Annotated in this window: 54 protein-coding genes; 21 read left to right on the top strand and 33 right to left on the bottom strand. The window is 59.2% G+C overall.

What is annotated here, in order from left to right; all coding sequences use genetic code 11:
* Window positions 1-103: 103 nt before the first annotated feature.
* Both ACJ8MK_RS22150 and ACJ8MK_RS22145 read left to right on the top strand, forming a co-directional pair.
* A complete protein-coding gene (locus tag ACJ8MK_RS22150) occupies window positions 104-1072 on the top strand; it encodes a threonine/serine dehydratase (protein ID WP_039568273.1) in 969 nt (322 codons plus the stop codon).
* Complete coding sequence (locus tag ACJ8MK_RS22145; RefSeq protein WP_103774343.1) at window positions 1059-2000, top strand: ornithine cyclodeaminase family protein; 942 nt, start codon at window positions 1059-1061, stop codon at window positions 1998-2000. The genes ACJ8MK_RS22150 and ACJ8MK_RS22145 overlap by 14 nt, the downstream gene beginning before the upstream one ends.
* A 25-nt stretch (window positions 2001-2025) precedes the next feature.
* On the opposite strand, the gene yidA is transcribed toward ACJ8MK_RS22145, so the two are convergent.
* From yidA to dnaA, 5 genes are all read right to left on the bottom strand, one after another.
* Window positions 2026-2841 (bottom strand): sugar-phosphatase, encoded by an 816-nt coding sequence (gene yidA, locus ACJ8MK_RS22140; RefSeq protein WP_033649554.1) that lies wholly within the window; start codon window positions 2839-2841, stop codon window positions 2026-2028.
* A 125-nt stretch (window positions 2842-2966) separates the two neighbouring features.
* Window positions 2967-5381, bottom strand: a complete 2415-nt coding sequence (gyrB, locus tag ACJ8MK_RS22135; RefSeq protein WP_047569951.1) for a DNA topoisomerase (ATP-hydrolyzing) subunit B — start codon at window positions 5379-5381, stop codon at window positions 2967-2969.
* Window positions 5382-5399: 18 nt separating this feature from the next.
* Complete coding sequence (recF, locus tag ACJ8MK_RS22130; protein ID WP_004933895.1) at window positions 5400-6485, bottom strand: DNA replication/repair protein RecF; 1086 nt, start codon at window positions 6483-6485, stop codon at window positions 5400-5402.
* Window positions 6486-6530: 45 nt separating this feature from the next.
* A complete protein-coding gene (gene dnaN, locus ACJ8MK_RS22125) occupies window positions 6531-7631 on the bottom strand; it encodes a DNA polymerase III subunit beta (RefSeq protein ID WP_004933892.1) in 1101 nt (366 codons plus the stop codon).
* Window positions 7632-7635: 4 nt separating this feature from the next.
* A complete protein-coding gene (gene dnaA / locus ACJ8MK_RS22120) occupies window positions 7636-9030 on the bottom strand; it encodes a chromosomal replication initiator protein DnaA (RefSeq protein ID WP_049235245.1) in 1395 nt (464 codons plus the stop codon).
* A gap of 682 nt (window positions 9031-9712) precedes the next feature.
* Here dnaA and rpmH point away from each other — a divergent pair.
* The 9 genes from rpmH to ACJ8MK_RS22075 all read left to right on the top strand — a co-directional run bounded on the left by rpmH (window position 9713) and on the right by ACJ8MK_RS22075 (window position 17652).
* Entirely contained in the window at window positions 9713-9853 is a 141-nt protein-coding gene (rpmH, locus tag ACJ8MK_RS22115; RefSeq protein WP_000831330.1) for a 50S ribosomal protein L34, read from the top strand.
* A gap of 17 nt (window positions 9854-9870) precedes the next feature.
* On the top strand, window positions 9871-10230 hold the full coding sequence (gene rnpA / locus ACJ8MK_RS22110; RefSeq protein ID WP_004933883.1) for a ribonuclease P protein component: 360 nt from the start codon (window positions 9871-9873) through the stop codon (window positions 10228-10230).
* The gene (gene yidD, locus ACJ8MK_RS22105; protein WP_004933881.1) at window positions 10194-10451 is read left to right on the top strand and encodes a membrane protein insertion efficiency factor YidD; all 258 of its coding nucleotides are present in this window, start codon (window positions 10194-10196) and stop codon (window positions 10449-10451) included. The genes rnpA and yidD overlap by 37 nt, the downstream gene beginning before the upstream one ends.
* Window positions 10452-10453: 2 nt before the next feature.
* Window positions 10454-12091: a membrane protein insertase YidC gene (yidC, locus tag ACJ8MK_RS22100; protein ID WP_016929601.1), complete on the top strand. Its 1638-nt coding sequence runs from the start codon at window positions 10454-10456 to the stop codon at window positions 12089-12091.
* Between the two features lie 96 nt (window positions 12092-12187).
* Window positions 12188-13552 carry a tRNA uridine-5-carboxymethylaminomethyl(34) synthesis GTPase MnmE gene (gene mnmE / locus ACJ8MK_RS22095; protein ID WP_016929602.1) on the top strand — a complete coding sequence of 455 codons (1365 nt, stop codon included), beginning with the start codon at window positions 12188-12190 and terminating at the stop codon, window positions 13550-13552.
* A gap of 107 nt (window positions 13553-13659) precedes the next feature.
* A complete protein-coding gene (locus ACJ8MK_RS22090) occupies window positions 13660-14973 on the top strand; it encodes a lysine N(6)-hydroxylase/L-ornithine N(5)-oxygenase family protein (protein ID WP_442518059.1) in 1314 nt (437 codons plus the stop codon).
* Window positions 14974-15068: 95 nt separating this feature from the next.
* Window positions 15069-15794: a 4'-phosphopantetheinyl transferase family protein gene (locus ACJ8MK_RS22085; protein WP_033653948.1), complete on the top strand. Its 726-nt coding sequence runs from the start codon at window positions 15069-15071 to the stop codon at window positions 15792-15794.
* 161 nt (window positions 15795-15955) lie between these two features.
* Window positions 15956-16522 (top strand): NADPH-dependent FMN reductase, encoded by a 567-nt coding sequence (locus ACJ8MK_RS22080; protein WP_025304752.1) that lies wholly within the window; start codon window positions 15956-15958, stop codon window positions 16520-16522.
* Between the two features lie 77 nt (window positions 16523-16599).
* Window positions 16600-17652: a hypothetical protein gene (locus ACJ8MK_RS22075; RefSeq protein ID WP_060431121.1), complete on the top strand. Its 1053-nt coding sequence runs from the start codon at window positions 16600-16602 to the stop codon at window positions 17650-17652.
* A gap of 35 nt (window positions 17653-17687) precedes the next feature.
* Here the strand turns inward: ACJ8MK_RS22075 and ACJ8MK_RS22070 are convergent, their stop codons facing one another.
* Window positions 17688-19025, bottom strand: a complete 1338-nt coding sequence (locus ACJ8MK_RS22070; RefSeq protein WP_033636524.1) for an NCS2 family permease — start codon at window positions 19023-19025, stop codon at window positions 17688-17690.
* Window positions 19026-19259: 234 nt separating this feature from the next.
* On the opposite strand from ACJ8MK_RS22070, the gene ACJ8MK_RS22065 reads away from it, so the two are divergent.
* Both ACJ8MK_RS22065 and yieH read left to right on the top strand, forming a co-directional pair.
* Window positions 19260-19664, top strand: coding sequence for an NUDIX hydrolase (locus tag ACJ8MK_RS22065; RefSeq protein WP_039568291.1), 405 nt, complete (start codon window positions 19260-19262; stop codon window positions 19662-19664).
* 46 nt (window positions 19665-19710) lie between these two features.
* On the top strand, window positions 19711-20379 hold the full coding sequence (gene yieH, locus ACJ8MK_RS22060; protein ID WP_041037333.1) for a 6-phosphogluconate phosphatase: 669 nt from the start codon (window positions 19711-19713) through the stop codon (window positions 20377-20379).
* Here yieH and ACJ8MK_RS22055 read toward each other — a convergent pair.
* The 23 genes from ACJ8MK_RS22055 to asnC form a co-directional block, all read right to left on the bottom strand.
* Entirely contained in the window at window positions 20376-21116 is a 741-nt protein-coding gene (locus ACJ8MK_RS22055; RefSeq protein ID WP_041037335.1) for an amino acid ABC transporter permease, read from the bottom strand. The two genes, yieH and ACJ8MK_RS22055, sit on opposite strands and share 4 nt — an antisense overlap.
* Before the next feature lies 1 nt (window position 21117).
* A complete protein-coding gene (locus tag ACJ8MK_RS22050) occupies window positions 21118-21831 on the bottom strand; it encodes an amino acid ABC transporter permease (RefSeq protein WP_025304748.1) in 714 nt (237 codons plus the stop codon).
* A gap of 81 nt (window positions 21832-21912) precedes the next feature.
* Complete coding sequence (locus ACJ8MK_RS22045) at window positions 21913-22752, bottom strand: ABC transporter substrate-binding protein (RefSeq protein ID WP_033653945.1); 840 nt, start codon at window positions 22750-22752, stop codon at window positions 21913-21915.
* Window positions 22753-22920: 168 nt separating this feature from the next.
* The gene (phoU, locus tag ACJ8MK_RS22040; RefSeq protein ID WP_033636521.1) at window positions 22921-23655 is read right to left on the bottom strand and encodes a phosphate signaling complex protein PhoU; all 735 of its coding nucleotides are present in this window, start codon (window positions 23653-23655) and stop codon (window positions 22921-22923) included.
* A gap of 11 nt (window positions 23656-23666) precedes the next feature.
* Window positions 23667-24437 (bottom strand): phosphate ABC transporter ATP-binding protein PstB, encoded by a 771-nt coding sequence (gene pstB, locus ACJ8MK_RS22035; RefSeq protein ID WP_016929614.1) that lies wholly within the window; start codon window positions 24435-24437, stop codon window positions 23667-23669.
* A gap of 54 nt (window positions 24438-24491) precedes the next feature.
* The gene (gene pstA, locus ACJ8MK_RS22030; RefSeq protein ID WP_033636520.1) at window positions 24492-25382 is read right to left on the bottom strand and encodes a phosphate ABC transporter permease PstA; all 891 of its coding nucleotides are present in this window, start codon (window positions 25380-25382) and stop codon (window positions 24492-24494) included.
* A 1-nt stretch (window position 25383) separates the two neighbouring features.
* Complete coding sequence (gene pstC / locus ACJ8MK_RS22025; RefSeq protein ID WP_442518058.1) at window positions 25384-26340, bottom strand: phosphate ABC transporter permease PstC; 957 nt, start codon at window positions 26338-26340, stop codon at window positions 25384-25386.
* Window positions 26341-26431: 91 nt separating this feature from the next.
* Window positions 26432-27472: a phosphate ABC transporter substrate-binding protein PstS gene (pstS, locus tag ACJ8MK_RS22020; RefSeq protein WP_033636519.1), complete on the bottom strand. Its 1041-nt coding sequence runs from the start codon at window positions 27470-27472 to the stop codon at window positions 26432-26434.
* A 335-nt stretch (window positions 27473-27807) separates the two neighbouring features.
* Complete coding sequence (glmS, locus tag ACJ8MK_RS22015) at window positions 27808-29637, bottom strand: glutamine--fructose-6-phosphate transaminase (isomerizing) (protein WP_033649563.1); 1830 nt, start codon at window positions 29635-29637, stop codon at window positions 27808-27810.
* Window positions 29638-29786: 149 nt separating this feature from the next.
* Window positions 29787-31160, bottom strand: a complete 1374-nt coding sequence (gene glmU / locus ACJ8MK_RS22010; RefSeq protein ID WP_033649564.1) for a bifunctional UDP-N-acetylglucosamine diphosphorylase/glucosamine-1-phosphate N-acetyltransferase GlmU — start codon at window positions 31158-31160, stop codon at window positions 29787-29789.
* Window positions 31161-31450: 290 nt separating this feature from the next.
* Window positions 31451-31870, bottom strand: a complete 420-nt coding sequence (locus ACJ8MK_RS22005) for a F0F1 ATP synthase subunit epsilon (protein ID WP_004933814.1) — start codon at window positions 31868-31870, stop codon at window positions 31451-31453.
* 20 nt (window positions 31871-31890) lie between these two features.
* Complete coding sequence (atpD, locus tag ACJ8MK_RS22000) at window positions 31891-33273, bottom strand: F0F1 ATP synthase subunit beta (RefSeq protein ID WP_004933813.1); 1383 nt, start codon at window positions 33271-33273, stop codon at window positions 31891-31893.
* 32 nt (window positions 33274-33305) lie between these two features.
* Entirely contained in the window at window positions 33306-34169 is an 864-nt protein-coding gene (gene atpG, locus ACJ8MK_RS21995) for a F0F1 ATP synthase subunit gamma (RefSeq protein ID WP_004933811.1), read from the bottom strand.
* A gap of 59 nt (window positions 34170-34228) precedes the next feature.
* Window positions 34229-35770, bottom strand: a complete 1542-nt coding sequence (gene atpA / locus ACJ8MK_RS21990) for a F0F1 ATP synthase subunit alpha (RefSeq protein WP_004933808.1) — start codon at window positions 35768-35770, stop codon at window positions 34229-34231.
* A 12-nt stretch (window positions 35771-35782) separates the two neighbouring features.
* The gene (atpH, locus tag ACJ8MK_RS21985; protein ID WP_033649565.1) at window positions 35783-36316 is read right to left on the bottom strand and encodes a F0F1 ATP synthase subunit delta; all 534 of its coding nucleotides are present in this window, start codon (window positions 36314-36316) and stop codon (window positions 35783-35785) included.
* 14 nt (window positions 36317-36330) lie between these two features.
* Window positions 36331-36801 (bottom strand): F0F1 ATP synthase subunit B, encoded by a 471-nt coding sequence (gene atpF / locus ACJ8MK_RS21980; protein ID WP_004933804.1) that lies wholly within the window; start codon window positions 36799-36801, stop codon window positions 36331-36333.
* Between the two features lie 57 nt (window positions 36802-36858).
* Window positions 36859-37098, bottom strand: a complete 240-nt coding sequence (gene atpE / locus ACJ8MK_RS21975) for a F0F1 ATP synthase subunit C (RefSeq protein ID WP_004093904.1) — start codon at window positions 37096-37098, stop codon at window positions 36859-36861.
* Between the two features lie 49 nt (window positions 37099-37147).
* Window positions 37148-37927 carry a F0F1 ATP synthase subunit A gene (atpB, locus tag ACJ8MK_RS21970; protein ID WP_025160299.1) on the bottom strand — a complete coding sequence of 260 codons (780 nt, stop codon included), beginning with the start codon at window positions 37925-37927 and terminating at the stop codon, window positions 37148-37150.
* A gap of 22 nt (window positions 37928-37949) precedes the next feature.
* Window positions 37950-38333 (bottom strand): F0F1 ATP synthase subunit I, encoded by a 384-nt coding sequence (gene atpI, locus ACJ8MK_RS21965; protein ID WP_004933796.1) that lies wholly within the window; start codon window positions 38331-38333, stop codon window positions 37950-37952.
* Window positions 38334-38972: 639 nt separating this feature from the next.
* A complete protein-coding gene (gene rsmG, locus ACJ8MK_RS21960) occupies window positions 38973-39593 on the bottom strand; it encodes a 16S rRNA (guanine(527)-N(7))-methyltransferase RsmG (RefSeq protein ID WP_047729585.1) in 621 nt (206 codons plus the stop codon).
* Between the two features lie 138 nt (window positions 39594-39731).
* Window positions 39732-41621: a tRNA uridine-5-carboxymethylaminomethyl(34) synthesis enzyme MnmG gene (gene mnmG, locus ACJ8MK_RS21955; RefSeq protein WP_033649567.1), complete on the bottom strand. Its 1890-nt coding sequence runs from the start codon at window positions 41619-41621 to the stop codon at window positions 39732-39734.
* A 380-nt stretch (window positions 41622-42001) separates the two neighbouring features.
* Complete coding sequence (gene mioC, locus ACJ8MK_RS21950) at window positions 42002-42442, bottom strand: FMN-binding protein MioC (protein WP_033649568.1); 441 nt, start codon at window positions 42440-42442, stop codon at window positions 42002-42004.
* Window positions 42443-42542: 100 nt separating this feature from the next.
* Complete coding sequence (asnC, locus tag ACJ8MK_RS21945) at window positions 42543-43004, bottom strand: transcriptional regulator AsnC (RefSeq protein ID WP_004933786.1); 462 nt, start codon at window positions 43002-43004, stop codon at window positions 42543-42545.
* Between the two features lie 155 nt (window positions 43005-43159).
* Here asnC and asnA point away from each other — a divergent pair, with 155 nt between their 5' ends.
* Entirely contained in the window at window positions 43160-44152 is a 993-nt protein-coding gene (gene asnA, locus ACJ8MK_RS21940) for an aspartate--ammonia ligase (protein WP_033653943.1), read from the top strand.
* Between the two features lie 6 nt (window positions 44153-44158).
* Here the strand turns inward: asnA and viaA are convergent, their stop codons facing one another.
* Together viaA and ravA are read right to left on the bottom strand one after the other, a co-directional pair.
* Window positions 44159-45622: an ATPase RavA stimulator ViaA gene (gene viaA, locus ACJ8MK_RS21935; RefSeq protein WP_308332844.1), complete on the bottom strand. Its 1464-nt coding sequence runs from the start codon at window positions 45620-45622 to the stop codon at window positions 44159-44161.
* A 2-nt stretch (window positions 45623-45624) separates the two neighbouring features.
* A complete protein-coding gene (ravA, locus tag ACJ8MK_RS21930; RefSeq protein WP_086556989.1) occupies window positions 45625-47133 on the bottom strand; it encodes an ATPase RavA in 1509 nt (502 codons plus the stop codon).
* A 283-nt stretch (window positions 47134-47416) separates the two neighbouring features.
* On the opposite strand from ravA, the gene kup reads away from it, so the two are divergent.
* The 7 genes from kup (at window position 47417) to rbsR (ending at window position 55269) form a co-directional block, all read left to right on the top strand.
* On the top strand, window positions 47417-49285 hold the full coding sequence (gene kup, locus ACJ8MK_RS21925) for a low affinity potassium transporter Kup (RefSeq protein WP_033636508.1): 1869 nt from the start codon (window positions 47417-47419) through the stop codon (window positions 49283-49285).
* 170 nt (window positions 49286-49455) lie between these two features.
* Window positions 49456-49875, top strand: a complete 420-nt coding sequence (gene rbsD, locus ACJ8MK_RS21920) for a D-ribose pyranase (protein WP_033649571.1) — start codon at window positions 49456-49458, stop codon at window positions 49873-49875.
* Between the two features lie 7 nt (window positions 49876-49882).
* Window positions 49883-51388: a ribose ABC transporter ATP-binding protein RbsA gene (gene rbsA / locus ACJ8MK_RS21915; RefSeq protein WP_033636505.1), complete on the top strand. Its 1506-nt coding sequence runs from the start codon at window positions 49883-49885 to the stop codon at window positions 51386-51388.
* A 6-nt stretch (window positions 51389-51394) separates the two neighbouring features.
* Window positions 51395-52363, top strand: a complete 969-nt coding sequence (gene rbsC, locus ACJ8MK_RS21910; protein WP_019455467.1) for a ribose ABC transporter permease — start codon at window positions 51395-51397, stop codon at window positions 52361-52363.
* Window positions 52364-52387: 24 nt separating this feature from the next.
* Window positions 52388-53275, top strand: coding sequence for a ribose ABC transporter substrate-binding protein RbsB (gene rbsB, locus ACJ8MK_RS21905; protein ID WP_033638632.1), 888 nt, complete (start codon window positions 52388-52390; stop codon window positions 53273-53275).
* Between the two features lie 61 nt (window positions 53276-53336).
* Window positions 53337-54263 carry a ribokinase gene (rbsK, locus tag ACJ8MK_RS21900; protein WP_442518057.1) on the top strand — a complete coding sequence of 309 codons (927 nt, stop codon included), beginning with the start codon at window positions 53337-53339 and terminating at the stop codon, window positions 54261-54263.
* Window positions 54264-54267: 4 nt separating this feature from the next.
* Entirely contained in the window at window positions 54268-55269 is a 1002-nt protein-coding gene (rbsR, locus tag ACJ8MK_RS21895) for a ribose operon transcriptional repressor RbsR (RefSeq protein WP_025160301.1), read from the top strand.
* Here rbsR and mdtD read toward each other — a convergent pair.
* Both mdtD and ACJ8MK_RS21885 read right to left on the bottom strand, forming a co-directional pair.
* On the bottom strand, window positions 55266-56681 hold the full coding sequence (mdtD, locus tag ACJ8MK_RS21890) for a multidrug transporter subunit MdtD (protein ID WP_025160302.1): 1416 nt from the start codon (window positions 56679-56681) through the stop codon (window positions 55266-55268). The two genes, rbsR and mdtD, sit on opposite strands and share 4 nt — an antisense overlap.
* A 67-nt stretch (window positions 56682-56748) precedes the next feature.
* Complete coding sequence (locus tag ACJ8MK_RS21885) at window positions 56749-57438, bottom strand: FadR/GntR family transcriptional regulator (RefSeq protein ID WP_033653941.1); 690 nt, start codon at window positions 57436-57438, stop codon at window positions 56749-56751.
* Between the last annotated feature and the right edge of the window lie 233 nt (window positions 57439-57671).

The raw sequence follows: 57671 nt of genomic DNA, 5'->3' as shown, positions 1-57671 counted from the left end.
ATTACGCCGTGCCCGCTTTTGCCCGGCGGCCGGGCGACGGGGTTTACAATCAATACAAAAAAGTACAAACTGGATTTTTAAGTCTAAACATTCTGGAGCCGGTATGAACCCCCTCTTCGATGCCATTGTTTCTGCCCATCAACAGCTGCGCCCTCAGGTACGGGTCACGCCATTGGAGCGCAGCGTGCTGCTTTCACAGCAGCTGGGCTGCGAGCTGTATCTGAAATGCGACCATCTGCAGCACACCGGCTCCTTTAAATTTCGCGGCGCCAGCAACAAGTTGCGGTTACTGGACAGCGAGCAACGCCGGCGCGGCGTGATCGCCGCCTCTACCGGCAACCACGGCCAGGCGGTCGCTTTGGCGGGGCAGCTGATGGGCGTTGGCGTCACGGTTTATGCGCCAGAGACGGCGGCGAGCATCAAGCTAGACACCATCCGCGCGCTGGGCGGCACCGTGGAACGGGTGCCGGGCGATGCGCTGAACGCCGAACTGGCCGGGGAACAGGCCGCCCGCGAACAGGGAAAAACCTATATCTCGCCGTATAACGACGAGCAGGTGATCGCCGGCCAGGGCACCTGCGGCATGGAGCTGGTTGAACAGCTCACCGGTCTGGACGCCGTGTTCGTGGCAGTCGGCGGCGGTGGCTATATCGCCGGTATCGGCACCGTTCTGCGGCAATTGTCGCCGAACACGCAGCTTATCGCCTGCTGGCCGGAAAACGCCACCAGCATGTACAGCGCGCTGGAAGCGGGCCATATCTTCCCGGTGGAAGAGCAAGACACCCTGTCCGACGGCACCGCCGGCGGCGTCGAGCCGGGCGCCGTGACCTTCCCGCTGTGCCAACAGCTGATCGACCGCAAAGTGCTGGTCAGCGAGACGGAGATCAAGCACGCGATGCGCCGGATCGCCGCCAGCGATCGGTGGATTATCGAAGGCGCGGCCGGCGTGGCGCTGGCCGCGGCGATCAAGCTGGCGCCGGAATACCAGGGAAAAAAAGTGGCGGTGGTGCTGTGCGGTAAAAACATCGTGCTGGAGAAGTACCTCAAGGCCATCGCCGATGCACATCCTTAATCGGCAGCAAATCCTCGCCGCGTTCGACGCCGAGGCTATAACCCCGCTGCTTAAGCAGGGTTTTATCGCCTATTCGCAACGGCGGGTGCAACAGCCGCCGGTGCAGCACTTCCTGTTCGAACAAGCCGCCGGCGATTGCTGCATCAAATCCGCCTGGCTGGAAGGCGAAGAGCTGTTCGTGGTCAAGGTCTCCGCCGGTTTCTATCGCAACGCCGAACGCGGTTTGGCCAGCAATCAGGGGCTGGTGATGGCGTTCTCCGCCCAGACCGGCGAACCTCGGGCGCTGCTGCTGGATGAGGGCTGGCTGACCGCGCTGCGCACCGCACTGGCCGGCCGCATCGCCGCCGAACTGTGCGCGCCGCCGCATATTCAGGCGATCGGCATGGTCGGCACCGGCCTGCAGGCCCGGCTGCAGCTGCAATGTCTGAAACCGGTGACCGATTGCCGCGAAGTGTGGGTGTGGGGCCGCAACGATCAGGCGCTGGCGGCGTATCGGCGCGAAGCCGAGGGCGAAGGTTTTCAGGTGCGGGTTACGCAGGATGCGGCGGAACTGGCGGCGCACTGTCAGCTGATCGTCACTACCACGCCCAGCCGCGAACCGATTTTACAGGCGGCGGATATTCGGCCCGGCACGCACATCACCGCCGTGGGTGCCGACGCGCCCGGCAAGCAGGAGCTGGCGACCGATCTGGTGGCTCGCGCGGACGCACTGCTGGTCGATGCGCTGGCGCAGTGCGCTGACTATGGCGAGATCGCGACGGCTTATCGGCAAAATAGGCTGATTTCAACGCCAATCGTCGAAATGGGCGCCGTCTTGGCGCTGGGAGGGCGGTTGCGAAGCGAGCCGCAGCACATCACCATCGCCGATCTTACCGGGCTGGCGATTCAGGATCTGCAGATCGCCAAAGGGGTGTTGGCGGCAATATAAAGGGGCGCCGTAGCGCCCCACTTGATCAGGCGTTGAGCACGAACTTCTCGATGGCGCGCGCCACGCCGTCTTCGGTATTGGCGCCGGTGACAAACTGCGCCACCGCTTTCAGCTCGGGAATGGCGTTGCCCATCGCCACGCCGACGCCGGCATACTCGATCATCGCCGTATCGTTGGCCTGATCCCCCAGCGTCATGATGTTTTCCCGCGCCACGCCGAGGTGCTCGGCCAGCATTCTCACCCCGGCGCCCTTATCGACGTTCTTATGCAGGATTTCGAGGTAGTAAGGCGCGCTTTTCAGAATGGTGTAACGCTCGCGCGTTTCCGCCGGGATGCGCGCAATCGCGTTGTCCAGCAGCGCCGGCTCGTCGATCATCATCACTTTCGGGAAACGCATCTGGCGATCCATCTCCTCCACGCTGCGGTATTTCAACGGAATACCGGTCATTTCCGCCTCGTGTATGGTGTATTTGCCGATGTCTTTGTTCGGGGTATACAGGGTGTCGAAGTCAAACGCCTGGTAGTGAACGCCGAGCTCGCGCGCCATCTGCTCGAAGTGCAGATAGTCCTCAAAACCCAGGGTTTCCTGCAGAATACAGGCGCCGTCGGCCGCGCGCAGCACCAGCGCGCCGTTGTAGGTTATGCAAAAATCGCCGGGGCCCTGAATGTCCAACTGGCGCAGATAGTCCTGCACGCCGACATAAGGCCGCCCGGTGGCCAGCACCACGTGCACCCCTTTGCGCCGCGCCGCCGCGATAGCCTGCTTTACCGCCGGCGTGATTTGGTGCTGCGGATCCAGCAACGTGCCGTCCATGTCGATCGCAATCAGTTCAATAGCCATTCAACGCTTCTCCCAGTGGTTTTTTCCCATGCTAACGCGTTTCAGCCTTGGCTGTCAGCGCCAAAAAAGGCGCAAAAAAAATCCGCGCGGGTCGCCCGGCGCGGATTTTCACAGCCATTAACGCATCAGATATCGATGTTCGCCGCTTTCAGGGCGTTTTCTTCGATAAAGGCGCGGCGCGGTTCAACCGCATCGCCCATCAGCGTGGTGAACAGCTGATCGGCAGCGATGGCGTCCTTGACGGTCACGCGCAGCATGCGGCGGCTTTCCGGATCCATGGTGGTTTCCCACAGCTGCTCCGGGTTCATCTCGCCCAGGCCTTTATAGCGTTGCACCGACAGGCCGCGGCGCGACTCTTTCACCAGCCACTCCAGCGCCTGCTCGAAGCTGTCCACCGGCTGACGACGTTCGCCGCGCTCGATGAACGCGCCGTCTTCGATCAGCCCGCGCAGCTTCTCGCCCAGCTGGCAGATCTTGCGGTATTCGCCGCCGTGGATGAAGTCGAAGTCCAGCTTATAGTCGGTATCCACGCCGTGGGTGCGGATGCGCAGCGCCGGTTCGAACATCTGGCGTTCGCGGTTCTCGAAGATCACGAAGTCATAGCTGCTGCCGTGCTGCTCTTTGTCGTTCAGCGCCTGCACCAGCGAAGCGATCCAGGTTTTCACCTTGGCTTCATCGCTGAGATCGCCTTCGTTCAGCGTCGGCTGATAGATCAGGTTGTTCAGCAGCGCGCGTGGATAGCGGCGCTCCATGCGGCCGATCAGCTTCTGCACGGCATAGTGTTCTGCCACCAGTTTTTCCAGCTGCTCGCCGCCGAGCGCCGGTGCGCTGGCATTGGTATGCAGCGTAGCGCCGTCCATCGCGATGGCGATCTGGTACTGATCCATCGCCTCGTCATCTTTGATGTACTGCTCCTGCTTGCCTTTCTTCACCTTGTACAGCGGCGGCTGTGCGATGAACACGTGGCCACGCTCAATGATTTCCGGCATCTGGCGGTAGAAGAAGGTCAACAGCAGCGTACGGATGTGCGAACCGTCGACGTCGGCATCGGTCATGATGATGATGCTGTGGTAACGCAGCTTGTCCGGGCTGTACTCGTCGCGGCCGATGCCACAACCCAGCGCGGTGATCAGCGTCGCCACTTCCTGCGAGGAGAGCATTTTGTCGAAACGCGCTTTCTCGACGTTGAGGATTTTCCCCTTCAGCGGCAAGATAGCCTGGTTCTTGCGGTTTCGCCCCTGCTTGGCAGAGCCGCCCGCGGAGTCCCCTTCCACCAGGTACAGTTCGGACAGCGCCGGATCGCGTTCCTGGCAGTCCGCCAGCTTGCCCGGCAGGCCGGCCAGATCCAGCGCGCCTTTGCGGCGGGTCATCTCACGCGCTTTACGCGCCGCTTCGCGCGCACGCGCCGCGTCGATGATTTTGCCGACCACGATTTTCGCGTCGCCCGGATTCTCCATCAGGTAATCCACCAGCTTCTCGTTCATCAGCGTTTCAACCGCGGTTTTCACCTCGGAAGAGACCAGCTTGTCCTTGGTCTGAGAAGAGAACTTGGGATCCGGCACCTTCACCGACACCACGGCGATCAGACCTTCACGCGCGTCATCGCCGGTGGCGCTGACCTTGGCCTTCTTGCTGTAGCCTTCCTTCTCCATGTAGCTGTTCAGCGTACGGGTCATCGCGGTACGGAAACCGACCAGGTGCGTGCCGCCGTCGCGCTGCGGAATGTTGTTGGTGAAGCAGTAGATGTTTTCCTGGAAACCGTCGTTCCACTGCAGCGCCACTTCCACGCCGATGTCGTCTTTCACGGTCGAGAAGTAGAACACGTTCGGGTGGATCGGGGTTTTGTTCTTGTTCAGGTACTCGACAAACGCCTTGATGCCGCCTTCGTAATGGAAGTGGTCTTCACGGTCGGTGCGCTTGTCCTTCAGGCGGATAGACACGCCGGAGTTGAGGAAGGACAGCTCGCGCAGACGCTTGGCCAGAATGTCGTACTCGAAATCGGTCACATTGGTGAAGGTCTGGTGGCTCGGCCAGAAGCGCACCATGGTGCCCGTCTGTTCGGTTTCGCCCACCACGGTCAGCGGCGCCTGCGGCTCACCGTGGCTGTAAGTCTGTTCGTGCACTTTGCCTTCGCGGCGGATCACCAGCTCCAGTTTCTCCGACAGGGCGTTAACCACCGAGACGCCCACGCCGTGCAGGCCGCCGGAAACCTTATAGGAGTTGTCGTCGAATTTACCGCCGGCGTGCAGCACGGTCATGATGACCTCTGCGGCTGAAACCCCTTCTTCCGGGTGAATGCCGGTCGGAATGCCGCGGCCGTCATCCTGTACCGATACCGAGTTGTCGGCATGGATGGTGACCTGAATGTCACTACAGTGGCCCGCGAGCGCTTCGTCGATAGCGTTGTCCACAACCTCGAATACCATGTGGTGCAGACCGGTGCCGTCATCGGTATCGCCGATATACATGCCCGGGCGCTTGCGCACCGCATCCAGCCCTTTTAATACCTTGATACTTGAGGAGTCATAAGAATTCGACATCAACGTTTCTCGCTCATTTTAGTCCTGTGGTTGAACCTCTATTTTACCCTGTTCCACGCGGAACATCTTGCCCTTTTCACCAGCCATGTCGGTCACTTGTTCAGCGCTCACCGCGCTGACAAAAACCTGGGCCTGGGTGGCTTTCAGGCGATCGGCCAGCAACCGGCGACGGCCGGTGTCCAGCTCGGAGGCAAAATCATCAATCAGATACAGGCAACGCCGCCCGCTCTGCCGGGTGAGAAACTCACCCTGCGCCAAGCGCAACGCGCACATCAGCAGCTTAAGCTGACCGCGCGATAACAAATCCTCTACCGGCGTGCCGTCGGCACGAATGCGAAAGTCCGCTTTATGCGGCCCCACCGCGGTATAGGTCAATGCCCTGTCTCGCTCAAACTGGCGCTCCAGCAGCTCGCCGTAGTCGCTCTCTTTGTCCCAGCCGCGCTGGAAGGAGAAGCTCAGGGCGAATTCAGGCAGAAACTGCGCGCAGGTCGCGGTGATATCCGCGGCGATCGCGTCGCTGTATTCCGCCCGCCATTCGCTGATGCGCTCCGCGAGCGGGATCAGTTCCTGATCCCAGGCGCGGATCTGCGCATAGCGACTCACCTGGCGCAGCGCGGCATTGCGCTGCTTCAGTAACCGTTTCAGGTTGCTCCAGGCGGTGAAAAAACCGGGTTCGTTATGAAAACAGCCCCAGTCCAGGAAGGCGCGCCGGAATTTCGGCCCGCCGTTCAGCAGGGTAAAACCTTCGGGGGTGATCAGCTGCATGGGCAGCAGCTGCGCCAGCTCGGCCACCTTGTGGCCATCGCTGCCATCGATGCGTACTTTGCTGTCACCCTGACGGCTCTTGCTCAATCCTACCGACAGCTCGCGCTCCGCGCCTTCGATGCGGCCGTGCAGCACGAACTCCGGCTGGTCGTGGCGAATGACCCGACCGGCCTGCAGGCTGCGAAAGGCGCGGCCGTGGCCGAGCGTATACACCGCTTCCAGCACGCTGGTCTTGCCGCTGCCGTTGGCGCCGACCAGGAAGTTGAATCCCGGCGCCAGCGCCAAATCCGCCGCCTCGATATTGCGGAAATCTTTAATCAATAAACGCGTCAGAGCCATGCAATCTCTTTACCGATGACGGTGCTGTAATTCAAGGTAACGAGACTACAACCGCATTGGCATGACAACGTAGGCCGCCGCCTGGCTGGCGCCGTCTTCGATCTGCACGCTGGAGACCGAATCGGTCAACAGCAGGCGCACGTCTTCACACTTGAGCGCGTTCAACACGTCCAGCACGTAGCTGACGTTGAAGCCGATCTCCATCTCCGCGCCGTCGTAGCTGACGTCGAGGATCTCTTCCGCCTCTTCCTGCTCCGGGTTGTTGGCGGTGATCTTCAGCTGGTTCTGGCTGACGTACAGCCGCACGCCGCGGAATTTCTCGTTCGAGAGAATCGCCGCGCGGGCAAACGCCTGCTTGAGCAGATCGCAGCCGGCTTCCAGCGTTTTATCCGGGTTCTTCGGCAAGACGCGGCGATAGTCCGGGAAACGGCCGTCAACCAGCTTGGAGGTGAAGATGAAATCGCCGACGTGGGCGCGAATGTTGTTGCTGCCGATCTGCAGCTGCAGCAGCGAATCGCCGCCGTCCAGCAGGCGCACCAGCTCCATCACCCCTTTACGCGGCACGATCACCGAATGCGACGGCAGCTGTTGGCCGATCGGCATCGAGCACACCGCCAGGCGGTGGCCGTCGGTCGCGACGGTGCGCAGCTCTTCGCCTTCGGTTTCAAACAGCATGCCGTTCAGGTAATAACGCACGTCCTGATGGGCCATCGAGAACTGGGTGGCTTCGATCAGGCGCTTCAGCGTCGCCTGCGGCAAGGTGAACTCCACCTCGCTCTGCCAGTCGTCCAGGTTCGGGAAGTCCGCCGCCGGCAGCGTGGACAGCGAGAAGCGGCTGCGGCCGGACCGCACCAGCATGCGCTCGCTTTCCAGCGTGACGGCGATCTCCGCCCCTTCCGGCAGGCCGCGGCAGATATCAAAGAATTTGCGCGCGGGCACGGTGGTCGCGCCCGGCTCGTGCGGCTGGGACAGGGCGACGCGCGCCACCATCTCCATCTCCAGATCGGTGCCGGTCAGCAGCAGGGAGCCTTCCGTCACCTGCAGCAGCAGGTTGCCCAGGATCGGCAAGGTCGGGCGGCCGCCCAGCGGGCTGCTCACCTGTTGCAGCGGTTTTAGCAGATGCTCACGTTCAACGATAAATTTCATAGCGCTATGAAGATAATGTTCTGATTAAATTGGAGAAATCTTCTTTGATGTCGTGACTTTCCTCACGCAGCTGCTCGATCTTCCGGCAGGCGTGCAACACCGTGGTATGGTCGCGGCCACCAAACGCATCGCCGATTTCCGGCAGGCTGTGGTTGGTGAGTTCCTTCGCCAACGCCATCGCCATCTGGCGCGGGCGGGCAACGGATCGCGAACGCCGCTTGGACAGCAAATCCGCGACTTTAATCTTGTAATACTCCGCCACCGTCTTTTGGATATTGTCGATGGTGACCAGCTTTTCCTGCAGCGCCAGCAGATCGCGCAGCGCTTCGCGCACGAAATCGATGGTGATGGCCCGGCCGGTAAAGTTGGCGTTGGCGATCACGCGGTTCAGCGCCCCTTCGAGCTCACGCACGTTGGAACGCAGGCGCTTGGCGATGAAGAACGCCACTTCGCCCGGCAGGCGGATGTCGTTTTCGTCGGCCTTTTTCATCAGGATCGCCACGCGGGTTTCCAGCTCCGGCGGCTCGATCGCCACCGTCAGCCCCCAGCCGAAGCGCGACTTCAGACGATCTTCCACCCCGTTGATCTCTTTAGGGTAGCGATCCGAGGTCAGGATGATCTGCTGATTGCCTTCCAACAGAGCGTTAAAGGTATGGAAGAACTCTTCCTGCGAACGCTCCTTGTTGGCGAAGAATTGGATGTCATCGATCAGCAAGGCGTCGACCGAACGGTAGTAACGCTTAAACTCTTCGATGGCGTTGTTCTGCAACGCTTTGACCATGTCCTGCACGAAGCGTTCCGAGTGCATGTAGACCACTTTGGCGTTGGCCTTGCGCGCCATGATGCCGTTGCCGACCGCGTGCAGCAGGTGGGTTTTACCCAGGCCGGTGCCGCCATACAGGAACAGCGGGTTATAGGCGCCGCCCGGGTTGTCCGCCACCTGACGAGCCGCCGCGCGCGCCAATTGGTTGGACTTACCCTCGACGAAGTTGTCAAAGGTGTGTTTGGGGTTGACGTTGGAGCGGTAAGAGAGCTCGGGTTGCGCCGCCGCGTTGTCCCAGCTCGGGCGCAAAGGCGCGGCCGTGCGCGCCGCGGGGGCCGCAGGGGCGCTGCTGACGCTGGCGGTCACGGTCTGGCTGATCACCTGCGCAATCGGCTTGCTGCCGACTTCAAAACGCAGCAAAGGCGCGTCCGTGCCGCAGAAATCATTCAGCAGACCATTGATGTTGTTTAAGTACTTATCGCGAACCCAATCCAGCACAAAGCGGTTAGGCGCATACAGCGCCAGGGTGTTGTCACTCAGTTCCGCCTGCAATGGGCGTATCCACATACTAAATTCTGTGGCAGGTAACTCATCCTGCAATCGGGCAAGACACTGCTGCCAAAGCGAAAGTGACACGGCGGACTCCACTCGAACAAGATCAATAAAGAAAAGAAACGGGCAACTTTTTTATAACTCATGATTTTTGACACATACCCGGCATCGGCGGTTTGCCTGTGGGGGATGCGAACCGCCTTTCACGGTTTGTGTCCCTCACGATCCCGGCATGAGGGATCGCGATCGGAATGACGGATCATAGCGCAATCCGCGCAAGAGATCCTCCCCTTCCTCACAGATTAGATCCATTTTATCCACAGGCCGCGGCCAGCGGCGATCTTTTCACCGTCGGCGCCGGATGACCGCGCAGATCCCGGCCGCTGCGCCGCATTTTTTACATTGTCAACCGGTTATACCCTGTTATCCACGCCGGATCCTGCGATCGCGCGCAAAGGATCTCTCGGGGATCCTTGCGATTTCACCCCGAGTCCGTATAATCTTCGCCCTACGTGTGATACCTGGTTCCTTATGGTGCGTCATTAGCCAGACAGGATTCTGCGGTGACCACGGGCCAAGACCGGATTTTGTTCCGTTATTGGCAGACAACCAGGTAGGCTGGCGCGATGCGAATTGACTCAGGACTGTACAATTATTACAATCCCGCTTCTTTATGTATTGCGATTGAGGCGTCGGTCATCTTCACGCCGAGTAGCCAAACGCGTTTACTGATCAGTAATTATTTTAAGTTTAGGTAGAAATCGCTATGAAACGCACTTTCCAACCGTCCGTATTGAAGCGCAACCGTAGCCACGGTTTCCGTGCTCGTATGGCCACCAAAAATGGTCGTCAAGTTCTGGCCCGCCGTCGTGCGAAAGGCCGTGCTCGTCTGACTGTTTCTAAGTAATAAAGCTAACCCGCTGAGTGGTTAAGCTCGCTTTTCCCAGGGAGTTACGTTTGTTAACTCCCACTCATTTCACTTTCGTCTTCCAGCAGCCACAACGGGCTGGCACGCCGCAAATTACCATCCTCGGCCGCCTGAACCAGCTGGGGCATCCCCGCATCGGTCTTACCGTCGCCAAAAAACACGTCAAACGCGCGCACGAGCGTAATCGGATCAAACGCCTAACCCGCGAAAGCTTCCGCCTGCGCCAGCACGAATTACCGGCGATGGATTTTGTCGTGGTGGCCAAAAAGGGGATAGCGGATTTGGATAACCGCGCGCTGACGGAAGCTTTGGATAAATTATGGCGTCGCCACTGTCGCCAGGCTCCCGCATCCTGATCGGGCTGGTGCGGGCCTATCAGCTCGTCATCAGTCCGCTGCTAGGGCCTCGTTGTCGCTTCCAGCCGACATGCTCTCATTACGCAATTGAGGCATTAAGCAGGTTTGGCATGATAAAAGGCAGTTGGTTAGCATTGAAACGCGTATTAAAATGCCACCCTTTGAACCCAGGTGGCGATGATCCGGTGCCGCCAAAAACCGACGATAACAGAGAACACTAACGATGGATTCGCAACGCAATCTTCTCCTCATCGCTCTGCTGTTCGTGTCTTTCATGATCTGGCAGGCATGGCAAACGGACAACGCTCCGCAGCCGGCCGCACAGACCACGCAACAGACTTCGAACGCAGTAGCCGGTGATGCCGCCAGCCAGGCCGTGCCAGCCAGTGGTCAGGGTAAGCTGATTACCGTGAACACCGACGTGCTGTCACTGACCATCAACACCCGTGGTGGCGATATCGAGCAGGCTAAACTGTTGGCCTACCCGGATACTCTGGGTTCATCGACTCCGTTCCAACTGCTGGAAACCACTCCGTCGTTCGTCTATCAGGCGCAAAGCGGCCTGACCGGTAAAAACGGCCCGGACAACCCGGCCAACGGCGAACGCCCGCTGTATCAGGCGGCGCAAGACAGCTACACCCTGCCGGAAGGCCAGGACGAGCTGCGCATCCCGCTGACCTACACCGATAAAGACGGCGCAGTCTACACCAAGACCTTCGTGCTCAAACGCAACCACTATGCGGTCGGCGTGGATTACAGCATCGACAACAAAGGCGCGACGCCGCTGGAGCTGACCCTGTTCGGCCAGCTGAAGCAAACCACCGAATTGCCTAAACACCGCGACACCGGCAGCAGCAACTTCGCGCTGCACACCTTCCGCGGCGCGGCGTACTCATCCAGCGAGGACAAGTACCAAAAATACGCGTTCGACAAAGATGAAAACCTGAGCGTCACCACCAAAGACGGTTGGGTCGCCATGCTGCAACAGTATTTCGCCACCGCGTGGGTACCGGCGACCAAAGGTGACAACACCTTCTATACCGCCAAACCGGGCGACAACCTGTCCACCATCGGCTTCAAATCTACGCCGGTCGTGGTGCAGCCGGGCGCTCAGCAGCAGCTGAACGCGACCCTGTGGGTCGGCCCGGAGCTGCAGGACCAGATGGCCCAGCTGGCGCCGCACCTGGATCTGACCGTGGATTACGGCTGGCTGTGGTTCATCTCCCAGCCGCTGTTCAAACTGCTGAAGTTCATCCACGGCTTTATCGGTAACTGGGGCTTCTCCATCATCATCATCACCTTCATCGTGCGTGGCATCATGTACCCGCTGACCAAGGCGCAGTACACCTCGATGGCGAAAATGCGCATGCTGCAGCCGAAGCTGCAGGCGATGCGCGAGCGCATCGGCGATGACAAGCAGCGCATGAGCCAAGAGATGATGGCGCTGTACAAGGCGGAGAAAGTGAACCCGCTCGGCGGCTGCCTGCCGCTGATCATTCAGATGCCGATCTTCCTGGCGCTGTACTACATGCTGATGGGTTCGGTCGAGCTGCGCCACGCGCCGTTCGCCCTGTGGATCCATGACCTGTCGGCGCAAGACCCGTACTACATCCTGCCAATCCTGATGGGCGTGACGATGTTCTTCATTCAGAAGATGTCGCCGACCACCGTGACTGACCCGATGCAGCAGAAAATCATGACCTTCATGCCGGTGATCTTCACAGTGTTCTTCCTGTGGTTCCCGTCCGGTCTGGTGCTGTACTACATCGTCAGTAACCTGGTGACCATCCTGCAGCAGCAGCTGATTTACCGTGGTCTGGAAAAACGCGGTCTGCACAGCCGCGACAAGAAAAAAAGCTAAGCGTATTGTAGGGGTTCGGCGCGCCGACCCTTGCAGTCACCCCAAAGGCGGTCATTAGACCGCCTTTTTGCATCTTAATCGTCAGAGAGAACCGTTATGAGCACCACCGATACCATCGTAGCCCAAGCCACCCCGCCGGGACGCGGCGGCGTCGGCATTCTGCGCATTTCCGGAAGCAAGGCCAAAGACGTCGCCCAGGCGTTGCTCGGCAAGCTGCCGAAGCCGCGCTACGCTGACTATCTGCCGTTCCGCGACGCCACGGGCGCCACCCTCGATCAGGGCATCGCGCTGTGGTTCCCGGGGCCGAACTCCTTTACCGGCGAAGACGTGCTGGAACTGCAGGGCCACGGCGGGCCGGTAATCCTCGATCTGTTGCTCAAGCGCGTGCTGGCGCTGCCCGATGTGCGCATCGCACGGCCCGGCGAGTTCTCCGAACGCGCGTTCCTCAATGACAAACTCGATTTGGCGCAGGCCGAAGCGATTGCCGATCTGATCGACGCCAGCTCCGAGCAGGCGGCGCGCTCGGCGATGAACTCGCTGCAGGGGGCATTTTCCACCCGCATCCACCAGCTCGTGGAAGCGCTCACTCACCTGCGAATCTACGTGGAAGCGGCGATCGACTTCCCCGACGAGGAAATCGACTTCCTGTCCGACGGTAAAATCGAGGCGCAGCTCAACGACGTGATGGCGGATCTGGACAGCGTGCGCGGCGAAGCGCGCCAGGGCAGCCTGCTGCGCGAAGGGATGAAGGTGGTGATCGCCGGGCGCCCCAACGCCGGTAAATCCAGCCTGCTCAATGCATTAGCCGGGCGTGAGGCGGCGATCGTCACCGATATCGCCGGCACCACCCGCGACGTCCTGCGCGAACATATCCATATCGACGGCATGCCGCTGCACATCATCGACACCGCCGGCCTGCGCGACGCCAGCGACGAAGTGGAGCGCATCGGCATCGAACGTGCGTGGAACGAGATCGAACAGGCCGACAGAGTGCTGTTTATGGTCGACGGCACCACCACCGCCGCCACCGAGCCGGCGGAGATCTGGCCGGAGTTTATGGCGCGCCTGCCGGGCACGCTGCCGATCACCGTGGTGCGCAACAAGGCCGACATCACCGGTGAAACGCTGGGTCTGACGGAAGTGAACAACCACTCACTTATTCGCCTGTCGGCCCGCACCGGTGAAGGCGTCGATGTGCTGCGCGATCATCTTAAACAGAGCATGGGCTTCACCAGCAACATGGAAGGCGGCTTCCTGGCGCGCCGTCGTCACCTGCAGGCGCTGGAGCTGGCGGCACAGCACCTGGTGCAAGGCAAAGAACAGTTAGTGAGCGCTTACGCGGGCGAGCTGCTGGCCGAGGAACTGCGCCAGGCGCAGCTGGCCTTGAGCGAAATCACCGGCGAATTCACCTCAGACGATCTGCTGGGCCGCATCTTCTCCAGCTTCTGCATCGGCAAATAATCGCCTGCGGGCGCCATATCCTCTTCGGCGCCCGCATTTTACGTCTCCGGCGCCAAAACTCACCTAAGCTTATCTCATCAATTTTTCCGCGTGAGAGATAAGCTTAAATGAACGAACCTTTAGACTTGATTGGCGTGGGATTGGGGCCTTTCAATCTCAGTCTGGCCGCTCTGGCCGCCGAAAGCGGCGCCGTCAACTATACCTTTCTCGATCGTAACGCGAGCTTCCGCTGGCACCCCGGCATGCTGCTGCCTTCCGCTTATATGCAGACATATGTGCTGCAGGATTTGGTTACCGCCGTCAGCCCACGCAGCCAATTTTCATTTATTAATTACTTGGTAGAACAGAAAAAAATTTATCGGTTTTTAATCACCGAGCAGCAAATTATCAGCCGAGAAGAATTTTCCGACTATCTACGCTGGGCCTGCGAAAGATTAGACGGGCTACAGTTTTCACAGTCCGTAGAGCGCATTGATTTTGACGATGAAAAGAGTTTGTTCAAGGTAACCACCCATAATCAGACGCTGTGGGCGAAAAATATCTGTCTGGGCACCGGCCATAACCCTTGGTTACCGAAAGCGTTTTACCCGGCGCTGGGCGAAAACTGCATGCATGCCGCCGAAATAGCCCTGCGCAATCCGGACTTCAGCGGCAAGCGAGTTATGGTGGTGGGCGGCGGCCAAAGCGGCGCCGATGTGTTTTTGAACGCATTGCAGGGGCACTGGGGCGAACCGGCGCGGCTGGACTGGCTCTCGCGCCGTCCCAATTTTCAGCCGCTGGACGAGTCCCCCTTCACCAACGAATATTTCACTCCCGAATACGTCGACTATTTCTATACACTGCCGTCAGAAATCCGCGAGCGTGAAATCAAAACACAGAAATTGCCGGCAGACGGCATCAGCAATCATACGCTGCGAACCCTGTACCGTGAGCTATATATGCGTTTTGACGTGATGCGCCAGACGCGCAATGTGCGTTTACTGCCTCATCGCACCCTACTGGCCATCGAATCAATGGGTGAAGCTTTTCATCTGCGCACGCTTCACGGCCTGGAAAATCGCCAAGAAAGTTTCAGGGCCGATATCGTCATTCTGGCCACCGGCTATCGCGCTTCGCTGCCCGCTTACCTGAAACCCTTGCTGCCGCGCATTCCTCTCGATGCGGAACAGCATCTGCCGCTACTGCCGAATTTTAATCTGGACTGGCTCGGGCCGGAGCAAAATCGAATTTATGCGGTTAATGCCGGAATACACAGCCACGGCAGCGCAGAAGGCGGACTGAGCCTGATGGCCTGGCGTTCAGCCCGCATCCTCAATCACTTGCTGGGTAAGCCGTGCTTTGATTTGGCACCGAACGCATCAATGATCCAATGGTGGAGCGATGCCGCGCCGGGCGATATCTCTACCACCGCTGATAAATAGGATAATCCGCATAGCGTTTTTTGATGATAAATCCTCAACTTAGTCTTAATCTAACACCCCTGCGTTCTTAGCGACCCTCTGTCATGGAGCGAACAATGGCGTGTCATTTTGCCCGATGGACCCCGGCCTCCGCCGTCCTGGATACCCAGAGACTCGCCGACGAAGTGATAGCCGCCACTCGCACCTTTTCCGTTAAACGCCGCACGCGCTTCCTGCAAGGGCGCATTCTGCTCGCCGAAATGATGTTCTACCTGTACGGCCTGCCGACGCTGCCCCCCATCGCCACCACGCCGACCGGCCGCCCCTGTTTCGCCGATCATCAGTTGCCCGATTTCAGCCTCGCTTACGCCAGCAACACCGTGGGCGTGCTGCTCAGCGACGAGGGCAAAGTCGGGTTGGATATCGAAGTGATGCGGGCGCGCGGCACCCGGCAAAGCGCGCTGCAACACGCGCATCAGACGCCGGCGGAAAGTGCCTGGATCAGCGCGCAGGACGATCGGCTGGAGGCGGAGACTCAGCTGTGGAGCATTCGGCAAAGCGTGCTGAAAATTTCCGGCCTCGGCAACAGCGGCCAGTCTACGCTGCGTCTGCATCCCTTCTCCGGCCACCTGCGCTCCAGCGCCACGCCGGACGTTCAGGTGATGAGCGACGCCGACGAATACCTGAGCTGGGCCTGCGCCGGCAGCCCCGGCCTGGATCGCCTGCTGTGCTGGCGCTACGAAGAGCGCGGCGGCCTGCAGAAAGACGGGGAAATCTCGCCGCGCAGCCCGGCGGCGTCCTCACGCTTCGTTAAACTGACGGGCCTGAAGACGCCCGGTTAACGCAGCGCAAAACGGATAACGCTGTCTTTACCGCACGAGTTGCTGGATTAAATTGTAAAGACAGCTAAATGTTGAGCAATCGCCTATTCTCGACCAGCGCTTTAGCCTACTATTCGCCCATGTTGTACGCTGAATCTGCTCATTCGAAAGGGAGAATCACCATGTCAGACCAAGCCTTAAAAATCGTCACTCTGCTCGGCAGCCTGCGCAAAGGCTCCTACAACGCCATGGTGGCCCGCGCCCTGCCAGGCCTGGCTCCACAGGGCGTCACCATTGAAGCGCTGCCCTCCATCCGCGATATCCCGCTGTACGACGCCGACATGCAACAGGGTGAAGGCTTCCCTGCCGCGGTCGAGGCGATCGCCGAACAGATCCGCCAGGCCGACGGCGTGATCATCGTCACCCCTGAATATAACTATTCCGTGCCCGGCGGGTTGAAGAACGCCATCGACTGGCTGTCTCGCTTGCCGAATCAGCCGCTGGCCGGCAAGCCGGTCGCCATTCAGACCAGCTCGATGGGGCCGATCGGCGGCGCGCGCTGCCAATACCATCTGCGCCAGATCCTGGTGTTCCTCGATGCGATGGTAATGAACAAGCCTGAGTTTATGGGCGGCGTGATCCAGAGCAAGGTCGACGAACAGGCCGGTGAACTGAGCGATCAGGGAACGCTGGATTTTCTGACCGGCCAGCTGTCCGCGTTCAGCGATTTTATTCGCCGCGTGGAGTGAAGGTCTCGCGGCGCCCCTTAGGCGCCGCAACAGGACATGAAGTCCATCAATTCATTGAAAATTAAAGCCATAGCATCATGTATTTTTTCATTTTAGCGTTATTTTTTGTTTCCATCACCAGTCCCGCTTTCGCAGCAGAGATGCGTTATCCCGCCGGTGAAGAGCCGCTGGAGCTGCCGGCACACAGCGCGCTCAACGCCCAGCTGTCGCGATCCGCGCAAAACCAGGAAGATAAAAAGCTGGGCGCCATGTCGCTGTACCTGACGCTGATGCGCGAAGACGGCCGCAACGTCTGGGCGCCCTACCAGCTGGCGGTGTCATCGGCGGAGAAAGGGCAAACCGAGCTGGCGGAGCGCTACCTGCAGCTGAGCGCCGACCGCGGCCTGTGGTACTACTACAACCTGCTGGAGGACGACGCCTTCAACAGCATCCAGCACTCCGCCACCTACCAATCGATCCTGGCCGCCACCAAAGCGCGCTATCTGCAGCACGCCCGCCACTATGAAGGCAAGGCCAGCTACGCGATGCCGGACGGCGAAGCGCCGCCCGAAGGCTGGCCAACGGTGATCTTCCTGCATACCTACGGCAAAGCCGCCGCCATCAGCCCCGAAGAACGGCTGCTGTTCGGCGAAATGGGCGTGGCCTACATCGAGCTCAACGGCACGCAGATGCTGTCGGAAAACAGTTTCCGCTGGTCGAATTACAGCGACGAGAGCACCCAAACCGCCATTCAGCGTACGCTGCAACAGCTGGCTCCGCAGCTAAAGCTGAATCCCCGGCGGATTTACCTCAGCGCCCGCGGCCAGGGCGCGCTGCACGCCGCCAACCTGATCGCGAAGTACCCGCAGTTTTACGCCGGCGCGCTGCTGATCGCCCCCAACGGCGAGATCAAGCCGGCCCAGCAGTCGCTGGCGGCGCAAAAGAAAATCGTGATGGCGTATTACGATCGGCAGAATTTCAGCGAGCAGGCGCTGGCGTTGCACTTCGCCAATCTGTTCGGAGAGGATAATCAGGTAGAAACGCTGCACTTCGCCCAGGGAGAGGATGCCGCCGGCAGTTGGCAGGCGCGCTTCAAGCGGCCGTTGCAGTGGGTGTTGGGTAAGGTGCCGGATGCGACGCCGGGCGCCTAGGGGTTCAGGGCCGACAGGCGTCGGCCCTTTGGCGGTCAATGGCCGTCGACGAAGACGATCTTCAGCACGAACAGCAGCGCCACCACCACCACGCACGGGCTGATTTCACGCCAGCGGCCGGTGCCGAGCTTCATCACGCAGTAGGAGATAAAGCCGAGCGCGATGCCTTCGGTGATCGAGAAGCTGAACGGCATCATCACCGCGGTGACAAACGCCGGTACCGCTTCGGTCAGATCGTCCCACTTCACCCGCGCCAGGCTGGAGGTCATCAGCACGCCGACGTAGATCAGCGCGCCGGCGGCGGCGTAAGCCGGCACCATGCCCGCCAGCGGCGACAGGAAGATCACCAGCAGGAACAGCAGGCCGGTGACCACCGCCGTCAAACCGGTGCGGCCGCCGACGGCGACGCCGGACGAACTTTCGATGTAAGCGGTCACGGAAGAGGTGCCCGCCAGCGAACCGGCCACCGAGCTGATGCTGTCGACGTACAGCGCCTGCTTCATGCGCGGGAACTTGCCCTGGTTGTCGGTCAGGCCGGCTTTATCGGTGACGCCGATCAAGGTGCCCGAAGAGTCAAACAGGTTCACCAGCATAAACGAGAAGATGATCCCGGCCAGCCCGATGTTCAGCGCGCCGGCCACGTCGACCTGGCCCACCACCGAGGTGATGCTCGGCGGCAGGGAGAACAGGCCGCCGTATTTCACGTCGCCCAGCATCCAGCCGATCAGGGTGGTGACCACGATCGACACCAGCACCGCCGCGTGGAAGTTGCGCGAAGAGAGCACGGCGATGATGAAGAAGCCGAGCGCGCCCAGCAGCACGTTGTGCGAGGTCAGGCTGCCGATGGTCACCAGCGTGTCCGGATTGGCCACCACGATGCCGGCGTTTTTCAGCCCCATCATGCCGATGAACAGGCCGATGCCGCTGGTGATGCCGACCCGCAGGCTGACCGGAATGTTGGCGATCATCCAGTAGCGGATGCGGAAAATGGTCAGCAGCAGCAGGCCGACCGCCCCCCAGAAGATGGCGCCCATGCCCACCTGCCAGGAGATGCCCATCGCCCCGACCACCACGAAGGCGAAGAAGGCGTTCAGGCCCATCGCCGGCGCCAGCGCCACCGGCAGGTTCGCCAGCAGGCCCATAAAGATGCTGCCGAAAGCGGCGATCAAACAGGTGGTGACAAATACCGCCTGGGTATCCATGCCCGCCGCGCCCAAAATTTGCGGGTTAACGAACACGATATACACCATGGTAAGGAAGGTGGTGATACCGGCAATCGTTTCCGTACGCGCCGTCGTGCCATGTTGCTTGAGTTTAAACACGCGCCCAAGCAAGCCTTGCTCAGCGTCAAGGCCAGATACTGGTTTGGTCATTATCAGAATTCCGAAAATGGGAATGGACAGTCGCCGGCTATCCTATAACAAAAAGTGGGGCTTTTGACGCCGGTCACAGGTTTTTTTCGCCGTCTTTACGGCTAAATGCGTCAACGGCTTGTATTTACAGGCTTTCATCCCCCGTTGCCGTCCGCTGCGTTGCCGTTTGCCGACACGGCCGATAAAATGACCTATCGCATCTCTTACCCTACCCGCGAAAAAACAGGAATCCGCATGTCTTCAACCTTTATCGATAAGCTCGCGTTGATCGCGCTGAAAGATGACAAAGTGGCGCTGGTGCGTTCACACAATAAAACGCTGTTTTATATGCCGGGCGGAAAGCGCGAAGCGGGCGAAACCGACGAACAGGCGCTGTGCCGCGAAATCGACGAAGAGCTGACCGTCGCGCTGCAGCCGAGCTCCATCGCGTTTTACGGCGAGTTCGCCGGCCCGGCGGACGGCAAGCAGGACGGCACCCAGGTGCGCATTCGCTGCTATCAGGCCGACGTTATCGGGCAGCTGCAGCCGGCCGCCGAAATCGCCGAACTGAGGTGGTGCGACAGCCGCGATTTACCGCACTGCTCACACGTCGCCGCGCTGATTTTGCACGATCTCAAGGCGCGTAACCTGATCAAGTGATCGCTGAGCGGCCTCAGCGCCGTTAACCCGAAGGAACCTGTCCCGCATGAATCAGATTGACTGCATTTTGTTCGACTGCGACGGCACGCTGGTGGACAGCGAAGTGCTGTGCAGCAAAGCCTATGTGCACATGTTCGCCCGCTACGGCATTCATCTGTCGCTGGAAGAGGTGTTCAAGAAATACAAAGGGGTGAAGCTGTACGAGATCATCGATCGGGTCAACGCCGAGCAGGGCACTGACCTGGCAAAAGAGGCGCTGGAGCCGCTGTATCGGCAGGAAGTGGCGCGGCTGTTCGACAGCGAACTACAGCAGATTGCCGGCGCCCGCGAGCTGCTGGCGCAGGTGACGGTGCCTGTCTGCACCGTCTCCAACGGACCGGTCAGCAAGATGCAGCACTCGCTCGGCCTGACCGGCATGCTGCCTTATTTTGATGACCGGTTGTTCAGCGGCTATGACATTCAGCGCTGGAAGCCGGATCCGGCGATCGTATTCCACGCCGCCGAACAGATGCAGGTGCCGGTAACGCGCTGCATCCTGGTAGATGACTCGCCTGCCGGCGCGCAGGCTGGTATCAATGCCGGCATCCCGGTCTTTTACTTCTGCGCCGATCCGCATAACCCGCCGATCGACCACCCGCTGGTGACGACGTTTAACGACCTGGCCCAGCTGCCCGCGCTGTGGCGCGAACGCGGCTGGCGGCTGACGGCCGATTAACTGGCCGGCAACGGCGGCTTGTTGCGCCACCAGCGCCACGACCGTTTCAGCGCGCGAGTTTGCGCGCCGAAGCGGCGGTTGACCGCGTTGGCCAGCAGATCGAGCGCCAGGCAGAACACGAAATAGACCAGCGCCACGAACAGGAACACTTCCATCGGATAGACCATGCTGCGGTTGTTGACCTGGGTCGCCAGGAAGGTCAGTTCGCCAACGCCGACGATATAAGCCAGCGAGGTGTCTTTGATCAGGGATATCCACTGGTTGATGAACGACGGCACCATCATGCGCAGCGCCTGCGGCAGCACGATCATGCGCAGCGTCTGCCAGCGGGTCAGCCCCAGGGAAAGCCCGGCCTGCCACTGGCCGGGGCCGATCGCGGCGATGCCGGCCTTCACCGCATGGGCCAGATAGGCCGAGGCGATCAGCGCCAGCGCGCACACCACGGTGGTGATTTCCGGGATCTCTACGCCAAACACCATCGGCAGCAGGAAATAGGTCCAGAAGATCAGCATGATGACCGGTATGGCGCGGAAAAAGCCCAGCACCGCCGCCAGCAATCCGGCAGCGACGCCGCGCGACATCGCCAGCGCCACGCCGAGCAAGGTGCCGAGCGCCGCCGAGGCGACGCCGGCCATCAGGCTGATCGCTAACGTCAGCGCCGCGCCGCCTAATGGACCATCCGGCCAGGTACCCCACAGCAGGTAGCCCAGGTTATCGTGAATTACGCTGAAATCCATCTCAATGCCCTCCCAGCGGTTTACGCTGTTGGCGCCACATGCCCCAGCCTTCCAGCAGCGCGATGATGGCGATATACAGCACCGTCGCCACGCCGAACGCCTGGAAGGTGCGCAGGGTTTCGGTTTCGACCTGACGCGAGGCGTAAGAGAGTTCGGCCACGCCGATCGCCATGGTCAGCGACGAGTTTTTGATCACGTTCATGTATTGCCCCAGCAGCGGCGGCAGCGCGATTTTCAGCGCCTGCGGCAGCACCACGTAGCGCATCGCCTGCCAGCCGGTCAGCCCCAGCGCCTGCGCGGCATATTTCTGCCCGCCGGCGACGCCGCGAATGCCGGAACGGATCTCTTCGGCGATAAAGGCGGTGGAGTAGAGCGTCAGGCCGAAGAAACCGGCGAGAAACTCGAACGACGGCCATTCCAGCGGGCCGACCTGATGTGAGCTGTTCAGCCACTGCATGGCGGCGGACGGCAGGATCTGCCCGGCGGCGAAGTACCAGAAGAACAGCTGCACCAGCAGCGGCGTATTGCGAAACAGCGAGCTGTAGCCCATCGCCAGCCAACGCAACGGCCGCAGGCTGCTGTCGCGCATCGCCGCCAGTACGAAGCCCAGCAGCGTGGCCGCCAGGCCCGCGCAGGCGGAAAGCCACAGAGTCAGCAGAAAGCCGTGCCACAGCCAGCTCAGGTATTGCGGCGCCAGCAGCCAGTCCAGGTTCATGTTCAATCCTTGTCTTGCAGAATGCATCAGGGGCGCAGCAAGCTGCGCCCCTCCGTGCCGATCTCACCGCGAGCGGTTAAATCAGGCTTTCGGTTGCTGATCCAAAGGCGCGATTTTGAAATCGCCGCGCGGTTGGGCGGATTGGGTTTGCGGCCCGAACCAGCGATCGTAAATCTTAACCGCTTCGCCGTCTTTTTCCAGCTTGATCAGCGTCTCGTTCACCGCGGCGGTCAGGCGATCTTCGCCCTTGGGAATGCCGACGCCCTGGTACTCTTTGGTCAGGCTGAACGGTGAAATTTCAAATTCCGCCTTCTGCGCCGCCGGCAGGTTGCCAAGCAGGCCGACCAGCTTGGCGTCGTCCTGGGTGATCGCCTGCACGTTGCCGTTGCGCAGCGCCACAAACGCCAGCGGGGTGTCATCGTAGGAGATCACTTTCGCCGTCGGGAAACGCTCGCGCAGGGTGATTTCCTGCACCGTGCCCTTGTCCGCGCCGATGCGCAGCTTTTTGATGTCTTCCGGGGTTTTCAGCACGCCTTTGCGGGCGATGAATTTCTGGCCGGTGGCGAAGTACGGCACGCTGAAGTTCACTTCCTTGGCGCGCTCGTCGGTAATGGTGAAGTTGGCGGCAATCAGGTCAACCTTCTTCGACACCAGCAGCGGAATACGGTTGGCCGGGTTGGTGGCGCGCAGCTCCACTTTTACCCCCAGCGCTTTGCCGATCGCATCGGCGACGTCCACATCGTAGCCCACCAGCTTCTTGCTCTGCGGATCGATGTAGCCGAACGGCGGGTTGCTGTCGAACACCGCGATACGCACCACGCCGGCTTGCTTGATATCGTCAAGTTTGTCCGCGTGCGCGGCGCCGGCGGCGAGGCCGGTCAGACTGGCTAACAACGTTAAGGCCAAAGCGCGATGTTTCATAGAGAGCTCCTAAGTGGTTGATGTCCTGCTGGCGGATAAGCTAGCAAGCGCCACATAGGTCAGGAAATAATATAAAAAGCTATATTTATAACCTTTTTGTCTTTAAGAACTTAAGATGGAATAAAGGCGCGGGAAACCGCGCCTTTGAAGGATATTACCCGGAAAGGGTCAGTCGGCTTTGTCGTCTTTACCGCCCGGGGAGAGCAGCTTTTCCAGGGCGTCGCCGCCCAAATGACGGAAATCCTGTCCTTTGACGAAATAGAAGATAAATTCGCAGATGTTCTGGCAGCGGTCGCCGATGCGCTCGATAGAACGGGCGCAGAACAGCGCGGTCAGCACGCTCGGAATGGTGCGTGAGTCTTCCATCATATAGGTCATCAGCTGACGCACGATGCCTTCGTATTCCTGGTCGACCTTTTTATCTTCGCGGTAAATACGGATCGCCTCGTCCAGATCCATGCGCGCGAAGGCGTCCAGCACGTCGTGCAGCATTTGCACGGTGTGGCGCCCCAGCGATTCCAGGCTGACCAGCAGCGGCTGGTGCTGGTGCGAGAACTTCTCCAGCGCGGTGCGGCAGATTTTGTCCGCCACGTCGCCGATGCGTTCCAGCTCGGAAATGGTTTTGATGATCGCCATCACCAGGCGCAGATCGCTGGCGGTCGGCTGGCGCTTGGCGATGATGCGCACGCAGGCTTCGTCGATCGCCACTTCCATCATGTTGACCTTGGCGTCGCCTTCGATAACTCGCTTGGCCAGCTCGCCATCCTGATTGTGCATCGCGGTGATGGCGTCGGTCAGCTGCTGCTCCACCAGCCCGCCCATGGTCAGCACCTGGGTGCGGATATGCTCAAGCTCTGCGTTGAACTGGCCGGAAATGTGTTTGTTTAAATTCAGGTTATCCATGATGCTTCCTATCAACCATAACGGCCAGTGATGTAGTCTTCAGTCTGCTTTTTCTGCGGCGCAGTGAACAGGTTATCAGTATCACTGAACTCGATCAGCTCGCCCAGATACATAAATGCGGTGGAGTCGGAGCAGCGCGCCGCCTGCTGCATATTGTGGGTTACGATCACCACGGTGTAATCGGCCTTCAGCTCGCTGATCAGCTCTTCAATCTTGCCGGTGGAGATCGGATCCAGCGCCGAGCAAGGCTCATCCAGCAACAGCACTTCCGGGCGAATGGCGATGCCGCGGGCGATGCACAGGCGTTGCTGCTGGCCGCCGGAAAGGCTGTAGCCGCTCTGGTGCAGCTTGTCCTTGGTTTCGTTCCACAGCGCCGCCTTGGTCAGCGCCCACTGCACGCGCTCGTCCATATCGGCGCGCGACAGCTTTTCAAACAGGCGAACGCCGAAGGCGATGTTGTCGTAAATCGACATCGGGAACGGCGTCGGCTTCTGGAACACCATGCCGACCTTGGCGCGCAGCAGCGCGATATCCGAGTTGTCGGTCAGGATGTTCTGGCCGTCCAGCAGGATGCCGCCTTCCGCGCGCTGTTCCGGGTACAGCTGGTACATCTTGTTGAAGGTGCGCAGCAGGGTGGATTTGCCGCAGCCGGACGGGCCGATAAACGCGGTGACCTTGTTCTTGGCGATATCCAGCGTGATGTTCTTCAGCGCATGGAATTTGCCGTAGTAGAAGTTCAGATCGCGTACCTGAATTTTGCTGCTGGAAGCGTCAGTAACCATACTCATCAAGACTTCTCTCTTTTCATCAGCGCCGCCAAAGCGGCGCTCAAAATTTTATGAATGCTTTTTCTTGGCGAAAATCACGCGCGCCAGGATATTCAGTAACAGTACGCACAGGGTGATCAACAGCACCCCGGCCCAGGCCAGCTGTTGCCATTCGGCGAACGGGCTCATGGCGAATTTGAAGATGGTCACCGGCAGGTTGGCGATCGGCTGCATCAGGTCGGTGCTCCAGAACTGGTTCGACAGCGAGGTGAACAGCAGCGGCGCCGTTTCCCCTGCGATGCGCGCAATCGCCAGCAGCACGCCGGTGATGATGCCGGACACCGACGCCTTCAGCGTGATGGCGGAAATCATGCGCCATTTCGGCGTGCCCAGCGCATAAGCGGCCTCGCGCAGCGTATCCGGCACCAGCTTCAGCATGTTCTCGGTGGTGCGAATGACGATCGGCACCTGCAGCAGCGCCAGCGCGACGATGCCGGCCCAGCCGGAAAAGTGTTCCATCTTCGCCACCACGATGGTGTAAACGAACAGGCCCACCACGATCGACGGTGCGGACAGCAGGATGTCGTTGATAAAGCGGATCACTTCCGCCAGCCAGGATTTACGGCCGTATTCTGCCAGGTAGATGCCGGCCATGATGCCCAGCGGCGTGCCGAAGATGGTCGCCCACAGGATCAACAGGCCGCTGCCGGCGATGGCGTTGGCCAGACCGCCGCCTGCGGTGTTCGGCGGCGGGGTCATTTCAGTGAACAACGCCAGCGACATGCCGTCGAAGCCTTTGGTCACGGTGGCGATCAGGATCCAGATCAGCCAGAACAGCCCGAACACCATGGTCGCCATCGACAGGAACAGCGCGAGACGGTTTTTCTGCCGGCGCCAGGCCTGCATTTTGCGGCGGCTTTCCGCCAGAACGACTGCGTTTTGCATATCCATCGTCGCCATGTTAACGCCCCTCATTCTTGGCCAGACGCATGATCATCAGTTTCGACAGCGCCAGCACGATAAAGGTGATAACAAACAGAATCAGGCCCAGCTCCATCAACGCGGCGGTGTGCACGCCGGACTCGGCTTCGGCGAATTCGTTGGCCAGCGCCGAGGTGATGCTGTTGCCCGGCATGTACAGCGAAGCGCTGTCGAGCTGGTAGGTGTTGCCGATGATAAAGGTCACCGCCATGGTTTCCCCCAGCGCACGGCCCAGGCCCAACATCACGCCGCCGATGACGCCGTTTTTGGTGAACGGCAGCACGATGCGCCAGATGACTTCCCAGGTGGTGCAGCCGATGCCGTAGGCCGACTCTTTCATCATCACCGGGGTCTGTTCGAACACGTCGCGCATGACTGCCGCGATGTAAGGAATGATCATGATCGCCAGGATCACCCCGGCGGCCAGAATGCCGATGCCGAAGGCCGGGCCGGAGAACAGCTCGCCGACGATCGGAATGCCCGACAGCACTTCGCCGACCGGCGTCTGGAAGTATTCGGCGAACAGCGGCGCGAACACGAACAGGCCCCACATGCCGTAAACGATGCTGGGGATGGCCGCCAACAGCTCAATGGCGATGCCCAGCGGCCGCTTCAGCCAGTTCGGCGCCAGCTCGTTCAGGAACAGCGCGATGCCGAAGCTCACCGGCACGGCGATGATCAGCGCGATAAGCGAGGTGACCACGGTGCCGTAGATCGGCACCAGCGCGCCGAACTGCTCCGCCGGCGCGTCCCACTCTTTGGTCCACAGGAAGGCGAAGCCGAATTTCTGCATGCTTGGCCAGGAGGCGAAGATCAGCGAAACAATGATGCCGCCCAGCAACAATAGGGTAATCAGCGCAGCCAGTCTCACCAGCGCGCTGAAAATGATGTCACCGTTTTTGCCCGGTGCTTTGATGGTCGGCTTGTACTCAGCCATAGATTACTCTCTGTTTGAACCCTGGCAGCCCCAACCGGGATCGGAGCCTGAAGAACTGTGTGGGGCGCGGCGAACCCGCGCCCCTGCGTTGTTAGTACAGCGCTTTGCCTGAACTGTCTTTTACGTTGGTTTTCCAGGCCGCGCGCACCTGCTCAACCACTTCTGCCGGCAGGGTGGCGTAATCCAGCTCGTTAGCCTGCTTGGCACCGGTTTTGTAAGCCCAGTCAAAGAACTTCAGCACTTCGGCGCCCTGAGCAGGGTTTTTCTGCTCTTTGTGCACCAGGATGAAGGTGGTGGATGTAATTGGCCACACGTTGTCGCCTTTCTGGTCAGTCAGATCCTGGGCGAAGGTCTTGCTCCAATCCACGCCTTTGGCCGCGTTGCTGAAGCTCTCTTCGGTCGGGCTGACCGGTTTACCGTCGGCGGATACCAGCTTGGTGTAAGCCAGGTTGTTCTGCTTGGCGTAAGCGTATTCTACGTAGCCGATAGAGCCAGGCAGACGCTGAACGAAGGCGGCGATGCCGTCGTTGCCTTTACCGCCCAGACCGGTCGGCCAGTTAACGGTAGAACCGGCGCCGATCTTCTCTTTCCACTGCGCATTGGCCTTGGACAGGTAGCTGGTGAACACGAACGAGGTGCCGGAACCGTCGGCGCGGCGCACCACGGCGATGTTCTGGTCAGGCAGTTTCACGCCTGGGTTCAGCTTGGTGATTGCCGGGTCGTTCCACTTTTTGACGTTGCCCAGGTAGATATCGCCCAGGGTTTTGCCGTCCAGCGTCAGTTCGCCGGATTTGATGCCCGGGATATTCACGGCCAGCACCACGCCGCCGATTACGGTCGGGAACTGGAACAGGCCGTCGGCCGCCAGTTTGTCGTCAGACAGCGGGGCGTCGGAGGCGCCAAAGTCAACGGTGTTGGCCACGATTTGCTTCACGCCGCCAGAGGAGCCGATGCCCTGATAGTTAACTTTGTTGCCGGTTTCTTTCTGATAAGAATCTGCCCACTTGGCGTAAACCGGAGCGGGGAATGTCGCACCTGCACCGGTCAGGCTGGCAGCAGCGAACGCGGACACGGTGGTCAGGGAGAAGGTCGCTGCCACAATACTGGCGACGGTGGTACGCATCAGTTTCATAATCCCTCCTAATGGGATATTTAAAATCGACTTCGAGTCGTTTTAATCAGAGTAAGTATTGCTGCAGGAGGGAAAATAGGACAGTTTGGTGACAGAAAAATGTACGCAATATGACAGTTATATTACAGCACGCCAGAGAGGCGTTTGTTTCTTTAAAAATCAATTAATTAGTCAAAAAACAGCGCACTTGACGTGCAATAAAAAAACGGTTTGGCGCGGCCTATCCGCTTGAATATGACAATGTTTATCGCCGAATCGGTCGCGCTGTCATCTTTAAGGCCGCTCATGAAAAAAGCCGGCGCAAAGGCCGGCTTTTGCAGTTTACCTGCGGCAGATTACTCTACGGTGACAGACTTCGCCAGGTTGCGCGGCTGGTCAACGTCGGTGCCTTTGATCAGCGCCACGTGGTAAGACAGCAGCTGCAACGGCACGGTGTAGAAGATCGGCGCCACGATTTCCTCGACGTGCGGCAGAGGAATGATGGTCATGCCTTCGCTGCTGACGAAGCCGGCGTCCTGATCGGCGAACACGTACAGCTGGCCGCCGCGCGCGCGCACTTCTTCAATGTTGGACTTCAGCTTTTCCAGCAGTTCGTTGTTCGGCGCCACCACGATCACCGGCATATCGGCGTCGATCAGCGCCAGCGGGCCGTGTTTCAGCTCACCCGCCGCATAGGCTTCGGCGTGAATATAGGAGATCTCTTTCAGCTTCAGCGCCCCTTCCATGGCGATTGGATACTGATCGCCGCGGCCGAGGAACAGCGCATGGTGCTTGTCGGAGAACCCTTCCGCCAGCGCTTCGATCTCTTTATCCATCGACAGCATCTGCTCGATACGCGCCGGCAGCGCCTGCAGGCCATGCACGATCTCTTGCTCCACGCTTTCCGCCATGCCTTTCAGGCGGCCCAGACGCGCCACCAGCATCAACAGCACGGTGAGCTGCGTGGTGAAGGCCTTGGTCGAGGCCACGCCGATTTCCGTGCCCGCTTTGGTCATCAACGCCAGATCCGATTCGCGCACCAGCGAAGAGCCGGCCACGTTACAAACGGCCAGCGAACCGAGATAACCCAGCTCTTTGGACAAGCGCAGCGCCGCTAACGTATCGGCAGTTTCGCCGGACTGCGACAGGGTGATGATCAGGCTGCCCGGACGCACCGCCGATTTGCGGTAACGGAATTCGGACGCGATCTCGACGTCGCACGGCACGCCGGCCAGCGCTTCGAACCAGTAGCGCGCCACCATACCGGAGTGGTAAGAAGTCCCGCAGGCGATGATCTGCACGTGCTGCACCTTGGCCAGCAGCTCGTCGGCGCGCGGGCCCAGCTCGCTCAGGTTGATTTGGCCATGGCTGAAACGCCCTTCCAGGGTGTTTTTCAGCGCCAGCGGCTGTTCGTAGATCTCTTTTTGCATGTAGTGACGGTAAGCGCCCTTGTCGCCGGCGTCATACTGCACCTGGGATTCGATTTCAGGGCGCTCGATGGCGTTGCCCTGCTTGTCGAAGATGTTGACGGTGCGGCGAGTCACTTCCACCACGTCGCCTTCTTCCAGGAAGATGAAGCGGCGGGTGACCGGCAGCAGCGCCAGCTGATCGGAAGCAATAAAGTTTTCCCCGACGCCGCGGCCGATAACCAGCGGGCTGCCGGAGCGCGCCGCGACCAATACGCTCGGATCGCGGCTGTCCATCACCACGGTGCCGTAAGCGCCGCGCAGCTGTGGGATCACGCGCTGAACCACTTCCAGCAACGTGCCGCCCTGTTGTTGTTCCCAGTGCACCAGGTGCGCGATCACTTCGGTGTCGGTTTCGGAGCTGAAGCGGTAACCGCGTTCGATCAGCAGTTCGCGCAGCGGTTCGTGGTTTTCGATGATGCCGTTATGCACCACGGTAATGTAGTCGGAAACATGCGGGTGCGCGTTCGCTTCGGTCGGTTCACCGTGCGTTGCCCAGCGGGTGTGAGCGATGCCGGTACCGCCGTGCAGATCGGTCTGCTCCGCCGCTTCGGCCAGTTTTTGCACCTTGCCTACGCGACGCAGGCGACTGACGTTGCCTTTTTCGTCGACCACCGCCAGACCGGCGGAGTCGTAACCGCGGTACTCGAGACGGCGTAAACCTTCCAACAGGATTTCTGCGATATCACGTTGCGCTACTGCGCCTACAATTCCACACATCAGTTGTATTCCTAATGAACGCCCTTCATGGGCGCTTTCGATGTCTTGACCTGATTTTTGCCGGTTTTACCGTGCGTCCCCGAGCCTGTAGATGGTGGGGGTTATTATGTTTTGTATTGGGCTCTGAACGGAGCCCAACGCAAAACACACTATGATTTCTTCTTCACCGGGCGTTGCCAGCCCTGAATGTGCACCTGCTTGACGCGGCTCAGCACCAGTTCGTTCTCGGCGATATCGCGCGTCACCGTGGTGCCGGCGGCGATGGTGGAGCCTTTGCCGACCGACACCGGCGCCACCAGCTGAGTATCGGAACCGACGAACACGCCGTCGCCGATCAGCGTCTTGTGCTTGTTGGCGCCATCGTAGTTGCAGGTGATGGTGCCGGCGCCGATATTCACGTCATCGCCGATTTCGGCATCGCCCAGGTAGCTGAGGTGACCGGCCTTGGAGCCTTTGCCCAAACGCGCCTTTTTCATTTCCACGAAGTTGCCGACGTGGGCCCCTGCCGCCAGCTCCGCGCCAGGGCGCAGGCGGGCGAACGGCCCCACGGTGCAGTCGGCTTCCAGCACGCTGTCTTCCAGCACGCTGTAAGGGCTGATCTCGCAGTCATCGCCGATCACGCAGTTTTTCAGCACGCAGCCGGCGCCGATTTTCACCCGGTCGCCCAGCTTGACGTGACCTTCGATAATCACATTCGCATCAATAGTGATGTCGCGGCCGTGAACAAGTTCCCCGCGCAGGTCAAAACGCGCCGGATCCAGCAGCATCACGCCGGCCAACAGCAGCTTTTCAGACTGTTCCGACTGGAAGACGCGCTCCAGGGTCGCCAGCTGCAGGCGGTTGTTCACGCCTTCCACTTCACTCAGGCGCGACGGGTGCACGGTTTCGATTTTCTTGCCGTCGGCATGGGCCAACGCAATGATATCGGTAATGTAAAACTCGCCCTGTGCGTTGTCGTTATTCAACATCCCCAGCCAGCGCTTCAGATCGCGCCCGTTCGCCACCAGGATGCCGGTATTGATCTCGTTGATCTGGCGCTGTGCCTCGCTGGCATCCTTGTGTTCGACGATGCCCACCACGTTGCCCTGCTCGCGCACGATGCGGCCGTAGCCGCTCGGATCGTCCAGCTTGACCGTCAGCAGACCGATACCGCCCTGCGGTTTGGCCGCCAGCAGGCGTTGCAGCGTATCCACGGAGATCAACGGCACGTCGCCGTACAGCATCAGCACGTCTTCATCGTCGGCAAAGTGCGGCGCGGCCTGCTGCATTGCATGGCCGGTACCCAATTGCTCGGCCTGCAGCACCCAGTTCAGCGCGCCGTCAGTCAACGTGCTTTTCAGCAGATCGCCGCCGTGGCCGTATACCAGGTGAACATGTTGCGCGCCCAGTTTCATCGCGGCATCAATGACGTGTTGCACCATCGGCTTACCGGCCAACGGATGTAAAACCTTGGGAAGATCGGAATACATGCGTGTTCCCTTGCCCGCGGCGAGGATAACCACGCTCATTGCGCTGTTCGACATAAGCAACCTGATAACTCCATTTTGATAGACGAAAGTAAAACCGTTTAGCGACAATATTACTACATATTTCTCATCACGAACCCGGCGCAGGCCGCGTGGGCCTTGGCCTGCCGCTATCGTGGCCAATTCGGCGCCGGGACGAAAAAACTGTCGGCGATCGGCGACGTTTATTTCCCGATATCAGGGGTTATACACCACACCGCCCGCCGGGCTGAAATGCTTATTTTAAAGTAAAAAAAAAGCGACCCTATAGGCCGCTTTCTTAAAGTTGGGTGACGGGCACCCAAACATTACATCGCTTTTCTGGTGAGCTCGATAACGCGCAGTTTCGCGATCGCTTTCGCCAGTTCAGCGGATGCCTGAGCATAGTCGACATCGCCATGAGAGCTGCGAATGTGTTCTTCAGCTTTACGCTTAGCTTCCAACGCTCTCGCTTCGTCGAGGTCAGTACCACGGATAGCAGTGTCCGCCAGCACGGTAACCACGCTCGGCTGCACCTCGAGGATGCCGCCGGACAGGTAGATGAACTCTTCTTCACCGTGCTGCTTAACAATACGCACCATGCCAGGCTTGATGGCAGTCAGCAGCGGCGCATGGCCAGGGAAGATCCCCAGTTCACCTTCGCTGCCTGTCACCTGGATCTTCTGCACCAGGCCGGAAAACATCTGTTTTTCCGCGCTGACTACATCCAGATGGTAAGTCATAGCCATATCACCCTCCTCTCAAGGCGTTACAGTTTCTTGGCTTTTTCCACTGCTTCTTCAATGGTGCCAACCATGTAGAACGCCTGCTCCGGCAGGTGGTCATAGTCGCCGTCCATAATGCCTTTGAAACCACGGATGGTGTCTTTCAGCGATACGAACTTGCCCGGAGAACCGGTGAAGACTTCTGCCACGAAGAACGGCTGAGACAGGAAGCGTTGGATCTTACGCGCACGGGATACGACCAGTTTGTCTTCTTCAGACAGCTCGTCCATACCCAGGATCGCGATGATATCTTTCAGTTCCTGGTAGCGTTGCAGAATGGACTGCACGCCACGCGCTACGTCGTAGTGCTCCTGGCCAACGACCAGCGGATCCAGTTGACGGCTGGTGGAATCCAGCGGGTCAACGGCCGGGTAGATACCCAGAGAAGCGATGTTACGGCTCAGTACCACGGTTGCGTCCAAGTGCGCAAAGGTGGTGGCTGGTGACGGGTCAGTCAAGTCATCCGCAGGAACGTAAACGGCCTGTACGGAAGTGATGGAACCGGTCTTGGTCGAGGTGATACGTTCTTGCAGAACGCCCATCTCTTCCGCCAGCGTTGGCTGATAACCTACCGCGGATGGCATACGGCCCAGAAGTGCGGACACTTCGGTACCGGCCAGGGTGTAACGGTAGATGTTGTCAACGAACAGCAGAACGTCACGGCCTTCGTCACGGAATTTCTCCGCCATGGTCAGACCGGTCAGCGCAACGCGCAGACGGTTACCCGGTGGCTCGTTCATCTGGCCGTAAACCAGGGATACTTTGTCCAGAACGTTGGAGTCGGTCATTTCGTGGTAGAAGTCGTTACCCTCACGAGTACGCTCGCCCACACCCGCAAACACGGAATAACCGGAGTGCTCGATCGCGATGTTACGGATCAGCTCCATCATGTTTACGGTTTTACCCACGCCCGCACCGCCGAACAGACCCACTTTACCGCCCTTGGCGAACGGACAAATCAGGTCCATTACCTTGATACCGGTTTCCAGCAGTTCCTGGGAGCTGGACAGCTCTTCGTAGCTTGGCGCCGCGCGGTGAATCGCCCAACGCTCTTCTTCGCCGATGTCGCCTTTCATGTCGATCGGTTGACCCAATACGTTCATGATACGGCCCAGGGTAGCTTTACCCACCGGCACTTCAATCGGGTGGTCCAGGTTGTTCACTTTCAGACCGCGACGCAGACCATCGGAGGTCCCCATTGCGATACAGCGAACCACGCCACCGCCCAGCTGTTGCTGAACTTCCAACACCAGTTTTTCGGTGCCGTTTTCTACCTCAAGGGCGTCGTACACTTTCGGTACGGCATCCTGAGGGAACTCGACGTCCACCACGGCGCCGATTACCTGGATAATCTTTCCAGTAGCCATCTTGAATCCTCTACGTAATTCGTAAACCTAGCTTAAACCGCGGAGGCTCCCGAAACGATCTCGGTGAGTTCCTGAGTGATGCTGGCCTGACGCGCCTTGTTGTATACCAACTGCAGCTCTTTGATCAGGCTACCGCCGTTATCGGTTGCGGCTTTCATCGCGACCATTCGTGCGGCCTGCTCGCTGGCCAGGTTTTCCACGACGCCCTGATAAACCTGCGACTCCACATAGCGGCGCAGCAAGGTATCAAGCAGCACTTTTGGATCGGGTTCATACAGGTAATCCCAAGGCGTTTTCTTCAGCTCTTCGTCATCGGCTGGCGGTAACGGCAGCAGCTGAAGCACCTGCGGCTCTTGGGACATCGTATTAACAAATTTGTTGCTGACAATGTACAGCTTGTCCAAACGACCTTCGTCGTAGGCCTGCAGCATCACTTTCACCGGCCCGATCAGATCCGACAGGGAAGGTTTGTCCCCCATGCCGGTCACCTGGGCAACCACGTTGCCACCCACGGAACCAAAGAAAGAGGCCGCTTTAGAGCCAATCAGCGCCAAATCGGTTTCGACGCCTTTTTCGGACCAGGCTTTCATCTCCGCCAGCAGCTTTTTGAACAGGTTGATGTTCAAGCCGCCGCAGAGACCACGGTCAGTAGACACCACCAGATACCCGACGCGCTTAACGTCACGCTCATCCAGGTACGGGTGCTTGTACTCCAGATTCCCTAACGCAAGGTGACCAATCACTTTGCGCATGGTCTCTGCATAAGGACGGCTGGCCGCCATGCGATCCTGCGATTTACGCATTTTGGAGGCGGCGACCATTTCCATCGCTTTAGTGATCTTTTGCGTGTTTTGCACGCTAGCGATCTTACTACGTATCTCTTTTGCGCCGGCCATCTCTGCTTCTCCTCAGTGCCAGACGGCCTGCTGTCTTTCAACAGCAGGACCGTTCGGCGTTACCAGGACTGGGTTTTCTTGAAGGTCTCGAGGATGTCTTTCAACTTGCCCTCGATCTCATCATTGAAGTTGCCAGTTTGGTTGATGTGGTTCAGCAGCTCGGCGTGCTCGCGGTCCGCATAGGCGACCAGCGCGGCTTCGAAGCTCACCACTTTGGCGACTTCGACGTCGTTCAGGTAACCGCGTTCTGCGGCAAACAGCACCAGAGACTGTTGTGCGACCGACATCGGCGCATACTGTTTCTGTTTCAGCAGCTCGGTCACTTTCTGACCGTGGCTCAGCTGTTTGCGGGTCGCGTCGTCCAGATCGGATGCGAACTGGGAGAACGCAGCCAGTTCACGATACTGCGCCAGCGCGGTACGGATACCGCCGGACAGTTTCTTCATGATCTTGGTCTGCGCGGCGCCACCAACACGGGATACGGAGATACCCGGGTTAACTGCCGGACGAATACCGGAGTTGAACAGGTTGGATTCCAGGAAGATCTGACCATCGGTAATCGAGATTACGTTGGTCGGAACGAACGCGGAAACGTCACCCGCCTGGGTTTCAATGATCGGCAGAGCGGTCAGTGAACCGGTTTGGCCTTTAACTTCACCTTTGGTGAAGGCTTCAACGTATTCGGCGTTAACGCGCGCTGCACGCTCCAGCAAGCGGGAGTGCAGGTAGAATACGTCGCCTGGGTAAGCTTCACGACCTGGCGGACGACGAAGCAGCAGGGAAATCTGGCGGTAAGCAACGGCCTGTTTGGACAGGTCATCGTACACGATCAACGCATCTTCACCGCGGTCACGGAAGTATTCGCCCATTGCGCAACCGGCGTATGGCGCCAGGTATTGCAGTGCAGCGGATTCGGAAGCGGTCGCCACCACCACGATGGTGTTGGCCAGTGCGCCGTGCTCTTCCAGTTTGCGCACCACGTTAGCGATGGTGGACGCTTTCTGGCCGATAGCCACGTAAACGCATTTGATGCCGGAGTCGCGTTGGTTGATGATCGCATCGATCGCCAGCGCGGTTTTACCGGTCTGACGGTCACCGATCACCAGCTCACGCTGGCCACGGCCGATTGGAATCATGGCGTCAACGGATTTGTAGCCAGTCTGAACCGGCTGATCAACGGATTGACGCTCGATAACGCCTGGCGCGATAGCTTCTACCGGAGAGAAACCGTCGTTCTCAATCGGGCCTTTGCCGTCGATTGGCGCGCCCAGGGTGTTAACTACGCGGCCCAGCAGACCACGACCGACTGGAACTTCCAGGATACGGCCGGTGCATTTAACCTTCATGCCTTCGGCCAGATCCGCGTACGGACCCATAACCACGGCACCGACGGAGTCGCGCTCCAGGTTCAATGCGATTGCGTAACGGTTGCCAGGCAGCGCGATCATTTCGCCCTGCATAACTTCGGCCAGGCCGTGTACGCGGATGATCCCGTCGCTGACGGAAACGATAGTACCTTCATTGTGAGCTTCGCTCACTACATTGAACTGAGCAATGCGCTGCTTGATCAGTTCGCTGATTTCGGTGGAATTCAGTTGCATGCTCCAGTCCCCTTAAGACTGCAAGACGTCTGTCAGGCGTTCAAGACGACCGCGAACGCTGCCATCAATCACCATATCGCCGGCGCGAACAACGATGCCGGCCAGTACAGACTTGTCAATTTTGCAATTCAGCTTAACTTTGCGTGACAGACGTTTTTCCATCGCAGCGGCGATTTTCGCCTGCTGTTCGTCGCTCAGCGCGCTCGCAGAGAGCACTTCGACTTCGACGGTGGATTCCAGCGAGGCGCGCAGTTCGATGAACTGCTGCAGCACGGCAGGAAGAACCAGTAAACGTCCATTTTCGGCCATTACGCGGATAAAGTTCTGGCCATGTTCGTCGAGCCGATCGCCACAAACCGCGATGAACGTCTTGGACAGCGTTTCTGGCGCGACCGCGCCAGACAGCAGTTCAGAAATCTGTTCATTGCGAGTGACTTCAGCCGCAAACGCCAGCATTTCCTGCCAGCGCTCTACGCTTTGGTGCTCAACGGCAAAGTCAAAAGCTGCTTTGGCGTAGGGGCGAGCTACAGTGACAAATTCAGACATCAGCCCCTCCCTCCTTACAGTTCAGCGACCAGTTTATCAACGATGTCGCTGTTAGCAGCTTCATCCACGGAACGTTCGATGATCTTCTCGGCGCCGGCAATTGCCAGCATCGCGACTTGCTTACGCAACTCTTCACGAGCGCGCTTACGTTCGGCTTCGATCTCAGCCTGAGCCTGCGCCACGATTTTGTTACGTTCCTGCTCGGCTTCGGCTTTCGCTTCATCCATGATCTGAGCTTTGCGTTTGTTCGCTTGCTCGATGATCACCTGAGCTTCCGCTTTAGCAGTTTTCAGCTGGTCGGTCGCATTGGCTTGCGCTAAGTCCAGATCTTTTTTGGCACGCTCTGCAGAAGCGAGGCCGTCAGCGATTTCTTTCTGACGTTTCTCGATGGCAGCCATGATCGGCGGCCATACGTACTTCATGCAGAACCAGACAAACAGAACGAACGCGATGGCCTGGCCGAGGATTGTTGCGTTAAGATTCACAGCACAATGCCTCTTTAAAAGTTAATAGTTTGGTTACGTCGTAGAGGGTTGCTCTACTTACGCGACGGCGAACATCACGTACAGACCCAGACCTACAGCGATCATCGGGATGGCGTCGACCAGACCCATAACGATAAAGAACTGTGTACGCAGCAGAGGAATCAGGTCAGGCTGACGAGCAGCGCCTTCCAAGAATTTACCACCCAGGATGCCGATACCGATCGCAGCACCGATTGCCGCTAAACCCATCATCACAGCGGCAGCCATGTACAGCAGATCCATACTCAGGTTTTCCATGACAGTCTCCAGTTTGTTTCAGTTTAAAAGTGCAAGTGTTTTAAGAAAATCAGTGCTCTTCAGACGCCATCGACAGATAGACGATCGTCAGAACCATGAAAATAAAGGCTTGAAGCGTAATGATCAGGATGTGGAAGATAGCCCAAGGCAAGCTCAGGACCCACTGTGACCACCACGGCAACAGGCCGGCAATCAGGATGAAGATCAACTCACCCGCATACATGTTGCCGAACAGTCGCAGACCCAGTGAAACAGGTTTGGACAGCAGGCTGACACCTTCAAGAATCAGGTTGATAGGAATGAATACAGGGTGGTTGAACGGCTGCATGGTCAACTCTTTAACGAACCCGCCAACGCCTTTCATTTTGATGCTATAGAACAGAATCAGGATAAACACGCCCAGCGCCATAGACAGCGTGACGTTCACGTCGGCGGTAGGCACGACGCGCAGCGCAGGCAGACCGAGAACGTGGGTGCCGAGATAAGGCAGGAAGTCAACCGGGATGAGGTCCATCAGGTTCATCAGGAACACCCAGACGAACACGGTCAGTGCCAACGGCGCAATGACCTTGCTCTTGCCGTGGTACATGTCGCGCACGCTGCTGTCGACGAAACCGACCACCAGCTCCACGGCGGTTTGCAGTTTACCCGGCACGCCGCTGGTGGCGTTTTTGGCCACTTTGCGGAAGATCACCAGGAAGAGCGCCCCGAGGACGACGGAGAAAAACATCGAGTCGAGGTTAATCGACCAAAACCCAGTCCCGACCTGAAGCTGCGTCAGGTGGTGACCGATATACTCCTGTGGAGTCAAGACTTCTCCTGCAGACATGATGCCTCTTACCCTTATTTAGTTAAGTTCGGTAACTGTTAATCACGGCCGGTGCCACTATCTGCACCACTAACACCGCTAAATAGGTCAGGCCAAGCGGTATAAACTCCGCCTTGAACACCCCCAGCGCCACGATCAGCAAAACGATGGTGATCACGACCTTTAGCCCCTCGCCGATGGCGAACGACCAGGCAACCCTACCGGGCGCCGGCGTTTGCGCCTGATGGCGCAAGGCAAACAGCATAAACATTGCACTCGGCAACCAGGCGGCGAGACCGCCTGCCAGCGCCGAAGCGCTCCATTCCGGGCTTTTCAGCCAGAAAGCAACGCTGATCAGAACAAAAGTCATTAACTGCAAAAACAGCAGTTTGCGTGCGACTTTCCCGCTGTAAAGGGACACAGACATGACGTTTGTTCTCTCCGTACCCCAGAGGGGGTATGCTGAGTGACGTATACAACTGTTTTTGCTGTCCAGAGTCAAGCAGCAAAAAACGAGCAAATTATACGGGGCATACCAACGAATTCAATCGATAAGTAGCGAAAAGGTGAACAATTATTTAAATTTCCCTATTCCAGCCTATTTTCACAAGAAAACGGTCGGAATAATAGGGCGCATTTAATTGTCTGATTATTCCAGCGTTGCGTTTAGAAACGCGAAGCCGATCACAGTAATGTCCCTTCCTGATTTATAGCCGATGGTCAACCAAACCGTCTTTAGCAATTTGAGCGATCAAAAGATTATATAAATCAAAACATTATCAGTTAACTGTTCAAAAACAATCCGTATACCCGACGAAAACCTTTTATTGACAAGCCGCGGGGCAATATTCCAACAGCCAATTAACATTAGCAGCAAACGCCAATCTTTCGCACATGATTGCTAACGTGACTATTTCCAAATGCAATTACTCTATTGTCGCTAATTAGCCGCGTTTTTTGTGTTAATAGGAAGTAAATTAACTAAAAAAAGCGACCAACTAATTAGCCTGCTTATCTTTCTGCCTGGTACTGCCTTTAATTCACGCTTGTTTGATCAAAAGCAAACTCAGTTTGCCTTAAGAATCACCAGGTGGCGTTCGCCTTCCAGTTCAGGCACCTGCAGCCGCACGATAGACTCCAGGCTAACGCCCGCCGGCAGCTGCGTCAGCTCTTCATCCGGGCGCACGCCTTTCAACGCGTAAAAACGCCCCTGCCCTTTCGCCGGCAGGTGATGGCACCAGGACAGCATATCCTGCAGCGAAGCGAACGCGCGGCTGATCACGCCGTCGAACGGCGGCTCGGCCGGAAACTCCTCAACGCGGCTCTGCACCGGCTCGATATTGTTCAGGCCCAGCTCATGTTGCACCTGACGCAGGAAACGCACGCGCTTGCCCAGGCTGTCGAGCAGCGTGAAATGCGCGTCCGGGCGCACGATCGCCAGCGGAATGCCCGGCAAGCCGGGGCCGGTGCCGACATCGATAAAACGCGAGCCCTGCAGATGCGGGTTGACCACGATGCTGTCGAGGATGTGGCGCACCAGCATTTGCTGCGGATCGCGCACCGACGTGAGGTTATAAGCCTTGTTCCACTTATCCAGCATGCCGACATAGCCCAGCAGCTGCTGTTTCTGCTGATCGGGCAGCTCAATGCCTGCTGCCGCGAGCAGCGAGTCTAATTTTTTTTGCACAACGGATCCTTTGGCAGGCGCTGAACGACCAGCGGATGGTTAGCTGGCGCAATGAGGCGCCTATGATAATTCAGGGCGCAAGTGATGTCAGCGGCCGTTTGGCTACGGGATGAGCAAACGGCCGCCTGGATGCGGGATTTATGCGCTGCGGCGCAGCAGTCCCTGCTTTTTCAGCCAGATCAGCAAAATCGAGATCGCCGCCGGCGTAATGCCGGAGATGCGCGAAGCCTGGCCGATGGAGTTCGGTTTGTGATCGTTCAGCTTGGCGATCACCTCGTTCGACAGCCCAGAAACCTGACGGTAGTCGAGATCCAACGGCAGCACGGTGTTCTCGTTGCGCTGTTGTTTTTCGATCTCTTCCTGCTGGCGAGCGATGTAGCCTTCGTATTTGACCTGGATCTCGACCTGTTCGGCGGCTTGTACGTCGTCCAGCGGCGGCGCGAAGGCCTCGGTGCCGGTCAACTGCGCGTAATCCATCTCCGGGCGGCGCAGCAGCTCTTCGCCGTTCGCTTCGCGCGACAGCGGCGCCTTCAGCAGCGCATTGACCTGTTCGACGTTCTCGGCGTGCGGGTGCATCCAGATGTCGCGCAGGCGCTGACGTTCGCGTTCGATTCGCTCCAGCTTCTCGCTGTAACGCGCCCAACGCACGTCGTCCACCAGGCCGAGTTCACGGCCTTTTTCCGTCAGGCGGAGATCGGCGTTGTCTTCACGCAGCATCAGACGATACTCGGCGCGCGAGGTAAACATGCGGTACGGTTCTTTGGTGCCGAGGGTGCTGAGATCGTCCACCAGCACGCCCAGGTAGGCCTGATCGCGACGTGGCGCCCAGCCTTCCTGTTCGTCGGCGAAGCGCCCGGCGTTCAGGCCGGCCAACAGGCCCTGCGCAGCGGCTTCTTCATACCCGGTGGTGCCGTTGATCTGGCCGGCGAAGAACAGCCCCTGAATGAATTTGCTTTCCAGCGTCGGCTTCAGATCGCGCGGATCGAAGAAATCGTACTCGATGGCATAACCAGGGCGAATAATACGCGCGTTCTGCATCCCTTCCATCGAACGGACGATCTGCATCTGCACGTCGAACGGCAGGCTGGTGGAAATGCCGTTAGGGTAAATTTCGTTGCTGGTCAGGCCTTCCGGTTCGAGGAAGATCTGGTGCGCGTTGCGATCGGCAAAGCGCATGACCTTGTCTTCGATCGATGGGCAGTAACGTGGGCCGATCCCTTCGATGATCCCGGCATACATCGGGCTGCGATCGAGGTTATTGCGGATCACGTCATGGGTTTTTTCATTGGTGTGAGTGATGTAGCACGCCATTTGTTCTGGGTGCTGGCTGGCATCGCCTAGGAACGAGAATACCGGCACCGGCGTATCGCCGTGTTGTGGCGCCAGTACGCTGAAATCGATAGTGCGGGCGTCGATGCGCGGCGGCGTACCGGTTTTCAAGCGGTTGACGCGCAGCGGCAGTTCACGCAAACGCTGCGACAGCGAGATCGAAGGAGGATCCCCCGCGCGGCCGCCGCTGTAATTCTCCAGGCCGATATGGATCTTGCCGTCCAGGAAGGTGCCGACGGTCAATACCACCGCCTTGGCGCGGAATTTCAGGCCCATTTGGGTTACGGCGCCCACTACGCGATCGTTTTCGACGATCAGATCCTCAACCGGCTGTTGGAAGATCATCAGGTTGGGTTGGTTCTCCAACGCGGTGCGGATCGCCTGGCGATACAGTACGCGATCCGCCTGCGCGCGAGTGGCGCGAACGGCAGGGCCTTTGCTGGCGTTTAGTATCCTAAACTGGATGCCGGCATGATCGATCGCCGTGGCCATCAGGCCGCCGAGTGCATCAATTTCCTTAACCAGATGCCCTTTACCAATACCGCCAATCGCCGGGTTACAGGACATCTGTCCCAGCGTATCGATATTGTGTGTCAATAATAAAGTCTGACGCCCCATGCGCGCCGCGGCCATGGCGGCCTCGGTACCTGCATGGCCACCACCGATGATGATGACGTCAAATTGATCTGGATAAAACATGGAACTGCACCTCGCCGTATTGCGAACGATCGTATTTGCCCTGGGGTGGGGGATTCTACTCAAGTTTAGACGATCGACCAAGCGGTCAGGATCGTCGGTAATTAAAAGAAGATCTTTTTTATTTAAAGATCTCTTTATTAGATCTCTTATTAGGATCGCGATCCTCTGTGGATAAGTAACTATTCACGAAGAAGATCAGCAGATTAAGGAGGATCGTTTGCTGTGAATGATCGGTGATCCCGACGCAGATAAGCTGGGATCTAAAAGGCTTGTTATGCACAGGACAAAAAGCGACCTACGGTTGTTATTTGGATAACTACGGCTTTTACCCTGCTTTTAAGCTTAGTTATCCACAATCGTTCGCGCGATCTTTAGACAAACTAGAGTAAATTAATCCAGTTTTTTACCCATTCCTCGGCCGGATCCTCGGGAATTTCATGCTCGGTCACGTCGATCTCGAGACGATCGCCGATCCTTTTCGCGCCTCTGGCGATCAGCAGATCGTCGATCTGTTTGATCGCGCCGCAGAAGATGTCGTATTCCGAACTGCCTAAACCGACGGCGCCGAACTGCACCTCGGAAAGATCCGGCTGTTGTTCGGCGATCTGCTCCAGCAGCGGCTGAAGGTTATCCGGCAGTTCGCCGGCGCCGTGCGTGGAAGAGACCACCAGCCAGCGGCCGGTCAACGGCAGTTCATCCAGTTCAGGGCCGTGCAGCATCTCGGTAGAGAAACCCGCGTCTTCCAGCTTTTCAGCCAAATGTTCAGCCACGTATTCGGCGCTGCCAAGCGTACTGCCACTGATCAGAGTAATGTCTGCCATGAACCAACGATCCCAACCTTCTCACTCAAAGTGGCTGCATTGTACGCTGTGAATCGGCTGGGATCTACCTGTGGATAATGTGGGTATGCAATTTGGCGGGTTACGGCACGATGGTGCGCATAATGGGGTTCTGCAGCGAGATCAGCGTTTCGGTAGACTGGATCTCGTCGATGGTCTGGATCTTGTTGATAAGTACCTGCTGCAGTGCGTCGATCGATCGGCACATCACCTTGATAAAGACGCTGTAGTGGCCGGTGGTGTAATAGGCTTCCACCACTTCCTCCAGGCTTTCCAGCTTTTTCAGCGCCGAAGGGTAGTCCTTGGCGCTCTTTAATATGATGCCGATAAAGCAGCACACATCGTAGCCCAGCTGTTTGGGGCTGACGTCGATGCGCGCGCCGGTGATGATCCCGGCCTGTTTCATCTTCTCTACCCGCACATGAATGGTGCCGGGGCTGACGGCAAAGTTTTTCGCCAGTTCGGCGTACGGCGTGCGCGCGTTGTCCATCAGAGCGTTGAGGATGCCGCGATCGAGATTATCGATCTGATAAATTTCCGCCATTTAATCCCCCATTAATTAACGATTGTTGAATTCTGTCCGGATAAAAATGAACGATTAAAAGTGAAAAGGCAATATTGATTAATGGATATTGAATTGACATGTCATTTTGTTGCTTAATCGATGGCAACAGAGACAGGTTTACAAGAGATACGGCAATGAAAAAACAGTTTATCCAAAAACAACAACAAATCAGCCAGGTCAAATCCTTCTTCTCCCGCCAGCTGGAGCAACAGCTTGGCCTGATCGAAGTGCAGGCGCCGATCCTCAGCCGTCTGGGCGACGGCACGCAGGATAACCTCTCCGGCAGCGAGAAAGCGGTGCAGGTTAAGGTGAAAACCCTGCCGGACGCCACCTTCGAAGTGGTGCATTCACTGGCGAAATGGAAACGCAAAACCCTGGGCAGCTACGATTTCGGCGCCGGCGAAGGCCTGTACACCCATATGAAGGCGCTGCGCCCGGATGAAGATCGCCTGACGCCTATCCACTCGGTGTACGTCGATCAGTGGGACTGGGAGCGGGTGATGGGCGACGGTGAGCGCAGCCTGGACTACCTGAAAAGCACCGTGCGCAGCATTTACGCCGCCATCAAGGCGACGGAAGCGGAAGTCAGCCGCGAGCATGGTCTGACCCCGTTCCTGCCGGAACAGATCCACTTTGTGCACAGCGAAACCCTGCTGCAGCGTTACCCGGATCTGGACGCCAAAGGGCGCGAGCGGGCGATCGCCAAAGAGCTGGGCGCGGTATTCCTGATCGGCATCGGCGGCAAGCTGTCGCACGGCAAATCGCACGATGTGCGGGCGCCGGATTATGATGACTGGACCACGCTAGCGGCGGATGGCCTGGCGGGCCTGAACGGCGATATCGTGGTGTGGAACCCGGTGCTGCAGGACGCTTTCGAGCTGTCCTCTATGGGCATCCGCGTCGACGCCGCCGCGCTGAAACGTCAGCTGGCGCTGACCGGCGATGAAGAGCGCATGAAGCTGGAGTGGCACCAGTCGCTGCTGCGCGGCGATATGCCGCAGACCATCGGCGGCGGCATCGGTCAGTCGCGCTTGGTGATGCTGCTGCTGCAACTGTCGCATATCGGCCAGGTGCAGTGCGGCGTGTGGTCGCCGGAAGTGCGCGGGGCGGTCGAAGGCCTGCTCTGATCCCGCCTAGCGCCGCCAGCGGCGCATCAAACGGCTTTTCAGCCCGGTATCGAAGCGCCAGATATGATCGAAGATGCGCATGATGCCGGGTTTGCCGTAGGCGGACATCGCCACCGCATGGAAACGCTGCTGGTGGCTTTGCTGCTGCTGTTTCACCTTCTTTATTACCTCCTCCGGCAACCGCTGAGCGATAAAATCGGAAATGATCACCGCATCGGCGTCGAACCAGCCGCTCTCCGCCATTTTAGTGACGGTGGCGTTCAGGCAGGCCGCCAGATCGGTGCCGCCGCGAAACTGCTGGCCGAGAAAGCGCACCGCCTGTTCGATGCCGCTGGCGGCGGTGAGCTCGTAATGCACGATCTGGTTGGCGAACAGCATGATGTAGCAACGGCGGTTGTCCGCCAGCGCAATGCGCAGCAGCGCCAGGCAGAACGCCTTGGCGCACTGTTCGTTGAAGCCGCCCATCGATCCTGAGGTGTCCACGCAGACGATAAACGGCCCGCGCGGCTGTTGATCCTGCTGCTGGTGGGTGACCTGGCGGATCAGGATCTGCTCCTGCCAGACGTCGCCCTGCAGGCGGTAGCTCAGCAGTCGCTTTTCCAGCAGGCGGCGATAAAATTCGAACTCCAGCTCTTCAATGCCCAGCGTCGCCAGCTCCGGCGGCAGCAAGCGCAGGATGTCGTCGCTCTGATGAATGCCGCTCACTTCTTCCGGTAGCGTGGCCGGCACCTGCACCATCACCCTGAACGGCTCCGGCTGCGCGTCCTGTTGCTGCACCGCCTTGGCCTGATAGCTGCGGCCCAACTGCTGCGCCAGCTTTTTCAGCTCCGGCTGCTGCTGCAAAAAGTTGCCATACTCCACCAGCCGTTGGTAATCACCGCGCTGCAGCTGGCCTTTGCTCATGTCCCACAGCCTGCCGGCGGCGGTGTCGTTTTCCGACAGCAGCGGCTCCAGCGCGCCGCTCAGCGCCAATCGCTCCTGCAGTTCCGCCATCAGCTGCTCGCGCTCCTGTTCCAGCAGCTGGTGGTGCAGCATGGTGGCCTGCAGCGTCAGGCTGATGCGCCAGCGCTGCAGGAACAGGGTTTGGAAGCTGTCGTCCAGCGGATGATTGGGTAGATCGGCGGCGTCCACCAGCGCGCGCGCCTGTTCATAAAACGGCGAGACCAGCTGGCGCAGCAGCTCCATCGTGTCGTTGAGGTTGTGATAGAACTGGGTGTTGTTCTCCAGCTGGCACTGTTGGTAGCGGTAAAATTCCTGCGCCAGCACCGGCGGCACCATGGCTTCCTGCAGACGTTCCTTGAGCTGCAGTTTCCAGCGTGGCAGATCGCGATCCAGCGCCCGGCGAAGGGCCGGAAACTTTTTAAAGAACACCGACAGCTGCGGCGCCGCCAGCATGCCGACGATCATCTCCTCGATCATTTCGCCTTCGGCGATCGCCAGCAGCAGATCGAGCGTCTCCAGACTGAGCATGGTTACTGGCCGCGCATTTGCTGCAGTTGCTGTTTAACCTGCTCCGCCACCTGCAGCAGACTGGCTTCGATCTTGGCCAGACCGGCGGCGGGTGTGAACAGACAGGGCTGATGTTGGCTGAAGGCGCGGCGCTGCTCCGCCAGGCGTTGGGCCAACGCGTCCATTTCGTCCAGCAGCGCCTGCGGCGTGGCGGTGGCCTGTTTGCCCGGCAGCGCCAGCAGCGACGGCTGGCGGCTGACGTCCAGCACCGTCAGGTGCAGTTGGTCGTCGACCTCCAAATCGATCGGCTGCGCGAAGCCGATGCCGTTCAGCTTGGCGCGCACGTCGCCGCCTTTTTGCAGCCAGTTGTCCAGCACGCTGCTTTCGATGCTCAGATGGTTGACCTGAATGTCATGCAGCTGCAGCGGCTTTTGCAGCAACAGGGTGAGGGTGCCGCCGGCGAACGGCGTGGCCGGCGCGTATTGCGGTTTACGGCTGAACATGCCGCCCTTTTTCACCAGGCTGATGGCCTGCCGGTCGCTTTGTTGCTGCTGATCCTGCAGCCAGCGGGTGTGGATTTGTTGCAGTTGGATCAGCATCGACTGTTGCTGGTAGGCCGATTCGGTCAGCAGCTGATCGATCTGCTGTTGCAGCAGCTTCAGCGAGGTGAGATCGTGCCACAGGCAGTCTTTCAGCAGCATCAGGTCGAGCGGGGCGATGGCGTCGCGCCCGCTGAAGAAGGCGCAGGCCTGCAGCAGGCGCAGGGCTTTTTTCCAGCGTCGGTCAGAGACGTACGGCGCCTGTTCCAGCGCGTCCAGCCGCTGGCGCAGCTGGAAAATCAGCTCAAAGCAGGCTTCCGGCAGCGCCACCTTATCGATCTGCGGCTGCCACTGCAGAAACTCTTCGTCGCTGACGCTCAGCGCCGCCGGCACCGGGTTTTGGCTTTCGCTCTGGCGGTTGACCAGCAGCGAGCGGAAATTCTGCTTATCCTGCACCTTATCCAGCCACAGGCGGATCAGCATGCGGTCATATAAGGCTTCGAGGCTGTTGTCCGCTTCGGGCAGTTCGTTGGAGGCGGTCACCAGCAGGCGCAGCGGGATCGGTTCTTCGCTGTTGCCGTTGCGAAAGCGCCGTTCGTTGATCGCCGTCAGCAGGGTGTTGAGGATCGCCGGGCCGGCCTTCCAGATCTCGTCCAGAAACACGATCTCCGCTTCCGGCAGGTAGCCGGCGGTCAGACGCTGATAGCGCCCCTCATCTTTCAACGCCTGAATGGAGAGCGGGCCGAAGACCTCTTCCGGCGTGGAAAAGCGCGTCATCAGGTATTCAAAGGAGCGGGCGTTGCGGAAGGCAAACTTCAGCCGGCGCGCGATCAGGCTCTTGGCGATGCCGGGCGGGCCGAGCAGGAATACGCTTTCGCCGCTCAGCGCCGCCAGCAGGCACAGGCGAATCGCTTCTTGCCGCTCATAAAGACCGCTCTCCAGCGCGCTGCTGAGGCGGGAAATTCGTTCTGCCAGAAGGGATGATGGCGTCATATAATTGTCGCATTGTCCGAGAGTTAGCCAATCTTGGTCGATAATCCGATGATAAACCACCATTATTTTTAGTGGTATAGCTTGTTGATTAGTAATATTTTTCTAAGTTGAGCCGGATATCCGGTTCACATTTTGTTTATTTTTCGGCTCTGATATAAGGGTAGGCAAGCCGTATAAATGGTGCATACTGTGCGGCTTTCTGGTGGGCGTGACGGATCTTTGAGCCCGTATTTTGCCTGATGCGGATGCATCGCTAACGGATGTTCTGATAAAGAAACGAATTATGAGCGCAGAGCATAAGCAGTCCTTATCGGCGGTAACCCTGGCGGCCATCGGCGTGGTCTACGGTGATATCGGCACCAGCCCTCTCTATACGTTGAGAGAGTGTTTCTCCGGCCATTACGGCTTCGATGTTCGTCCAGACGTGGTTTTCGGCTTCCTGTCGCTGATTTTCTGGATGCTGATCGTGATCGTTTCCCTCAAATATCTCACCTACGTGATGCGCGCGGACAACGCCGGCGAGGGCGGCATTCTGACGCTGATGTCGCTGGCCGGGCGCAACACTTCGGCGCGCACCACCGCGGTGCTGGTGATACTGGGCCTGATCGGCGGCAGCTTCTTCTATGGCGAGGTGGTGATCACCCCGGCTATCTCGGTGATGTCGGCGATAGAGGGGCTGGAAATCGCCGCGCCTGCGCTCGATGCCTACATCGTGCCGCTCTCCATTCTGGTGCTGACGCTGCTGTTCGTTATTCAAAAGCACGGTACCGGCAGCGTCGGCAAGCTGTTCGCCCCGGTGATGCTGCTGTGGTTCATCGTGTTGGCGGTGCTGGGCGCGCGCAGCATCATTTCGAACCCGGAAGTGCTGCAGGCGCTGAACCCCAAATGGGCGCTCAACTTCTTCATGGAATATAAGAAGGTGTCGTTCTTTGCGCTGGGGGCGGTGGTGCTGTCGATCACCGGCGTCGAGGCGCTGTATGCCGATATGGGGCACTTCGGCAAGTTCCCGATTCGCCTGGCCTGGTTCACCGTGGTGCTGCCTTCGCTGGTGCTCAACTACTTCGGCCAGGGCGCGCTGCTGTTGAAAAACCCTGAGGCGATCAAAAACCCGTTCTTCCTGCTGGCACCCGACTGGGCGCTGATCCCGCTGCTGATTCTGGCGACCCTGGCGACGGTTATCGCTTCGCAGGCGGTGATTTCCGGCGTCTTCTCGCTGACCCGCCAGGCGGTGCGCCTGGGCTATCTGTCGCCGATGCGCATTATTCACACCTCGGAAATGGAATCCGGCCAGATCTACATTCCAGTGATCAACTGGACGCTGTACATCTCGGTGGTGCTGGTGATTGTCGGCTTCGAACACTCCAGCAACCTGGCGGCGGCGTACGGCATCGCCGTCACCGGCACCATGGTGCTGACCAGCATTCTGGTCACCTCGGTGGCGATCAACAACTGGCACTGGAATCGCTTCCTGGCGCTCGGCATCGCTGCCATCTTGCTGATCATCGACGTGCCGATGTTCTCCGCCAACGCCCTGAAGCTGTTCTCCGGCGGCTGGTTGCCGCTGACCTTGGCGCTGGTGATGTTTATCATTATGACCACCTGGAAGAGCGAGCGCTTCCGCCTGCTGCGCCGCCTGCATGAACACGGCAACTCGCTGGAGGCGATGATCGCCTCGCTGGAGAAATCGCCGCCGGTGCGGGTGCCGGGTACCGCGGTGTTCCTGTCGCGCGCCACCAACGTCATTCCTTTTGCGCTGCTGCACAACCTGAAGCACAACAAGGTGCTGCATGAGCGCGTGGTGCTGCTGACGCTGCGCACCGAGGATGCGCCTTACGTGCACAATGTGCGCCGGGTGACCATCGAACAGCTGTCGCCGACCTTCTGGCGGGTAGTGGCCAGCTACGGCTGGCGGGAAACGCCGAACGTCGAGGAGGTATTCCACCGCTGCGGGCTGGAAGGGTTACCGTGCCGCATGTCGGAGACCTCGTTCTTCATGTCCCATGAATCGCTGATCCTCACCAAGCGGCCGTGGTACCTCTACCTGCGCGGCAAGCTGTTCGTCGCCCTGAGCCGCAACGCGCTGCGCGCGCCGGATCAGTTTGAGATCCCGCCGAACCGGGTCATCGAGCTCGGCACGCAGGTCGAGATCTAACCCGCCTGACAGGGGCTCAGCATGGCTGAGCCCCTTTTGTTTGCGCATTGTTTGTGCGTGAACGAAACGTTTCGATAGCGATCACACTTCTGCATTGTCCCGGTTGCCTTCCCCTGCCGTTTTTTTAAACTCCCCCAGAGAGCGAAACGTTTCGCTAGCGGAGTGAGAAGATGAAAAAAGGCGTATTACTGAATTCCGACGTGTCTGCCGTGATTGCCCGGCTGGGGCATACCGACCAGCTCACCCTGTGCGACGCGGGCCTGCCGATACCGGCGGCGACGCAGCGCATCGATCTGGCGCTGACGCAGGGCGTGCCGACCTTCATGCAGGTGTTCGCGGCGGTCACGCAAGAGATGCAGGTAGAAAGCGCCATCCTGGCGGAAGAGATCGTGAAACAGAATCCGTCGCTCCACGAGGCACTGTTGGCTGAACTGACCGCACTGGGCCAACGCCAGGGCAATACCATCAGCGTGCGTTATATCAGCCATCAGGCGTTTAAAGCGCAAACCGAGCACAGCCGGGCGGTGATCCGCAGCGGGGAGTGTTCGCCTTACGCGAACCTGATCCTGTGCGCCGGCGTAACTTTCTGAGGCGTTTATGCAACCTTTACTGCAACTGAAAGGGATTGATAAAGCCTTTCCCGGCGTGAAGGCGCTTTCCGGCGCCGCCCTCAGCGTTTATCCCGGCAAGGTGATGGCGCTGGTGGGGGAAAACGGCGCCGGGAAGTCCACCATGATGAAAGTGCTGACCGGCATCTACCAGAAAGACGCCGGCAGCCAGTATTTTCTCGGTAACGAGGTGGCGTTCAACGGGCCTAAAGATTCGCAGGAAGCGGGCATCGGCATTATCCATCAGGAGCTGAATCTGATCCCGCAGCTGACGATTGCGGAAAACATCTTCCTCGGCCGCGAGTTCGTCAACCGTTTCGGCCGCATTGACTGGAAGCGTATGTACGCCGAGGCCGATCGCTTGCTGGCGCGCCTCAACCTGCGCTACAGCAGCCACCGGCTGGTGGGCGAGCTGTCGATTGGCGATCAGCAGATGGTGGAGATTGCCAAGGTGCTGAGCTTCGAATCGAAAGTGATCATCATGGACGAACCGACCGACGCGCTGACCGACACCGAAACCGCCTCGCTGTTCAAAGTGATCAACGAGCTGAAGGCCGAAGGGCGCGGCATCGTTTATATCTCGCACCGCCTGAAAGAGATTTTTGAAATCTGCGACGACGTGACCGTGTTCCGCGACGGGCAGTTTATCGCCGAGCGGCCGGTGAGCGAGCTGCAGGAAGATTCGCTGATTGAGATGATGGTCGGCCGCAAGCTGGAAGAGCAATACCCGCGCCTTGATTTGCCGCGCGGGGAAAAACGGTTGGAAGTCAGCCACCTTTCCGGCCCCGGCGTTGAGGACGTCAGTTTTACGCTGTATCGCGGCGAGATCCTCGGCGTGGCCGGGCTGATGGGCGCCGGGCGCACCGAACTGATGAAGATCCTGTACGGCGCCGCGCCGCGCAAGGCCGGCACCGTCAGCCTGGATGGCCGCGAGGTGGTCACCCATTCGCCGCAGGACGGGTTGGCGAACGGCATCGTCTATATCTCGGAAGACCGCAAGCGCGACGGCCTGGTGCTGGGCATGTCGGTGAAGGAAAACATGTCGCTGACCGCGCTGCGCTACTTCAGCCGCGCCGACGGCAGCCTGAAACAGGCCGACGAGCGGCAGGCGGTGGGGGATTTCATCCGGCTGTTTAATATCAAAACGCCGTCGATGGAACAGCCGATCGGTCTGCTTTCCGGCGGCAATCAGCAAAAAGTGGCGATCGCCCGCGGCCTGATGACTCGGCCGAAGGTGCTGATCCTCGATGAGCCGACGCGCGGCGTCGACGTCGGCGCCAAAAAAGAGATCTATCAGTTAATCAACCAGTTCAAGCAGGAAGGGCTGAGCATCATTCTGGTGTCTTCGGAGATGCCGGAGGTGATGGGCATGAGCGATCGCATTCTGGTGATGCACGAAGGGCATCTCAGCGGCGAGTTCCCGATTGAACAGGCCACCCAGGAAGCGTTGATGGCGGCAGCCGTCGGCAAGCAATACGGCGTAAAGCAGGAGTAATCAGATATGAGTTCCCAGACTATCGCAGCCAAGCGCTGGTTCAGTAAAGAGTGGCTGTTAGAGCAGAAGTCGTTGATTGCGCTGCTGGTGCTGATCGCCGTGGTCTCTTCCATGAGCCCGAACTTCTTCACCCTGAACAATCTGTTCAATATTCTGCAGCAAACCTCGGTGAACGCCATCATGGCGGTGGGGATGACGCTGGTGATCCTTACGTCCGGCATCGATCTGTCGGTGGGATCGCTGCTGGCGCTGACCGGCGCGGTGGCGGCGTCGATCGTCGGCTTTGAGGTCAACGCGCTGGTGGCGGTGGCGGCGGCATTGGCGCTGGGCGCCGCGGTTGGCGCCTGCACCGGGGTGATCGTCGCCAAAGGCAAAGTGCAGGCCTTTATCGCCACGCTGGTGATGATGCTGCTGCTGCGCGGCGTCACCATGGTGTACACCAACGGCAGCCCGGTCAACACCGGTTTCACCGACGTGGCCGACACCTTCGGCTGGTTCGGCATCGGCCGCCCGCTGGGCGTGCCTACGCCGATCTGGATCATGGCGATCGTGTTCATCGCCGCCTGGTATATGCTGCACCACACGCGTCTGGGCCGCTATATTTATGCCCTGGGCGGCAATGAAGCGGCAACCCGCCTTTCCGGCATCAGCGTCGATAAGGTGAAGATTATCGTCTACTCGCTGTGCGGCCTGCTGGCGGCGCTGGCCGGGGTGATCGAAGTGGCGCGCCTGTCGTCGGCGCAGCCGACCGCCGGCACCGGCTATGAGTTGGACGCCATCGCCGCCGTGGTGCTGGGCGGCACCAGCCTGGCCGGCGGCAAGGGCCGCATCGTCGGCACGCTGATCGGGGCGCTGATCCTCGGCTTCCTGAACAACGGCCTGAATTTACTGGGTGTTTCTTCCTACTACCAAATGATCGTGAAGGCAGTGGTGATACTGCTGGCGGTTCTGGTAGATAACAAAAGCAACAAGTAACCTCCCCCTACAGGAATCACGATGATGAAAATGAAAAAACTGGCAACCTTAGCTTCCGCCATTGCGCTGAGCGCCACCCTGAGCGCCAATGCCATGGCCAAAGACACCATCGCGCTGGTGGTATCCACCCTCAACAACCCGTTCTTCGTCTCGATGAAGGATGGCGCGCAGCAAGAGGCCAACAAGCTGGGCTACAACCTGGTGGTGCTGGATTCCCAGAACAACCCGGCGAAAGAGCTGGCCAACGTGCAGGATCTGATGGTGCGCGCGCCCAAGCTGCTGCTGATCAACCCGACCGACTCCGATGCGGTGGGCAACGCGATCAAGATGGCCAACCAGGCTAAGATCCCGGTCATCACGCTGGATCGCGTGGCGAGCAAGGGCGAGGTGGTAAGCCACATCGCTTCGGACAACCGCGTGGGCGGTAAAATGGCCGGCGACTTCATCGCCAAGAAAGTGGGCGCCGATGCCAAGGTGATCCAGCTGGAAGGCATCGCCGGCACCTCCGCCGCGCGTGAACGCGGCGAAGGCTTCAAGCAGTCGCTGGATCAGAATAAATTCAAACTGTTGGCCAGCCAGCCGGCCGATTTCGATCGCACCAAGGGCCTGAACGTGATGCAGAACCTGCTGACCGCGCACCCGGACGTGCAGGCGGTGTTCGCCCAGAACGATGAAATGGCGCTGGGTGCGCTGCGCGCGCTGCAAACCGCCGGTAAAACCGACGTGATCGTGGTAGGCTTCGACGGCACCGCCGACGGTGTAAAAGCGGTTGAAGGCGGCAAGCTGGCGGCGACCGTGGCGCAGCGTCCCGATCAGATCGGCGTGATCGGTGTGGAAACCGCCGATAAAGTGCTGAAAGGCGAAAAAGTGCCGGCGACCATCCCGGTCGATTTGAAACTGGTCACTAAATAAGTCATACCAGCGCCATCGGAACGGGGCGTTTACGATGGCGCGCAATTCAGGAATCAATGCGATGGAAACAGGTAAGCTGGTGGTTCTTGGCAGCATCAATGCCGACCATATCCTCAATATTGAACACTTCCCCCACCCGGGCGAAACGGTGATCGGGAAACAGTATAAGGTGGCGTTTGGCGGCAAGGGCGCGAATCAGGCGGTGGCGGCCGGGCGCAGCGGGGCGGAGATCGCCTTTATCGCCTGCGTGGGCGCCGACGACATTGGCGAACGTGTCCGCCGGCAGCTGGCGAGCGATCGCATTGATACCCAACCGATTGAAGCCATCGCCGGCAGCACCACCGGCGTGGCGCTGATCTTCGTCAACGCCGAAGGCGAGAACGTGATTGGCATCGATGCCGGCGCCAACGCGGCGGTGACGCCGGATTACCTGGCGCGCTACCAACAAAAAGTGATCGATGCCGACGCTTTGCTGATGCAGCTGGAGTCGCCGCTGGAGACGGTGATCGCCGCCGCCCGCCTGGCGAAGCAGCATCACACGCAGGTGATCCTCAACCCGGCCCCGGCGCGTGAGCTGCCGGACGAGCTGCTGGGCATGATTGATATGATTACCCCGAATGAAACCGAAGCCCAGCGCCTGACCGGCATCACCGTGGACAACGACGCCGATGCGGCGCGCGCGGCGCAGGCGCTGCACGACAAGGGCATCGCGACGGTGATTATCACCCTCGGCAGCCGTGGCGTGTGGCTGAGCGAAAACGGCAACGGCAAACGGATGCCCGGCTTCAAGGTGCAAGCGGTGGATACCATCGCCGCCGGCGATACCTTTAACGGTGCGCTGGTCACTGCCCTGTTGGAAGGCAAGGCCATGGCCGACGCGGTGCGTTTCGCCCATGCGGCGGCGGCGATCGCCGTGACCCGCCCTGGCGCGCAGCCTTCGGTGCCGTGGCGTGAAGATATCGACGCCTTCTTGCAGCAGCAGGGGTGATCCTTTGGCCACCATGAAAGATGTCGCCCGCCTGGCGGGCGTTTCAACCTCTACCGTTTCGCATGTGGTCAACAACAATCGCTTTGTCAGCGACAGCGTGCGCGACAAGGTCATGGCGGCCGTAGAACAGCTGAACTATGCGCCTTCCGCGCTGGCGCGCAGCCTGAAGCTCAATCAGACGCGCACCATCGGCATGCTGGTGACCGCCAGCAACAACCCGTTTTATGCCGAAGTGGTGCGCGGCGTGGAGCGCAGCTGCTATGAACGCGGCTACAGTTTAATCCTGTGCAATACCGAAGAAGACGCCGCGCGCATGAACCGCAGCATGGAGACGCTGCTGCAAAAGCGCGTCGACGGTTTGCTGCTGATGTGCACCGAAAACCACCGGCCATCGCAGGATGCCCTGAGCCGCTACCCGTCATTGCCGATCGTGATGATGGACTGGGCGCCGTTCGAGGGCGCCAACGACATTATTCAGGATAACTCGCTGCTGGGCGGCGAGATGGCGACCGATCATCTGATCGCCCGCGGCTACCGCAAGATCGCCTGCATCGCCGGCCCGCAGGATAAAACCACCGCCCGTCACCGGCTGGAAGGCTATCGCAACGCGATGCGGCGCGCCGGATTGCCGGTTCCGCCAGGGTATGAAGTGCACTGCGATTTTGAGTTTGAGGGCGGCGTGAACGCCATGCGCCAACTGCTGGCGCTGGACGAGCCGCCGCATGCGGTGTTCGCCGGCAACGACGCGGTGGCGGTGGGCGTTTATCAGGCGCTGTATCAGGCCGGGCTCTCCGTGCCACAGGATATGGCGGTGATGGGCTACGATGACATTGAGCTGGCGCGCTATCTGGCGCCGCCGCTGAGCACCATTCATCAGCCGAAGGATTCGCTGGGCGAACTGGCGATCGATGCGCTGATCAATCGCCTGCAAAACCCGGAGCGCGCCCCCCAGGTGCTGGTGCTGACGCCCGAGCTGGTGGAACGCGCCTCGGTGGGCCGCCGTTAACTCGCCGCCTTCGCTTCTTTCTTGCTTTCCTGGCCGCTGATCAAATTGCGGCCATCCTTCCTTCTCAGCAACATAAACACCAGCGCCGATGCCACGGTGACGATCCCCATGGTGATAAAGGTGTAATGGAAGTGGTCGATCATGGTGCCTAACGACAGGGATTCGTAAAAACGCAGCACCGCCGCGCTGATCGCCACGCCGAAGCTGATGGACAGCTGCTGGGTGACCGCCAGGACGCTGTTGCCGGCGCTGGCGTTGGCGTCGTTCAAATCCGCCAGGCTGATGGTGTTCATGGCGGTGAACTGGGTGGACATCGCCATGCCCAGCACGAACAGCGGCAGGATCATCAGCCACAGCGGCATGCCCGGGCTTTGCAGGGCAAACTGGGCTATCAGCACCCCGATGATGACGGTGATGCCGACCAGCGTTTTACGGTAGCCGAACCAGCGCAGCACCTGAGTGACGGTGGATTTTGCCATCAGCGAGCCGATGGCGGTCGGCGCCATCATGCAGCCGGCGACGATCGCCGTATAGCCGAATCCCACCTGCAGCATGAGCGGCATTAAAAACGGCACGCAGCCGGTTCCCAGCCTCGAGGCGACGTTGCCGGCGATGCCGACCGAGAAAGTGCGGGTTTTGAACAGGTCGAGACCGATCAGCGGCTGAGGATGACGGCGGGCGTGCGCGATGTAGCCGAACAGCATCACGAAGCCGCTGAGCAGAATGCCCAGCGAAACGTAGCTCGCCAGCACCCGCTCGCCAAACAGTTCCAGCCCGGTAGAGATCAGCACCAGGCTCAGGCCGAACAGCATAAAGCCAAGGAAGTCGAAGCGGCGCTTGGGCGTGGTGAAGTCCGGCATGTATTTACGCGCATAGAAGATGCCGAGCAGGCCGATAGGGATATTGATCAGGAAAATCCAGTGCCAGGTGGCGTAGGTGACCAGCCAGCCGCCCAGCAGCGGCCCCAGAATCGGCCCGACCAGGCCGGGCATGGTGACGAAGTTCAGCACCGGCAGCAGTTCGCTGCGCGGGTAGGCGCGCAGCAGCGCCAATCGCGCGACCGGCATCATCATCGCGCCGCCGATGCCCTGCAGCACGCGAGAGGCGACCAGCGCGCTCAGCGTAGGGGACAGAGCGCACAGCAGCGAGCCGAGGGTGAATAACGTGACGGCGAAGATGAACACGCGCCGGGTGCCGAAGCGGTCCGCCAGCCAGCCGCTGACCGGGATCAGCATCGCCACCGTCAGCGTGTAGCTGATGACGGCCGATTGCATCGCCAGCGGCGAACGCCCCAGGCTTTGGGCGATCGCCGGCAGCGCGGTATTGAGGATAGTGGCGTCCAGCGCCTGCATAAAGAACGCCATTGCGGCGATCCACGGAAGTCCTGCCATACTGCGCGCGGATTGGGTCATGGTCGGTCCTGGTTAAATGGTCGTCTGTCCCTCGTCTCTTTCTTCTATATATAAGCGGGGAGCGTGTCTAGTCTTTCTCTTTCAGCAGTATCTGGCAGGCGACGAGCGCGCCGGCGCTGTCTCCGGCGAGTATCGCATCGACGATAGCCTGATGATGGCGCAGCTTGATCACTTCATTGCCGGTGATGGCGCGGAAGTAGCTTTGGTACACCGAGCTGAACAGGTTGGCGAACGAGGTCAGGAACGGGTTGCCGCTGGCTTCGTAGATGAGCTGGTGGAATTGGGTATCGACCTGGATCCAACGCTCGCGATCAAACTGGGTATGCAGCGCGCGCATTTCCGCCATCAGCTCCGCCAGCAGCTTGGTTTGCTGCGGGCTGGCGTGGTTTGCCGCCAACGCGCAGGCCTGCGGCTCCAGCGAGGTACGCAGGATAAGGAAGTGTTGCATCACCTGATCGAAGTTTTCCCGCGTCATCCACCAGGTCAGTAAATCCTGATCGAGGAAATTCCATTGGCTCTGCGGCATCACGCGGGTGCCGATGCGCGGGCGCGGTAGCAGCATGCCTTTGGCGGCTAACATCTTTACCGCTTCGCGTACTGCGGTGCGGCTGACGCCGAATTGCTCGCCCAGTTCCATTTCACCGGGCAGGATGCTGCCGGCCTGATAATCGCCCGCCAGAATTTGTTGGCCAAGTTTCTCTGCAAGCAGATAAGAAAGATTGCGTTGGGCGGCCTGTTGTTGTGCATTTAACGGCATGGCTGCGGGTCCTTACTGACATCGTTATTTCTATTTTACTCCAGTGATCGCCAGCTTTTATGGCTGTTTGCCTGAAAAAGTGACATAAATTCGTCGCTTTTTTGCCCTTTTGCTGAAAAAAAGCGCGCTTGAAAAGTTTTTTGCATTTAGGGGTTGCGGCCTGCCGAGAACTCCCTATAATGCGCCTCCACTGACCGGGAACAACGACTGACAAGCCGCCGGGTCAGCGAGAA

The organism is Serratia sp. CY38905 (assembly GCF_052168875.1).
GTDB lineage: Bacteria > Pseudomonadota > Gammaproteobacteria > Enterobacterales > Enterobacteriaceae > Serratia > Serratia sarumanii.
Note: the sequence above shows the minus strand (reverse complement) of the source record. Positions and strands in the feature narration are given on the sequence as shown.

Coding starts and splice junctions, on each gene's coding strand:
- ACJ8MK_RS22150 (WP_039568273.1), top strand. CDS start 104: ATGAACCCCCTCTTCGATGCCATTGTTTCTGCCCATCAACAGCTGCGC.
- ACJ8MK_RS22145 (WP_103774343.1), top strand. CDS start 1,059: ATGCACATCCTTAATCGGCAGCAAATCCTCGCCGCGTTCGACGCCGAG.
- yidA (WP_033649554.1), bottom strand. CDS start 2,841: ATGGCTATTGAACTGATTGCGATCGACATGGACGGCACGTTGCTGGAT.
- gyrB (WP_047569951.1), bottom strand. CDS start 5,381: ATGTCGAATTCTTATGACTCCTCAAGTATCAAGGTATTAAAAGGGCTG.
- recF (WP_004933895.1), bottom strand. CDS start 6,485: ATGGCTCTGACGCGTTTATTGATTAAAGATTTCCGCAATATCGAGGCG.
- dnaN (WP_004933892.1), bottom strand. CDS start 7,631: ATGAAATTTATCGTTGAACGTGAGCATCTGCTAAAACCGCTGCAACAG.
- rpmH (WP_000831330.1), top strand. CDS start 9,713: ATGAAACGCACTTTCCAACCGTCCGTATTGAAGCGCAACCGTAGCCAC.
- yidD (WP_004933881.1), top strand. CDS start 10,194: ATGGCGTCGCCACTGTCGCCAGGCTCCCGCATCCTGATCGGGCTGGTG.
- yidC (WP_016929601.1), top strand. CDS start 10,454: ATGGATTCGCAACGCAATCTTCTCCTCATCGCTCTGCTGTTCGTGTCT.
- mnmE (WP_016929602.1), top strand. CDS start 12,188: ATGAGCACCACCGATACCATCGTAGCCCAAGCCACCCCGCCGGGACGC.
- ACJ8MK_RS22090 (WP_442518059.1), top strand. CDS start 13,660: ATGAACGAACCTTTAGACTTGATTGGCGTGGGATTGGGGCCTTTCAAT.
- ACJ8MK_RS22085 (WP_033653948.1), top strand. CDS start 15,069: ATGGCGTGTCATTTTGCCCGATGGACCCCGGCCTCCGCCGTCCTGGAT.
- ACJ8MK_RS22080 (WP_025304752.1), top strand. CDS start 15,956: ATGTCAGACCAAGCCTTAAAAATCGTCACTCTGCTCGGCAGCCTGCGC.
- ACJ8MK_RS22075 (WP_060431121.1), top strand. CDS start 16,600: ATGTATTTTTTCATTTTAGCGTTATTTTTTGTTTCCATCACCAGTCCC.
- ACJ8MK_RS22070 (WP_033636524.1), bottom strand. CDS start 19,025: ATGACCAAACCAGTATCTGGCCTTGACGCTGAGCAAGGCTTGCTTGGG.
- ACJ8MK_RS22065 (WP_039568291.1), top strand. CDS start 19,260: ATGTCTTCAACCTTTATCGATAAGCTCGCGTTGATCGCGCTGAAAGAT.
- yieH (WP_041037333.1), top strand. CDS start 19,711: ATGAATCAGATTGACTGCATTTTGTTCGACTGCGACGGCACGCTGGTG.
- ACJ8MK_RS22055 (WP_041037335.1), bottom strand. CDS start 21,116: ATGGATTTCAGCGTAATTCACGATAACCTGGGCTACCTGCTGTGGGGT.
- ACJ8MK_RS22050 (WP_025304748.1), bottom strand. CDS start 21,831: ATGAACCTGGACTGGCTGCTGGCGCCGCAATACCTGAGCTGGCTGTGG.
- ACJ8MK_RS22045 (WP_033653945.1), bottom strand. CDS start 22,752: ATGAAACATCGCGCTTTGGCCTTAACGTTGTTAGCCAGTCTGACCGGC.
- phoU (WP_033636521.1), bottom strand. CDS start 23,655: ATGGATAACCTGAATTTAAACAAACACATTTCCGGCCAGTTCAACGCA.
- pstB (WP_016929614.1), bottom strand. CDS start 24,437: ATGGTTACTGACGCTTCCAGCAGCAAAATTCAGGTACGCGATCTGAAC.
- pstA (WP_033636520.1), bottom strand. CDS start 25,382: ATGGCGACGATGGATATGCAAAACGCAGTCGTTCTGGCGGAAAGCCGC.
- pstC (WP_442518058.1), bottom strand. CDS start 26,340: ATGGCTGAGTACAAGCCGACCATCAAAGCACCGGGCAAAAACGGTGAC.
- pstS (WP_033636519.1), bottom strand. CDS start 27,472: ATGAAACTGATGCGTACCACCGTCGCCAGTATTGTGGCAGCGACCTTC.
- glmS (WP_033649563.1), bottom strand. CDS start 29,637: ATGTGTGGAATTGTAGGCGCAGTAGCGCAACGTGATATCGCAGAAATC.
- glmU (WP_033649564.1), bottom strand. CDS start 31,160: ATGTCGAACAGCGCAATGAGCGTGGTTATCCTCGCCGCGGGCAAGGGA.
- ACJ8MK_RS22005 (WP_004933814.1), bottom strand. CDS start 31,870: ATGGCTATGACTTACCATCTGGATGTAGTCAGCGCGGAAAAACAGATG.
- atpD (WP_004933813.1), bottom strand. CDS start 33,273: ATGGCTACTGGAAAGATTATCCAGGTAATCGGCGCCGTGGTGGACGTC.
- atpG (WP_004933811.1), bottom strand. CDS start 34,169: ATGGCCGGCGCAAAAGAGATACGTAGTAAGATCGCTAGCGTGCAAAAC.
- atpA (WP_004933808.1), bottom strand. CDS start 35,770: ATGCAACTGAATTCCACCGAAATCAGCGAACTGATCAAGCAGCGCATT.
- atpH (WP_033649565.1), bottom strand. CDS start 36,316: ATGTCTGAATTTGTCACTGTAGCTCGCCCCTACGCCAAAGCAGCTTTT.
- atpE (WP_004093904.1), bottom strand. CDS start 37,098: ATGGAAAACCTGAGTATGGATCTGCTGTACATGGCTGCCGCTGTGATG.
- atpB (WP_025160299.1), bottom strand. CDS start 37,927: ATGTCTGCAGGAGAAGTCTTGACTCCACAGGAGTATATCGGTCACCAC.
- atpI (WP_004933796.1), bottom strand. CDS start 38,333: ATGTCTGTGTCCCTTTACAGCGGGAAAGTCGCACGCAAACTGCTGTTT.
- mnmG (WP_033649567.1), bottom strand. CDS start 41,621: ATGTTTTATCCAGATCAATTTGACGTCATCATCATCGGTGGTGGCCAT.
- mioC (WP_033649568.1), bottom strand. CDS start 42,442: ATGGCAGACATTACTCTGATCAGTGGCAGTACGCTTGGCAGCGCCGAA.
- asnC (WP_004933786.1), bottom strand. CDS start 43,004: ATGGCGGAAATTTATCAGATCGATAATCTCGATCGCGGCATCCTCAAC.
- asnA (WP_033653943.1), top strand. CDS start 43,160: ATGAAAAAACAGTTTATCCAAAAACAACAACAAATCAGCCAGGTCAAA.
- viaA (WP_308332844.1), bottom strand. CDS start 45,622: ATGCTCAGTCTGGAGACGCTCGATCTGCTGCTGGCGATCGCCGAAGGC.
- ravA (WP_086556989.1), bottom strand. CDS start 47,133: ATGACGCCATCATCCCTTCTGGCAGAACGAATTTCCCGCCTCAGCAGC.
- kup (WP_033636508.1), top strand. CDS start 47,417: ATGAGCGCAGAGCATAAGCAGTCCTTATCGGCGGTAACCCTGGCGGCC.
- rbsD (WP_033649571.1), top strand. CDS start 49,456: ATGAAAAAAGGCGTATTACTGAATTCCGACGTGTCTGCCGTGATTGCC.
- rbsA (WP_033636505.1), top strand. CDS start 49,883: ATGCAACCTTTACTGCAACTGAAAGGGATTGATAAAGCCTTTCCCGGC.
- rbsC (WP_019455467.1), top strand. CDS start 51,395: ATGAGTTCCCAGACTATCGCAGCCAAGCGCTGGTTCAGTAAAGAGTGG.
- rbsB (WP_033638632.1), top strand. CDS start 52,388: ATGAAAATGAAAAAACTGGCAACCTTAGCTTCCGCCATTGCGCTGAGC.
- rbsK (WP_442518057.1), top strand. CDS start 53,337: ATGGAAACAGGTAAGCTGGTGGTTCTTGGCAGCATCAATGCCGACCAT.
- mdtD (WP_025160302.1), bottom strand. CDS start 56,681: ATGACCCAATCCGCGCGCAGTATGGCAGGACTTCCGTGGATCGCCGCA.
- ACJ8MK_RS21885 (WP_033653941.1), bottom strand. CDS start 57,438: ATGCCGTTAAATGCACAACAACAGGCCGCCCAACGCAATCTTTCTTAT.